Annotated in this window: 56 protein-coding genes and 1 other RNA gene (2 of these 57 cut by a window edge); 23 read left to right on the top strand and 34 right to left on the bottom strand. The window is 34.0% G+C overall.

Annotation, left to right across the window (positions count from 1 at the left end):
* The 3 genes in view from IEV69_RS11410 to IEV69_RS11400 are tightly spaced (at most 32 nt apart) and all read right to left on the bottom strand, a layout consistent with a single transcriptional unit that may run on beyond the window.
* Window positions 1-240: the 5' end (the start) of a sugar transferase gene (locus IEV69_RS11410; protein ID WP_188442569.1), read on the bottom strand. Its footprint begins 1,146 nt before the window's first position; only the first 240 of its 1,386 coding nucleotides appear in the window; it begins with the start codon at window positions 238-240; the stop codon falls past the left edge of the window.
* A 32-nt stretch (window positions 241-272) separates the two neighbouring features.
* Complete coding sequence (locus IEV69_RS11405; protein ID WP_188442568.1) at window positions 273-1,280, bottom strand: glycosyltransferase family 4 protein; 1,008 nt, start codon at window positions 1,278-1,280, stop codon at window positions 273-275.
* Window positions 1,216-2,607: an O-antigen ligase family protein gene (locus IEV69_RS11400; RefSeq protein ID WP_188442566.1), complete on the bottom strand. Its 1,392-nt coding sequence runs from the start codon at window positions 2,605-2,607 to the stop codon at window positions 1,216-1,218. The genes IEV69_RS11405 and IEV69_RS11400 overlap by 65 nt, the downstream gene beginning before the upstream one ends.
* 54 nt (window positions 2,608-2,661) lie before the next feature.
* On the opposite strand from IEV69_RS11400, the gene IEV69_RS11395 reads away from it, so the two are divergent.
* From IEV69_RS11395 to IEV69_RS11385, 3 genes are all read left to right on the top strand, one after another.
* Window positions 2,662-3,111 carry a methyltransferase family protein gene (locus IEV69_RS11395; RefSeq protein ID WP_188442563.1) on the top strand — a complete coding sequence of 150 codons (450 nt, stop codon included), beginning with the start codon at window positions 2,662-2,664 and terminating at the stop codon, window positions 3,109-3,111.
* Window positions 3,112-3,177: 66 nt separating this feature from the next.
* Window positions 3,178-4,119 carry a M28 family peptidase gene (locus tag IEV69_RS11390; protein ID WP_188442561.1) on the top strand — a complete coding sequence of 314 codons (942 nt, stop codon included), beginning with the start codon at window positions 3,178-3,180 and terminating at the stop codon, window positions 4,117-4,119.
* A gap of 67 nt (window positions 4,120-4,186) precedes the next feature.
* The gene (locus IEV69_RS11385) at window positions 4,187-5,071 is read left to right on the top strand and encodes a sterol desaturase family protein (protein ID WP_188442560.1); all 885 of its coding nucleotides are present in this window, start codon (window positions 4,187-4,189) and stop codon (window positions 5,069-5,071) included.
* A 51-nt stretch (window positions 5,072-5,122) separates the two neighbouring features.
* Here IEV69_RS11385 and IEV69_RS11380 read toward each other — a convergent pair whose 3' ends face one another.
* From IEV69_RS11380 to IEV69_RS11345, 8 genes are all read right to left on the bottom strand, one after another.
* On the bottom strand, window positions 5,123-6,526 hold the full coding sequence (locus IEV69_RS11380; RefSeq protein WP_188442558.1) for a M20/M25/M40 family metallo-hydrolase: 1,404 nt from the start codon (window positions 6,524-6,526) through the stop codon (window positions 5,123-5,125).
* A gap of 10 nt (window positions 6,527-6,536) precedes the next feature.
* Window positions 6,537-7,415, bottom strand: coding sequence for a PPK2 family polyphosphate kinase (locus IEV69_RS11375; protein ID WP_188442556.1), 879 nt, complete (start codon window positions 7,413-7,415; stop codon window positions 6,537-6,539).
* 50 nt (window positions 7,416-7,465) lie between these two features.
* Window positions 7,466-8,629, bottom strand: coding sequence for a sigma-54-dependent transcriptional regulator (locus IEV69_RS11370; protein WP_188442554.1), 1,164 nt, complete (start codon window positions 8,627-8,629; stop codon window positions 7,466-7,468).
* Window positions 8,630-8,646: 17 nt separating this feature from the next.
* Window positions 8,647-9,543, bottom strand: a complete 897-nt coding sequence (locus IEV69_RS11365) for a mechanosensitive ion channel family protein (RefSeq protein ID WP_188442552.1) — start codon at window positions 9,541-9,543, stop codon at window positions 8,647-8,649.
* A 1-nt stretch (window position 9,544) separates the two neighbouring features.
* Window positions 9,545-10,843, bottom strand: a complete 1,299-nt coding sequence (locus IEV69_RS11360; protein WP_188442550.1) for an ABC transporter permease — start codon at window positions 10,841-10,843, stop codon at window positions 9,545-9,547.
* 4 nt (window positions 10,844-10,847) lie between these two features.
* Window positions 10,848-11,774 (bottom strand): ABC transporter ATP-binding protein, encoded by a 927-nt coding sequence (locus tag IEV69_RS11355; protein WP_188442549.1) that lies wholly within the window; start codon window positions 11,772-11,774, stop codon window positions 10,848-10,850.
* Between the two features lie 209 nt (window positions 11,775-11,983).
* Window positions 11,984-13,111: a molecular chaperone DnaJ gene (gene dnaJ, locus IEV69_RS11350; protein WP_188442547.1), complete on the bottom strand. Its 1,128-nt coding sequence runs from the start codon at window positions 13,109-13,111 to the stop codon at window positions 11,984-11,986.
* Window positions 13,112-13,130: 19 nt separating this feature from the next.
* Entirely contained in the window at window positions 13,131-13,673 is a 543-nt protein-coding gene (locus tag IEV69_RS11345; RefSeq protein ID WP_188442545.1) for a nucleotide exchange factor GrpE, read from the bottom strand.
* Window positions 13,674-13,830: 157 nt separating this feature from the next.
* On the opposite strand from IEV69_RS11345, the gene IEV69_RS11340 reads away from it, so the two are divergent.
* Entirely contained in the window at window positions 13,831-14,508 is a 678-nt protein-coding gene (locus IEV69_RS11340) for a YceI family protein (protein ID WP_188442543.1), read from the top strand.
* Between the two features lie 47 nt (window positions 14,509-14,555).
* Here IEV69_RS11340 and IEV69_RS11335 read toward each other — a convergent pair whose 3' ends face one another.
* The 8 genes from IEV69_RS11335 to IEV69_RS11300 form a co-directional block, all read right to left on the bottom strand.
* Entirely contained in the window at window positions 14,556-15,458 is a 903-nt protein-coding gene (locus tag IEV69_RS11335) for a TIGR01777 family oxidoreductase (RefSeq protein WP_188442542.1), read from the bottom strand.
* Between the two features lie 97 nt (window positions 15,459-15,555).
* Window positions 15,556-16,194: an outer membrane beta-barrel protein gene (locus IEV69_RS11330; RefSeq protein WP_188442540.1), complete on the bottom strand. Its 639-nt coding sequence runs from the start codon at window positions 16,192-16,194 to the stop codon at window positions 15,556-15,558.
* Window positions 16,195-16,254: 60 nt separating this feature from the next.
* Entirely contained in the window at window positions 16,255-17,127 is an 873-nt protein-coding gene (rfbA, locus tag IEV69_RS11325) for a glucose-1-phosphate thymidylyltransferase RfbA (RefSeq protein WP_188442538.1), read from the bottom strand.
* A complete protein-coding gene (gene rfbB / locus IEV69_RS11320) occupies window positions 17,127-18,182 on the bottom strand; it encodes a dTDP-glucose 4,6-dehydratase (protein ID WP_188442536.1) in 1,056 nt (351 codons plus the stop codon). The genes rfbA and rfbB overlap by 1 nt, the downstream gene beginning before the upstream one ends.
* Before the next feature lie 21 nt (window positions 18,183-18,203).
* Window positions 18,204-19,187: an SDR family oxidoreductase gene (locus IEV69_RS11315; RefSeq protein ID WP_188442534.1), complete on the bottom strand. Its 984-nt coding sequence runs from the start codon at window positions 19,185-19,187 to the stop codon at window positions 18,204-18,206.
* A gap of 30 nt (window positions 19,188-19,217) precedes the next feature.
* Window positions 19,218-19,805, bottom strand: a complete 588-nt coding sequence (locus IEV69_RS11310; RefSeq protein ID WP_188442532.1) for a sugar transferase — start codon at window positions 19,803-19,805, stop codon at window positions 19,218-19,220.
* Window positions 19,806-19,841: 36 nt separating this feature from the next.
* Window positions 19,842-22,280, bottom strand: coding sequence for a polysaccharide biosynthesis tyrosine autokinase (locus IEV69_RS11305; RefSeq protein WP_188442530.1), 2,439 nt, complete (start codon window positions 22,278-22,280; stop codon window positions 19,842-19,844).
* Window positions 22,281-22,284: 4 nt separating this feature from the next.
* Window positions 22,285-23,079 carry a polysaccharide biosynthesis/export family protein gene (locus tag IEV69_RS11300; RefSeq protein ID WP_188442528.1) on the bottom strand — a complete coding sequence of 265 codons (795 nt, stop codon included), beginning with the start codon at window positions 23,077-23,079 and terminating at the stop codon, window positions 22,285-22,287.
* A 177-nt stretch (window positions 23,080-23,256) separates the two neighbouring features.
* On the opposite strand from IEV69_RS11300, the gene IEV69_RS11295 reads away from it, so the two are divergent.
* Together IEV69_RS11295 and nhaA are read left to right on the top strand one after the other, a co-directional pair.
* Window positions 23,257-25,125 carry an ABC-F family ATP-binding cassette domain-containing protein gene (locus tag IEV69_RS11295; RefSeq protein ID WP_188442526.1) on the top strand — a complete coding sequence of 623 codons (1,869 nt, stop codon included), beginning with the start codon at window positions 23,257-23,259 and terminating at the stop codon, window positions 25,123-25,125.
* A gap of 109 nt (window positions 25,126-25,234) precedes the next feature.
* On the top strand, window positions 25,235-26,605 hold the full coding sequence (gene nhaA, locus IEV69_RS11290) for a Na+/H+ antiporter NhaA (protein WP_188442523.1): 1,371 nt from the start codon (window positions 25,235-25,237) through the stop codon (window positions 26,603-26,605).
* Window position 26,606: 1 nt separating this feature from the next.
* Here nhaA and IEV69_RS11285 read toward each other — a convergent pair whose 3' ends face one another.
* On the bottom strand, window positions 26,607-28,028 hold the full coding sequence (locus IEV69_RS11285) for an ATP-dependent DNA helicase (protein ID WP_188442521.1): 1,422 nt from the start codon (window positions 28,026-28,028) through the stop codon (window positions 26,607-26,609).
* 153 nt (window positions 28,029-28,181) lie between these two features.
* Here IEV69_RS11285 and IEV69_RS11280 point away from each other — a divergent pair, with 153 nt between their 5' ends.
* From IEV69_RS11280 to IEV69_RS11255, 6 genes are all read left to right on the top strand, one after another.
* Window positions 28,182-28,853, top strand: coding sequence for a hypothetical protein (locus tag IEV69_RS11280; RefSeq protein ID WP_188442519.1), 672 nt, complete (start codon window positions 28,182-28,184; stop codon window positions 28,851-28,853).
* Entirely contained in the window at window positions 28,831-29,613 is a 783-nt protein-coding gene (locus tag IEV69_RS11275) for a DUF3822 family protein (RefSeq protein WP_188442517.1), read from the top strand. The genes IEV69_RS11280 and IEV69_RS11275 overlap by 23 nt, the downstream gene beginning before the upstream one ends.
* On the top strand, window positions 29,613-30,149 hold the full coding sequence (gene rsmD / locus IEV69_RS11270; RefSeq protein ID WP_188442515.1) for a 16S rRNA (guanine(966)-N(2))-methyltransferase RsmD: 537 nt from the start codon (window positions 29,613-29,615) through the stop codon (window positions 30,147-30,149). The genes IEV69_RS11275 and rsmD overlap by 1 nt, the downstream gene beginning before the upstream one ends.
* A 106-nt stretch (window positions 30,150-30,255) precedes the next feature.
* On the top strand, window positions 30,256-30,537 hold the full coding sequence (locus IEV69_RS11265; protein ID WP_188442513.1) for a rhodanese-like domain-containing protein: 282 nt from the start codon (window positions 30,256-30,258) through the stop codon (window positions 30,535-30,537).
* A gap of 3 nt (window positions 30,538-30,540) precedes the next feature.
* Window positions 30,541-30,858, top strand: a complete 318-nt coding sequence (locus tag IEV69_RS11260) for a rhodanese-like domain-containing protein (RefSeq protein ID WP_188442511.1) — start codon at window positions 30,541-30,543, stop codon at window positions 30,856-30,858.
* Window positions 30,855-31,043, top strand: coding sequence for a hypothetical protein (locus IEV69_RS11255; RefSeq protein WP_188442509.1), 189 nt, complete (start codon window positions 30,855-30,857; stop codon window positions 31,041-31,043). The genes IEV69_RS11260 and IEV69_RS11255 overlap by 4 nt, the downstream gene beginning before the upstream one ends.
* Before the next feature lie 60 nt (window positions 31,044-31,103).
* Here IEV69_RS11255 and rnpB read toward each other — a convergent pair.
* Window positions 31,104-31,422: RNase P RNA component class A (rnpB, locus tag IEV69_RS11250), an RNA gene on the bottom strand.
* A gap of 103 nt (window positions 31,423-31,525) precedes the next feature.
* Here rnpB and IEV69_RS11245 point away from each other — a divergent pair.
* From IEV69_RS11245 to IEV69_RS11235, 3 genes are read left to right on the top strand one after another with little or no spacing between them, the layout of a single operon-like run.
* Window positions 31,526-33,265 carry a DNA polymerase III subunit gamma/tau gene (locus IEV69_RS11245; RefSeq protein WP_188442508.1) on the top strand — a complete coding sequence of 580 codons (1,740 nt, stop codon included), beginning with the start codon at window positions 31,526-31,528 and terminating at the stop codon, window positions 33,263-33,265.
* 28 nt (window positions 33,266-33,293) lie between these two features.
* The gene (locus tag IEV69_RS11240; protein ID WP_188442623.1) at window positions 33,294-33,875 is read left to right on the top strand and encodes a MiaE family protein; all 582 of its coding nucleotides are present in this window, start codon (window positions 33,294-33,296) and stop codon (window positions 33,873-33,875) included.
* Window positions 33,876-33,882: 7 nt separating this feature from the next.
* Window positions 33,883-34,020, top strand: a complete 138-nt coding sequence (locus tag IEV69_RS11235; protein WP_188442507.1) for a hypothetical protein — start codon at window positions 33,883-33,885, stop codon at window positions 34,018-34,020.
* A 1-nt stretch (window position 34,021) separates the two neighbouring features.
* On the opposite strand, the gene IEV69_RS11230 is transcribed toward IEV69_RS11235, so the two are convergent.
* The 9 genes from IEV69_RS11230 to rpsA all read right to left on the bottom strand — a co-directional run bounded on the left by IEV69_RS11230 (window position 34,022) and on the right by rpsA (window position 43,063).
* On the bottom strand, window positions 34,022-34,933 hold the full coding sequence (locus IEV69_RS11230) for a Ppx/GppA phosphatase family protein (RefSeq protein WP_188442506.1): 912 nt from the start codon (window positions 34,931-34,933) through the stop codon (window positions 34,022-34,024).
* 13 nt (window positions 34,934-34,946) lie between these two features.
* The gene (ppk1, locus tag IEV69_RS11225; RefSeq protein WP_188442505.1) at window positions 34,947-37,025 is read right to left on the bottom strand and encodes a polyphosphate kinase 1; all 2,079 of its coding nucleotides are present in this window, start codon (window positions 37,023-37,025) and stop codon (window positions 34,947-34,949) included.
* Window positions 37,025-37,510, bottom strand: a complete 486-nt coding sequence (locus IEV69_RS11220) for a SixA phosphatase family protein (RefSeq protein ID WP_188442504.1) — start codon at window positions 37,508-37,510, stop codon at window positions 37,025-37,027. The genes ppk1 and IEV69_RS11220 overlap by 1 nt, the downstream gene beginning before the upstream one ends.
* Window positions 37,511-37,555: 45 nt before the next feature.
* Entirely contained in the window at window positions 37,556-38,203 is a 648-nt protein-coding gene (pdxH, locus tag IEV69_RS11215; protein ID WP_188442502.1) for a pyridoxamine 5'-phosphate oxidase, read from the bottom strand.
* Between the two features lie 68 nt (window positions 38,204-38,271).
* A complete protein-coding gene (locus IEV69_RS11210; protein ID WP_188442500.1) occupies window positions 38,272-39,177 on the bottom strand; it encodes a ribonuclease Z in 906 nt (301 codons plus the stop codon).
* Window positions 39,178-39,239: 62 nt separating this feature from the next.
* Entirely contained in the window at window positions 39,240-39,575 is a 336-nt protein-coding gene (locus IEV69_RS11205; RefSeq protein ID WP_188442498.1) for a ribonuclease Z, read from the bottom strand.
* Window positions 39,565-40,503, bottom strand: a complete 939-nt coding sequence (locus IEV69_RS11200; protein WP_188442496.1) for an aspartate carbamoyltransferase catalytic subunit — start codon at window positions 40,501-40,503, stop codon at window positions 39,565-39,567. The genes IEV69_RS11205 and IEV69_RS11200 overlap by 11 nt, the downstream gene beginning before the upstream one ends.
* A gap of 53 nt (window positions 40,504-40,556) precedes the next feature.
* Window positions 40,557-41,093 (bottom strand): bifunctional pyr operon transcriptional regulator/uracil phosphoribosyltransferase PyrR, encoded by a 537-nt coding sequence (gene pyrR, locus IEV69_RS11195; protein WP_188442494.1) that lies wholly within the window; start codon window positions 41,091-41,093, stop codon window positions 40,557-40,559.
* A gap of 131 nt (window positions 41,094-41,224) precedes the next feature.
* Complete coding sequence (rpsA, locus tag IEV69_RS11190; protein WP_188442492.1) at window positions 41,225-43,063, bottom strand: 30S ribosomal protein S1; 1,839 nt, start codon at window positions 43,061-43,063, stop codon at window positions 41,225-41,227.
* Window positions 43,064-43,320: 257 nt separating this feature from the next.
* Here rpsA and IEV69_RS11185 point away from each other — a divergent pair, with 257 nt between their 5' ends.
* The 4 genes from IEV69_RS11185 to IEV69_RS11170 all read left to right on the top strand — a co-directional run bounded on the left by IEV69_RS11185 (window position 43,321) and on the right by IEV69_RS11170 (window position 51,211).
* Window positions 43,321-45,687, top strand: a complete 2,367-nt coding sequence (locus tag IEV69_RS11185; RefSeq protein ID WP_188442490.1) for a S9 family peptidase — start codon at window positions 43,321-43,323, stop codon at window positions 45,685-45,687.
* A gap of 108 nt (window positions 45,688-45,795) precedes the next feature.
* On the top strand, window positions 45,796-48,210 hold the full coding sequence (locus IEV69_RS11180) for an alpha-ketoacid dehydrogenase subunit alpha/beta (protein WP_188442487.1): 2,415 nt from the start codon (window positions 45,796-45,798) through the stop codon (window positions 48,208-48,210).
* A 196-nt stretch (window positions 48,211-48,406) separates the two neighbouring features.
* The gene (asnB, locus tag IEV69_RS11175) at window positions 48,407-50,077 is read left to right on the top strand and encodes an asparagine synthase B (protein ID WP_188442485.1); all 1,671 of its coding nucleotides are present in this window, start codon (window positions 48,407-48,409) and stop codon (window positions 50,075-50,077) included.
* A 138-nt stretch (window positions 50,078-50,215) separates the two neighbouring features.
* Window positions 50,216-51,211 (top strand): sterol desaturase family protein, encoded by a 996-nt coding sequence (locus tag IEV69_RS11170; protein WP_188442483.1) that lies wholly within the window; start codon window positions 50,216-50,218, stop codon window positions 51,209-51,211.
* Window positions 51,212-51,219: 8 nt separating this feature from the next.
* Here the strand turns inward: IEV69_RS11170 and IEV69_RS11165 are convergent, their stop codons facing one another.
* Entirely contained in the window at window positions 51,220-52,059 is an 840-nt protein-coding gene (locus IEV69_RS11165; RefSeq protein WP_188442481.1) for a 1,4-dihydroxy-2-naphthoyl-CoA synthase, read from the bottom strand.
* A 109-nt stretch (window positions 52,060-52,168) separates the two neighbouring features.
* A complete protein-coding gene (locus tag IEV69_RS11160; RefSeq protein ID WP_188442478.1) occupies window positions 52,169-52,870 on the bottom strand; it encodes a peptidoglycan DD-metalloendopeptidase family protein in 702 nt (233 codons plus the stop codon).
* Window positions 52,871-52,991: 121 nt separating this feature from the next.
* Here IEV69_RS11160 and IEV69_RS11155 point away from each other — a divergent pair, with 121 nt between their 5' ends.
* A complete protein-coding gene (locus IEV69_RS11155) occupies window positions 52,992-53,522 on the top strand; it encodes an RNA polymerase sigma factor (RefSeq protein WP_188442476.1) in 531 nt (176 codons plus the stop codon).
* A gap of 3 nt (window positions 53,523-53,525) precedes the next feature.
* Window positions 53,526-54,314, top strand: a complete 789-nt coding sequence (locus IEV69_RS11150; protein ID WP_188442474.1) for an anti-sigma factor — start codon at window positions 53,526-53,528, stop codon at window positions 54,312-54,314.
* Between the two features lie 266 nt (window positions 54,315-54,580).
* On the opposite strand, the gene IEV69_RS11145 is transcribed toward IEV69_RS11150, so the two are convergent.
* Window positions 54,581-55,249 carry a DUF4331 family protein gene (locus IEV69_RS11145; protein WP_188442472.1) on the bottom strand — a complete coding sequence of 223 codons (669 nt, stop codon included), beginning with the start codon at window positions 55,247-55,249 and terminating at the stop codon, window positions 54,581-54,583.
* Window positions 55,250-55,262: 13 nt separating this feature from the next.
* On the bottom strand, window positions 55,263-55,961 hold the full coding sequence (locus IEV69_RS11140) for a DUF4331 family protein (RefSeq protein WP_188442470.1): 699 nt from the start codon (window positions 55,959-55,961) through the stop codon (window positions 55,263-55,265).
* Between the two features lie 144 nt (window positions 55,962-56,105).
* On the opposite strand from IEV69_RS11140, the gene IEV69_RS11135 reads away from it, so the two are divergent.
* A complete protein-coding gene (locus tag IEV69_RS11135; protein ID WP_188442468.1) occupies window positions 56,106-57,311 on the top strand; it encodes an LETM1-related biofilm-associated protein in 1,206 nt (401 codons plus the stop codon).
* An 82-nt stretch (window positions 57,312-57,393) separates the two neighbouring features.
* A protein-coding gene (locus IEV69_RS11130) for a BatA domain-containing protein (RefSeq protein ID WP_188442466.1) crosses the window boundary here: on the top strand, window positions 57,394-57,671 show its 5' end (the start). It continues 1,645 nt past the right edge of the window; only the first 278 of its 1,923 coding nucleotides appear in the window; it begins with the start codon at window positions 57,394-57,396; its stop codon lies off the right edge, out of view.

The following is a 57,671-nucleotide window of genomic DNA, read 5'->3' as shown; positions in this document are numbered from 1 at the left end:
AACAACATCTATTTTACCAGCCTTTTGAAGGTCATACATTTCAAATACTGTTGCGAAAATTGAAATATAGATAGCTAATACAAATGGCCATTCCCAAGTATCTGCTGATATAATAAAATAATCAAAATTAAAAATTTTTCCCAGTCCATATAAAAGAAGCAAGACACAAGCTATATCAAATACACGCAGCAAGATCTTTCGCTCAGAAACCTCGAAATGTATATGTTTAGATTTGGCCATTATTTAGATTTGGATTTTAAAAATACAACAACTTAGTTTAAAATTTCAAACCATTTCTGTTTAACTATTTCCCAATCAAATTTTTCGGCTTTTATGCGGGCGTTTTCTGAAAGTTTTTTTGGTAAATCTGAATCTGAAAATAATTCTTCTAGCGCTTCAATAAAAGCACTGTCAGAATTAGGTGGAACAAGTAAGGCATCTTTTCTATGTTCTAATAAATAGGGTATTCCTCCTACTGAGGTAGACACAATTGAGAAACCCAAAGCCATTGCTTCTATTATGCTTACGGGTGTATTATCAAAATTGGTTGTATTGAGAAAAATTGAAAAATTTTCTGAAATTTTTATCCATTCTTCTTTGGATAATTTTCCTGTAAAAGTAACCGGGAGACTTTTCCGTTCTGCATAATTTTTACATTCTTTTAATGAGCCATCTTTTTCCGGGCCAACCATGCACAATTTAATATCAGGATGTTTTGGAAGCATTTGTTCTACAACTTTTATGGCAAGCATCGGATTATATATTTTGGAAAATGACCTAACCCAAAGAATAGTTTTTGAAGGAACTTTTGGTTTGTATGGATAATGTTTAAGTACAATTGTATTAGGAATTGTGATAATATTAAAATATCCAAATTCTTCAAATTTTTCTTTTAAATAAAAAGATGGAGAAACATTGCACATTGCTCTATTAAATAAAAATTTACTTTTTTTGTAATCATTTCTTAACCTAAGTTGCAGACCTCCTCCATGAAGTATTGGTATATAAGGTAATCTGACAATTTGAGCACAGATCGAAACTCCAAGAGCATAATAGAAATTCAACGTGCTGTATGTGTCAATAAGTATGACATCTGTTTGTTTTTGATACTTAAAAACAGAAAAACACATATCAATAAACCGAAGCGCTTTATTTTTTTTATCAGATACAGTTATTACTTGATAACCTTCTTTTTTTAATAAATTTCCTAAAGTTTCAATTGATGTGACTGTGCTGTTTTGATTGTTTAGTTTGTTTCCTATGTATAGTACTCTTTTCATTTAAAATATATAAAAGGCAAAGTCCGTATATAAAACCAGGCGCTGCCAAACGCATTGATGAATGACTTATAGTTATCAACCAAAAAAAATAAAAAGCAAAAAAATAGATATTTGGTTTATAAAACAACCAATAAAGTAAAGGACTTAAAGCTATAATAAATAGAGCTATCAATCCTGGCACACCGTGTTCAGAAAGCAAACGACTTATTTCGTTGTGAGTAGCTACGGTTTTACCAAGTTTTTCTTCTCTGAATTCTTTAATTTTTCCAATTCCAATTCCTGTCAAGGGTGCACTGAAAAAAGCATCTAGTTCAGTTTCCATAAGTTCAGCTCTACCGGTGGTAATATCTTGTTTAACTCTTCCCGCAGCATCTTGATTGCTATACCTTTTGTCAATGAGGCCAAAAGTTATTACCGAAGTAAACACCCATGTTGTGATAAGCACTCCTGAAATTAAGATAATTCTAGGTAGAAGTTTAGCTTTTGTTATACCGTCTGCATAATACAGATAAATTAATAAAAAAGCAACGCTACATATTAATGCGCCTAACATTCCACCTCTTGAAAAAGTAACTAAACCCCGATAACAAACTAACATTAATAAAATTAGATCAATAATATTTAAGAGCCTACTTTTTATTGTAAACAAGCGTATAAATAAAATAATTGCTCCTAAACCTAAAATTGTGGAAACCTGATTAGGCCCGAATCCACCGGAAGCAGCAAAATTTGATGCGGTTCCACTCAAAGAATCACGAATGCTTGGTGTATATAAAAATAAATATATTGTTAATGTTATTATAGGTAACATAACCGCAAGAAAAATGTGATGAATTCTGTTTAATGATATTTTCCTAAAAAAACAATAAATGCCTACAATTCCAACAGTTATAGGTCCACTAAGATTAAAGGCAATTGCATTTCTTATATTGGTGTCAAAGTTTAAATTCATTGCTGAAAAGAAAATTCCAGGAATCAATAAAAAAATATACAACCAATAAGGTAGTGTCCGTTTTGATGGTCCCTTATAAAAAAGACCAATTACTAAAAATAAAATCACTAAATATTTTCCGGATTCGTAAAAAAAAACACCTCCTGTCATTCTAAAAAACAACTCTGCACCTGTTATATAAGCTGCTGCCAGTAATGCTTCATCATTTTTATTAGCTTTGTTTACAATCAAGAAAAAGAAAAAGAAAACTACGCTCAAGAAAATAACTTTTGAAGCAAATGGAATTAAATAAACTAAAAAACCCATTGCACCGTGAAGTAACAGCAATTGCAAATAAGTTACTTTTCTTATGGGTTTTATTCTTAATGTCTTCATTTATAACTTTGAGTCAACAAATTATTGTAATTAATAATTAACTATCTTAAAAAAATGAATCATAAAGACTCAACTTTTGTAATAATTCAGCTAATTTTGTTTGCTTCTTACCTCATAGAAATTGAATCTCTAAGGTTTACATCACCCAAATATATACAAAGCATTAGCATTTTGTTTATATTATTTGCTTCAATAATTTTATTCATTGCGTTAATTCAATTAAATATAAATATATCTATTTTCCCGTCTCCAAAAAAAAATGCAAAACTTATTACAAACGGAGTTTTTAAATATAGCAGACACCCTATATATTTAGCATTGTTTTTACTGACTTTTTTTGGTGGAATTTATTTTCAGTCCGGATTTAAGATTGGGGTATCTGTACTCTTGTTTTTACTTTTTTACTTTAAGACAAAATATGAAGAAGCAAAATTAACTATTGTTTTTCCTGAATATAAAGATTATAGTCTTAAAACAAAACGATTTTTTCCATTCTTAAAATAATACACTAAACATAGCTTTTATGTACCTTTAACAACAATATTTTTTAAATAAAATTTATATTCAATTATGAAAACTCATTTAATCAGCACAATTGTTCTTATATTGGTTAGTACTAATCTCATTAGTCAAGAGAACAATTTACAGCTAAACAATCAATTTCAAACAGTTGATTACTCCCTGCAAACAATTTCAAAAACTGAGTTACTTAAAAAAATAGAATATTTATCATCAGATATTTTTAAAGGTAGGAAAACGGGAACACCTGAAAATAAAAAAGCTAGAAATTATATAATTGATTTTTTTATTGAAAAGGATTTGGATGTTATACTTCAACCCTTTCGGTTTGAAAGAGGCAATCAGACTCACCAGGCAGTCAATGTTATTACCATTATTGAAGGTACAGAAAACCCTAAAAACTATATTGCAGTAACAGCACACTTTGATCATGTGGGTATTGATAAATCAGTAGATAATGACTCAATCTATAACGGAGCAGATGATAATGCTTCCGGTACGGTAGCTTTAATGTTAATGGCAGAATATTTTAAATCCAACCCACCAAAAAATTCATTTATTTTTCTTGCACTTGACGCGGAAGAAATGGGTCTTCAGGGAGCACACTACTTTGTTAACTCCACTAATAAGAAAATTATTTTGAACCTAAACATGGATATGATAAGCCGTAATGAAAATAACGAAATTTACATTTGTGGTACTCGCTTCACGCCTTCATTAAAATCATATTTTGAATCGGTACCCGATGAATCACTTCCCATTAAAATAAGCATGGGTCATGACGGGCTTGATGGTAAAGATAGTTGGGTAAGTTCTTCAGACCATGCACCATTTCACAAAGCGGGAATTCCCTTCTTGTATTTTGGTGTAGAAGATCATCCTGATTATCATAAACCGGCAGATGAATTTAAAAATATTCAACCGGAATTTTATTACAATGTGGTAAATTTTATAACCAATACGCTCACCCATTTAGATGCTAAAATTGAGTGATTAAAATTGTAACATTGGTTACTTTCTCAAAACTCTGATTCAATTATTTTTGTAAAAAATTGTACTATTGGAAAAGTATATCACCATTGCTAAAGAATCATTTACCGGTTATTTTCATTATCTGATCAATGAAATTTCAAACCCATCATGGACCAATTATTTTTATTGGTTAATTGCACTATCATTACTGGTATGGACTATTGAAATCATAATTCCCTGGAGGAAAAGTCAAAAAATATTTAGAAAAGGGTTTTGGTTAGATAGTTTTTATATTCTTTTTAATTTTTTCCTTTTTTCACTAGTTGGCTACAATGCTATTTCCAATATAGGTGTTGAATTATTCAATGATTTTTTGGGCCTTTTTGGAATATCAAATCTTGTTGCCATCAATATTCAAAACCTTCCCGCCTGGTCTCAACTGTTAATAATGTTTGTTATTGCAGATTTTATTCAATGGAATGTTCATCGTCAATTGCACAAAAGACCCTGGTTGTGGGAATTTCATAAAGTACATCATAGTGTAAAGGAAATGGGATTTGCTGCTCAGTTCCGGTTTCATTTTATGGAAACTATTATTTATAAAACTGTACAGTATCTCCCGCTTGCAATGATTGGTTTTGGGATACAGGAGTTTTTTATAGTACATATGTTTGCCGTTTTTGTGGGACATTTAAATCATGCCAATGTTGGCTGGAATTATGGATTTTTAGGTTTTATTTTTAACAACCCCAAAATGCATATTTGGCATCACAGCAAAGCTTTGCCAGAAAAACACCCATACGGAATGAATTTCGGATTAACTTTAAGCATTTGGGATTACATATTTAAGACCGCATACATCCCAAAAGATGGAAAAGACATTGAACTGGGCTTTCACGATGACGATGATTTTCCGGAAGATTTTGGAAAGCAAATGATGTATCCTTTTAAAAATAGAAAAACACATTCATAAAATTTATTTTTATAAATGCGTTTTTGTATTTAGTTTTGAGTAAAATATTACTTATTCCACAGGATCATTCACCGTTCCATACTTGTCATACAAATAAATCAATGATGTCATTGCAGCGCCTCCCAGTTCAAGTTCACGCTTGTTAACTTTATCAAATGTATCAGTATGGGCGTGATGATAATCAAAATATCGTTGAGAGTCGGGTCTTAAACCGGCCATTACGTTATAATCCTTCTTTAATGGTGCTACATCAGCACCACTACCCCCTTGAACAAAATAGTGCACTAAATAAGGCTCAAATAAAGGTTTCCAGTTTTCAATTTGTTTGAAATCTTCATCAGAACTTTGAAATGAAAAACCTCTTGGTGTAAAACCACCCGCATCACTTTCAAGGGCAAAAATGTGTTTTTCATTATTATTTTCTGCAACCTCTGCATATTTTCTGGCTCCTCTTAATCCATTTTCTTCATTCATAAACAGAACTACCCTAATGGTGTGTTTTGGTTTATAATCTAATCGTTTAAACAGTCTTAACACTTCCATTGATTGAACACACCCGGCGCCATCGTCATGGGCTCCGTCTCCCATATCCCATGAGTCCAGGTGTCCGCCAACTACTATCACCTTTTCAGGATACATTGAACCTGTAATTTCTCCAATCACATTAAACGATTCTACATCTGGAAATGCTCTACAAGTTTGATTGAAATAAAAAGTGGTTTTGGGGTTTAGTTTTAAAGCACCACTTAACAGATTGGCGTCTTTTGTACTTATTGCCGCTGCCGGTATTCTGTCTTCCAGTGGCAAGTCGCCATAAGTCATTGTTCCTGTGTGTGGGTGCTCATCAATTTTTAAACTCATCGACCTTACAATTACTCCTGTTGCACCAAATTTTGAAGCCTCCATTGCACCCGCATAACGCTGATCTACACAACCACCGTAGGCCTCAAATGTTTGTATCAATTTAGGATTCATAGGCCGGTTGTAAAAAACAATTTTACCTTCAATTTTTTCTTTTCCTAAAGCAGCCAGTTCTTCTAGACCTTTTACTTCAACAATATTGGCTTTTAAACCGCCTTCTGGAGTGGGTGCAGAGCCTCCCAAGGCACAAATATTGACCACTGTTGAATTTCCTGTTGTTGATTCAAAATAAGCATACTCATTTACTCCCCTCACCCATTTTGGAACCATCACAGGTTGAAGCCAAACTTTATCTAAGCCTAACTCTTCTAATTCTTCTTTGGTATAAGAAACCGCCCTTTCGGCTTCTAGAGAGCCCGATAGTCGTCCACCGATTGAATTTGAAAGATGTTCAAGCCAATCATAACTTTTACCATTTACAAGTGCCTCGTCAAATATTTTCCTCAGCATGATGGAATCTTGCTGATTAACTTTTTGAGCAAATGTGGTTAAAGAAATAGATAAAATAATTAGGAGAAAAATAAACTGTTTCATTGATTAAGTATTAATCGTTATTTAATTGTTCAATATATTGAGGGATTTGAGCTTTTAATTCTTCTGGTAATTCAGGTTCTTTAATATCTGTATAGGAATCCATGATTTCCAATAAAATTTTTGCCACTAGCATTCGTGCGGTAGGCTTATCATCTGCAGGAATGCTAAACCAAGGTGCATAGTTTGTGGATGTTCTATTAAATACATCTTCATAATACCCCATATAAGTATCCCACAGCTTTCGTTCTTTCAAATCTCCTGGAGAAAATTTCCAGTTTTTATTTGGTTTGTCCAGTCGCCTTAACAGTCTGTTTTTTTGCTCTTCTTTTGAAATATTTAAAAAGAACTTTACGATGATGGTTCCATTATCTGTAATTGTTTTTTCAAAGTTGTTGATTTGTTCAAATCGTTTATCCCAAAATTTTTCAGTTATATCTTCAATTTTATCAATGCCTGGAATATTTTCATTTAAAACATATTGTGGATGAACGCGGGTTACAAGTAAATTTTCATAGTGGGTTCTGTTAAAAACAGCAAATTTTCCTCGTTCGGGAAGAGCCACATAGTGTCTCCATAGATATCCGTGCCTTAATTCTCTATCAGACGGTGTCTTAAAGCTATAGTTGACTACACCTCTTACATTAAAATCTTTGAAAACTTCTCTAATCAAACTGTCTTTTCCACCTGTATCCATCGCTTGAAAACACACCAAAACCCCATATTTGCCATGTGCATATTGGGTGTTTTGAATATCTCCAAGTTTCTTTCTTGCCTTTTTTAGTTCTTTCTTGATCTCCTTTTCTGATGCTTCAAGAGTGAGTTTTGTTGGCAAGTTATCAACAGAAATTGTTTTAGTGATTTTAAAATCGTTTAACTGAATGTTATCCATATCAAGATCAAGTGTTTCAATTTTGCTGAAATATAAAGAATTTAAAAGAACTATTTAGTAGCAAACATTTTTACATCTCCTTCTGTTATTTCTTTTCCCCCTAAAATGATGAGTCTTTCAACTACATTACGCAGCTCTCTAATATTTCCTGACCAATCATACTCTTGAAGAAGCTGAATGGCTTTCTTGTCAAAACTCTTTTTTAATATTCCTTGCTCGTTGGCAATTTTTTCAGTAAAAAACTCAATTAACAAAGGAATATCTTCTCGTCGGTCTTCCAGTGCCGGTACTTCAATTAAAATTACGGCAAGCCTGTGATATAAATCCTCTCTAAAACGGTTTTCTTTAATTTCTTCTTTAAGGTTTTTATTGGTGGCAGCTACAACTCTTACATCAACCTTAATGTCTTTATCGTTTCCTACACGTTGCACCTTGCCTTCTTGCAATGCTCTAAGTACTTTTGCTTGTACTGCGAGACTCATATCACCAATTTCGTCGAGAAAAAGTGTACCTCCATTGGCTGCTTCAAATTTACCTGCTCGATCTTTTATTGCTGAAGTAAAAGCTCCTTTTACGTGTCCAAAAAGTTCACTTTCTATTAATTCTGGTGGGATTGCTGCACAGTTAACTTCAATCATAGGTCCTTTTGAACGCTCACTTTTTTCGTGTATCCAATGTGCTACCAGTTCTTTTCCGGTACCATTTGCTCCAGTTATTAGTACACGTGCTTCAGTAGGCGCCACTTTTTCAATCATATCTTTGATATGTTGAATTGCTTTGGACTCCCCCACCATTTCGTAGTTTTTACTTACTTTTTTCTTGAGCTTTTTGTTTTCAACAACTAGTTCTTTTCTGTCAAGTGCGATTCTAACGGTATTGAGTAACCTGTTTAAATCAGGTGGTTTTGAGATATAATCAAACGCTCCCAATCTCATTGTATTTACTGCAACATCCAAATCTCCGTGTCCGGAAATCATAACCATTGGAATTTCGGGTTTTATTTTTTTTGTAGCTTCAAGAACTTCAACTCCATCCATTTTTGGCATTTTGATATCGCATAAAACGAGATCAAAGTCTTCGTTTTTGATGAGTTCCATTCCGGCCAGACCATCTGAGGCTTCAGAAACCTGGTAAGAATTGTTTTCTTCAGATAGAATTTTAACTAGCACACGTCTTATGGACTCTTCATCTTCAATAATTAATATTTTGGGCATGCTTTCTTAATTTGAAATTATTCGGGCTTTTCTGTTTTATACAGGTGAATGTCTCTTTGTGGGTATGGAAATTTAATAGCGTGTTTTCTAAATTCTTTTTCGATGACAAATCGCAAATCACTTTTTATTTTTGGCTCCAAAAAGCTTTCAGAAATGAAAAAGTAAATTCCAAAATGAAGCGCATCCTCTCCAAAATCTTCAAAAAACACAAAAGGTTCCGGCTTTTTCAAAATTTTAGGATGTGACTTTGCTGATTCAATCAATATATTCTTTATTTGATCTACATCTGCATTTAGAGCTGCTCTTACCTTAACAAATTGACGGGTATTTTTATAATTCTGGGTATAGTTAATTACAGGGTCTGTAACAAATTTATGGTTAGGAATCACAATTACTTTTTCATCGCGTGTTACAGCTCTAGTAGTTCGCAGCTTGGTGTCAAAAACTTTACAAACTTTTTCGTTTACCTCAATGATATCACCAGCTTGAACCGATTTATCAAGAATAATATAAATACCACCAATGATGTCTTGAAAAATTTCTCGCATTGCGAGCCCAAGACCTATAAATATTACTGCAGTGGCCGTTAAAAGTAGTGTAATATCAATTCCGGCAGAACTTAAAACAGAAACAAAAACAAGAATATAAACCAAATAACCTATAAAATTATATGCACCTAAAAACCGGAGCTTCTCGTCTGGCTCTAGTTTTCTTGTATAAATTTTACGAATTAAGCGAAGAACCAACTTAACAACAAAAAGCGAAACAAGAAGTAGAATGATTAGCCCAGCTGTAATAACAATCCTATTTTGATCGTTGCCAAAACTTATCAATTCAAAATTCATAAAACTGTTGAAAGTTTCCCAAAATCCATTGGGAATCACAGTTTTTACATTTTCAAATTTTTCTTGCATTCTAATATTTAAGCCATTTATAAAGTTCTTTGTAGGTTGGCTTTTTACCATACATTAAAATTCCAACCCTGTAAATTTTCGCAGCAAACCAAACCACAAAAGCAAATGTAGCAAATAAGAGTAACATAGAAATCAAAATTTCCCACCAAGGTACTCCAAAAGGTATGCGCATTAACATAACAATGGGTGAAGTGAGGGGTATATGTGAAAAGATAACAGCAATAGTTCCATGGGGGTTTTCAATAACTGCAAAAAAACCAACATACATCGCCAACATTAGTGGGATGATGATTGGCAGCATAAACTGTTGTGTGTCAGTTTCGTTATCTACTGCAGCTCCAATTGCTGCATAAATTGAACTATATAAAAAGTATCCACCGATAAAGTAAATCAAAAAAGAAAAAATGAGTGTTGCTATAGGAAGTCGAGCAATGTCATAAATAATGGCTTGCATTGCAGAGTTGTTGGCTGTGTCCATCATCTCCTGATTGGGCATTGAAGAGGGTTCTATATTGACGCCAAAAACAGTTGTTGCAACCAACATCAAAATGCTTCCAAGAACTACCCAAATTAAAAATTGAGTTATTCCGGCCAAAGAGGTTCCCATAATTTTCCCCATCATCAAATGGTATGGCTTTACAGATGAAATGATTATTTCAATAATTCGGTTAGTTTTTTCTTCTATCACACTTCTCATCACCATATTGCCATAAATAATGATAAACATCATAAGTAAATAACCGGCGATTCCTCCAAAAATAGCTTTAATCCAACTGGACATTTTAGAAGTTTGTTCTCCTTTGTAGTTTTCAATTTTTAAATCAACATATGATTTTGATGCTTCAATTTTTAATAAATCTACGCCATCTCGCTCCAGCTTAAGGTTGGTGATAGTGGCATTTAAGCTTTTTTCAATGTACTGAACTACAGAAACGCTCGGTGAACCTTTTACATAAAACTCAACATTTTGATCTAAAGTTGATATGTCATTAGATTCAGGAATAAAAAGTAAACCGTGATAGTCGCCCTCTTCACTAATAATCTTAGCAGAATCTAAGTCAATGTCTTCTAACTTTTTAAATATTATATTATCTGAATCTTCTAGAGTATTTTCAAAGAAACCACTATTGTCAAGAACCGCTACAGATCTGATTTCTTCATTGTTTAAACTACTTAAATAAGCCACTAAAAATATCATCCCAACAAATATCAACGGGCTCAAAATTGTCATTACAACAAATGATTTATTACGAACTCTTGAGTTGAATTCTCTTTTTATGATTAAACTTAAATTTCTCATTAAATTATTTTTTTGATACCGTTTGGATAAAAATATCATTTACACTAGGAATTACTTCCACAAAATGATTTATTTCTGCTTTAGAAGTCAAAAAGTTTAAAAGTTCATTTGGAGAAGATTTTTGATCTATCTTGATATTTATTTTTAGTTCGTCTTCAAGTGTTTTAAAATTGGCCGTGCTTATTTCAAACTTATCACTAAGTTCAGTTTTAAGTGTTTCTTTATCATTGCAAATCAAACCAACCTCATAGGTATTTGATTTGTATGTGCGTTTAATGTCTGAAACTTTTCCGTCAAGGACTTTATTAGAATTATGAATCAAAGCGATGTGATCACAAAGTTCCTCAACAGATTCCATTCTATGAGTTGAAAAAATGATGGTAGCGCCTTGTTTTCTAAGTTCCAGGATTTCATCTTTAATTAAGTTTGCATTAACAGGATCAAACCCACTGAAAGGTTCATCAAAAATCAATAGTTTTGGTTGATGAAGCACTGTTACTATAAACTGAACTTTTTGAGCCATCCCTTTGGAAAGTTCCTCAATTTTTTTATCCCACCAATCTCCAATATTCAATCTATCAAACCAATACTTGAGTCTTTCCTTAGCTTGTGCTTTCGAAAGCCCTTTGAGTTGTGCCAGATATAAGGTCTGCTCTCCCACTTTCATTGATTTATAAAGTCCTCTTTCTTCAGGGAGGTACCCAATTTGCTGAATGTGGTGTGGTTGTAGTGCTTCACCATCAAGAAAAACTTTGCCTGAATCGGGCATTGTTATCTGATTGATAATACGAATAAAGGTAGTTTTTCCTGCACCATTGGGTCCTAAAAGCCCAAATATACTTCCAGCCGGAACTTCAATTGAAATTGCATTTAAAGCAGTAAACTTTCCGTAATTTTTAGTGACTTGGTCAGCAACTAATATATTACTCATGAAAAATGAATTAAATTATTAAGAAATTAGTCTCAACGTTTATTTCAACGTTACAAAAATTGGAAGTTATTTTAATAACAAAACCCACCCTAGGATCTTTTAAAAAAACGAACATAGGATGGGAAAAAAAATTGCTATGAAAAAGAAATATGGTTAATTTGATTAATAACCATTAACAAATATAACAAATTTAATTAAATACAAACTTGTTAAGAAAACATATCTTTTACTTTTTCAAAGAATGATTTGTCGTCAGATTCGGGCATTGGTTTAAAATTTGGGTCACTGGCCATCTTCTCAAAAAACTCTCTTTGTTCTTTTGTTAAAGTTTTTGGTGTCCAAACATTTACGTGCACCAATAGGTCACCCGCTCCATAACCATTTATGCTTGGGATTCCTTTACTTCTTAGTCTTAGGATTTTGCCGCTTTGTACACCTTCATCAATTTTGATTCTCACTTTTCCGGTTACTGTTTCTATTTCTTTAGAAGTTCCTAAAGCTGCTTCAGAAAAACTAATGTAAAGGTCATAATGTAAATTATCACCCTCTCGTTGGAGTGTTGGATGTGGTTTTTCCTCGATTGCAACAAGTAAGTCACCTGCAATACCATTACCGGGAGCTTCATTTCCTTTTCCTGAAACTTTCAGCTGCATTCCATCTACCACTCCTGGTGGGATTTTAATTGACACTGTCTCTTCTGTGAGTAACATTCCATCTTTATCTGCATTGGGTGGTTTTGAATCGATTGTTTTACCAGACCCTCCGCAAACATTACATGGTGAAGATGTCTGCATTCTACCCAAAATAGTATTTGTAATCCGGGTTACTTGTCCGCTTCCCTGGCAGGTTGAACAGGTTTTATAAGTTGTTCCCTGAGCTTGTTTTTTTCTCTTTACTTTTATTTTCTTTTCAACTCCGTTGGCTATTTCTTCTAAGGTTAAAGCAACCCTGATTCTTAAATTACTTCCTTTCATTCGGCGCTGACCTCCGCCACCAAAACCGCTAAATCCAGAAAATCCACCTCCCGATCCTCCAAAAGCACCACCAAAAATATCTCCAAACTGGCTAAATATATCATCCATATTCATACCACCACCACCAAAACCTCCTGAGCCATCAAATGCTTGATGGCCATATTGATCATAACGGGCTTTCTTGTTAGGGTCGCTTAAAACTTCATAGGCTTCAGCTGCTTTTTTGAACATTTCTTCAGCTTTGGCATCACCCGGATTTTTGTCAGGATGAAACTCAATAGCTTTTTTTCGGTATGCCTTTTTAATTTCGGCTGCAGCAGCATTTTTACTAATGCCTAATATGTCATAATAATCGTCTTTCATAATCTAGTTTAATGCTTTTTTACTGTCCTATCACAACTTTTGGATAGCGAATAATTTTATCTCCCAATTGATAACCTTTTTCAATAACATCAATAATTTTCCCTTTTAAATCCTCTGAGGGAGCAGGAATTTGGGTGATAGCTTCATGAGTTTCTGGATCAAAAGCATCGCCTTGCTTTACGTTAAACTGTTGTAAGCCTTTTGACTTTAATGTCTCTTTTAGTTTATTGTGAATTAATGTCACCCCTTGAAACAAAGTGTCATCTTCAGCTTTTTTAAGTTCAAGCAATGCCCTGTCAAAATCATCCATAACAGGCAGCATTGAGAGTAAAACCTCTTGGCCTGCCGTTTTAAATAGTTCAACACGCTCTTTTGATGTACGTCTTTTATAATTTTCAAATTCTGCAAAGAGTCTTAGAAATTTTTCTTTTTCAAGATTTAATTCCACCTCTAATTTGTTGATTTTGTTTTCTAACCCATCAATTTTATCTTCAAATTCATTTAATTTTTTGTCTTTTGGCCTTGACTTTGTTGCATTTTTGGAAGTATCTTTTTTGCTCATTTTTTTAAGTTTCGAAATTTTGTCGTCAATCTAATAACAAAAGTACTGCCATAAGTAGTTTTGTGTCAAAATGTCATTGAAAAATTAGTAGGATTTTAAGATAAGTTTAGAGCTATACTTGTACTTTTGTGTTGAATCAAAATAATTAACATAAACCATGAAAAACAACATTTTAAAACTATCAGTCCTTTCGTTATTTGCAATTTTTGCATTTTCTTGTAAAGGTGAAAAAGAAAACAAAGTTGAAACAAGTGAGGCTCAAGAAAAAATGGAATCTGAAGCAGCTGTTACAACTTACAATGCAGACGCTGATGCTACCAAAATTGATTGGGAAGCAAGCAAATTAACCGGAAACCACACCGGATATCTTCACATTTCAAAAGGATATATCAATCTAAACAACTCAAACGAAATTGAAGGTGGTGAATTTGCGCTTGACATGAGCACCATTACAGTTACAGACCTTGAAGAAGGAGATGGAAAAGAAAATCTTGAAGCTCATCTAAAAGGTACAGTTGAAGATAAAAAAGGAGATTTTTTTAACATCACTGAATATCCTACGGGAAATTTTGTTGTAACTGGAATGAATGAAACAGATGGAAAAACCTGGTTAGAAGGCAATTTAACTCTGCTTGAAACTACTAAAAATATAAAATTCCCTGTAAATATTTCGTTGGAGGGTGACAAAATGGTTTTACAAAGTGAAACTTTTACAATTGACCGAACCGAATGGGGTATTAATTTTAGATCAAAGTCAATGTTTCCAAATATTGGTGACAAAGTAATTTATGATGACATTAGCCTTACTGTTTATTTAGAAGCAACAAAGAGCTAATCTGAATTAAAATTAAAATAAAAAATCCCGCATTTTGTGGGATTTTTTTATAGTAAATCATTTAAAGCACTTTCCAAATCTGGAAACTTAAATTGATAACCCTTATCTTCTATTTTTTGCGAACTTACTTTTTGACTCGATGTCACTAAAGTTGCCATTTCTCCTAAAATTAATTTCAAAGCAAAAGCTGGTACATTTGGTAACCAGATAGTTTTATCTAACTTCTTTGCAACAAGATGTGTGAGTTCTTTATTAGTTACAGGATTTGGAGCAACAGCGTTGAAAACCCCTTCTAATTGATTTTCCAATACATATACATACAGTCTGGCAATATCTTCAATATGAATCCAGGATTGCCATTGTTTACCAGATGCCAGGGATGCCCCTGCCCCAAGTTTGATGGGTTTTAAAATTTCAGGTAAAGCACCTTCCTCTTGATTGAGCACCATTCCAGTTCTAATTTTTGAAACTTTGATATCCAGTACAGAAAATTTATCAGCTATTTCTTCCCAACTGGTTACAACATTACCTAGAAATGTTTCGTCAATTTTGTTTGCTTCTTCTGTGTAATTTTTATTAAAATCACTTGGGTAAATATTTACACCGCTGGCAGATATGAAATGTTTTATTTGTTGCTTATTTTTTTGAATCGCATTAAAAAGAATGTTTCCTGAAAGTATTCTGCTTTCAAGGATTTCGGTTTTATATTGTGGAGTCCAGCGTTTTGAAATTGTTGCTCCGGCCAAATGAATTATAGTATCAACATCTTGTAAACAACTGCTATCAATTTCTCCTTTTTTGGGGTCCCAAAAAAATCCTTTGTAGTTTTCCTTTTCTTCAATTTTTGAATGTGAAGTTGTCAAGTAATGAACACTGATATTTTTTTCCAAACACTTTTTTACAATTTCACTCCCAATGAGTCCTGTAGCTCCTGTAATTAAAACTCTCATGCTATTTTTTCCTCTAAAATAACATATATAAGGAGTTTAAACTAATATTTAAAAAAGGTTTAACAGGGCCATTGATCTAGAAAAAAGGTTTTGAAATTTAGTGCCAATCAGCATGGTTATTATTTTTTCCTAAACTAATAATTACTCCAAAATTTAAAGTTGCAAAACTTCCGTTGTGATCTTCATAGTCTTGTGATAAAAGCTCGCCAGAGTAGCTGTAATGTTGTTTAAAAACAATATTGTAATTCCCGTCAGCAAAAACAGAAAACCATTCATTTATTTTAACTTGTGGTCTAAAGCCAAAGTTAAAGTTTCCGGTTTGTTCAGTTACGTTTTTTCCAAGTGGAGAAGAGCGAGTATACCCAACTCCTGTGTGAAAAAATAATGTAGCTTTATTATAGATATAATAGGGCAAAAACAATCTTCCTGCGTTATAATAACCTTCAACGGCTATTGTGTTGTTGTTAATTCCGGTATTTTTGTCATTTTTATCCCTAAATCCATTATAAGTGAAGTTCAGTTTTGCACCAAAATTTTGATTAAACATATACCTTAAACCAATTTCAAAGCTTCCAAAATTTACATAATTACTCCTACTAATTTTGTCATTGGGAGCAAAAGGAACATGAAGACCGGCACCTATTTCAATTGAAGCTTTATTAATTTTTTTTTCTTGAGCTAAAATTGAAAATGAAGATATAAGAAAAAGTATAAGTATGCTATTCTTTTTGAACATAAGTAGTTTTTTAGTTTTGGGGTAAACTTTTAGATTAACGGAATTTAAAATGTCTTATTATTATTTTATAAGATTTTTTAAATATTGTCCATAACCACTTTTTATGAGCGGATTGGCCAAATGAAGTAATTCTTGATTATTAATCAATCCTTTTCGATAAGCTATTTCCTCAATACAGCCTATTTTTAATCCTGTGCGTTTTTCTATGGTTTTTACGAATTCAGTTGCTTCGGTTAAAGCTTCGTGGGTTCCTGTATCTAGCCAGGCATATCCCCTACTCATAATTTGCAGTTTTAATTTATTTTCATTTAAATAATGTGCATTCACAGAAGTAATTTCAAGCTCGCCACGGTCTGATGGCTTAACTAATTTGGCAACATTTATTACAGAATTTGGGTAAAAATATAATCCTACTACAGCATAATTACTTTTAGGATTTTTTGGTTTTTCTTCTATACTTAAAACCTGTCCATTACTATCAAAAGATGCAACTCCATAGCGCTCTGGATCTTCTACATAATATCCAAATACCGAAGCAAATTGCTCGTTCATTGCCTGATTTTTAGCATCGGATAATAACTTTTGAAAACCTGCACCATAAAATATATTGTCTCCTAGGATTAAACAAACATCGTCATTTCCAATAAACTCTTCTCCAATGATAAATGCCTGAGCCAAACCGTCTGGGGAAGGTTGTTCTGCATAGGAAATTGATATACCAAGCTGGCTACCATCTCCAAAAAGTTTCTGAAAATTTGGTAAATCTAAAGGGGTTGAAATAATTAAAATTTCTTTAATATCAGCCAATAATAATACCGAAAGAGGATAGTATATCATTGGTTTATCATAAACCGGTAATAATTGTTTTGATACAACCTGTGTAAGTGGGTGTAAACGGGTGCCTGCCCCACCTGCTAAAATTATTCCTTTCATTAGTTGGTTATTTTGTATTGTTTATTATAATAATCCTGATAGGCACCTGTTGTAACATTTTTAAGCCAGTTTTTATTCTCAAGGTACCAGTCGATTGTTTTGGATAGGCCCTCTTCAAACGTGACAGAGGGTTTCCACCCTAATTCTGAATTGATCTTTGATGCATCAATGGCATACCGCAAATCATGTCCCGGCCGGTTTTTAACAAAGCGAATTAATTTTTGAGAATTACCGGGCTTTTTATTCAATTTCTCATCCATCAAATCACATAGTAATTTTACCAGATCAATGTTTTTCCATTCATTAAAGCCCCCAACATTATAAGTTTCTCCTCTTTTTCCCTTTTGAAAAGTCAAATCAATTGCATTTGCATGATCAATTACATACAGCCAATCGCGTGTGTAGTTTCCATCACCATACACAGGTAATGGTTTACTTTCAATGATATTATTGATGAACAGTGGTATCAATTTCTCGGGAAATTGATTGGGTCCATAATTATTGGAGCAGTTTGAAATCACATAAGGTAAACCATACGTCTCACCATATGCTCTTACAAAGTGATCTGAGCTGGCCTTTGATGCAGAATAAGGTGAGTTAGGATCATAAGCTGTAGATTCAGTAAATAACCCTGAAGTGCCCAAAGTGCCATAGACTTCATCTGTGCTTATATGATAAAACAAATGATCTTCATAATTTGATTTCCAGCATTCTTTGGAAGCATTCAATAAGTTTACAGTTCCAAAAATATTGGTTTTTAAAAAAGACAAAGGGTCTGTAATCGAGCGATCTACATGTGATTCTGCTGCCAAATGAATAACATTTTGAAATTGATGGGTATCGAAAAGATTTTGAATAACATCAGGATCGTTGATATCTGCTTTAATAAATGTATAATTTGGTGCTTGCTCAACATCTTTGAGGTTTTCTAAATTACCGGCATAAGTGAGAGCATCTAAATTAAAAATATGAGAGTCTGGATATTTATTCACAAAGAGCCTAACAACATGTGAACCTATAAACCCTGCACCTCCTGTTATTAATATATTTTTCATCTCAGTATTTTTAAAGTTTGTTTACTTTTTCAAAAAATAATCCCAGGTATTTTGCAAACCTTGATGAACACTAAATTTTGGATCATACCCCAATAGCTTTCTAGCCTTTGAAATATCTGCAAGTGAATCTCTCACATCGCCAATTCTTGGTGGGCCATATATTGCTTCAACATTTGAATTTGAAATTTCGTTTAAATCACTCCAAAGAGTATTTAAACTTATACGATCACCAAAAGCTACATTATATACTTCATTAACTGCTTCTTTGCCTGCAAATAGAGCTTTAATATTTGCTTGCACTGCGTTGTCAACGAAGGTAAAGTCGCGGGTTTGCTCTCCGTCACCGTTTATTGTTGGAGATTTTTTATCTTTCAATGCCTGCATAAATAAAGGAATTACTGCAGCATAAGCTCCTGTTGGGCTTTGTTTTGGACCAAAAACATTGAAGTAACGCAAACCAATTAATTCTATTCCATATGTTTTATGAAACACACTGGCATAAAGTTCATTAACATATTTTGTAACTGCATAAGGTGAAAGTGGTTTTCCAATATTATCTTCTACTTTAGGAAGCATTTTGCTGTCTCCATAAGTAGAGCTTGAGGCTGCATAGACCATACGTTTAACAGAATTGGATTCTTTTTGAGCCACCAGCATATTTAAAAACCCTGAAATATTCACTTCATTTGAAGTAATTGGATCATTTATAGAGCGAGGAACAGAGCCTAAAGCTGCTTGATGAGATACAAAATCAATCCCATTCATTGCTTTTTTACAGGTTTCCAAATCTCTTATATCTCCTTCAATTATTTCAAAGTTTGGTAAACTATCAAATTCCTTCAAATTATTTATAAAACCTGTCGCATAATTGTCTAAAACTCTTACTTTTTTAGAACCGTGTTTAAGTAAATAAGCTACCAAATTTGAACCGATAAAACCTGCACCGCCAGTGATTAAAAAAGAATAATTTGACAAGTTTTGATCGTGATATATGTTAGATTCCATTCTGTAAATTCTTCTTAATTATGGTTTAGATTAAACTATTGATTTGAATATATATTTTAAATCGTTAAAAAAAGTCCAGTTCTTCACATAAGCTTTATTTATTTTTACTTTGTCTGGCCAAATTATTTCATCATTATAAGCTTGAGGATTTTCCTTTGTCAACAACAATTTTGTTTCCTCTTTGTACTTAATCGTTGCGGGACCTGTTATCCCGGGTTTTACTTTCAAAACAATTCGGCCCTCTCCTTCTAGAGTGTCAGCATATCCGGGTATGTCTGGTCTTGGTCCTACCAAACTCATATCACCTTTTAATACATTGAAGAGTTGTGGGAGTTCATCTAATTTTGTTTTTCGCAACCAACCTCCATACTTTGTTTGGTCTAAAACTAACTCTTCAATAGTATGGTTTTTAGTTCCTTTTAAGGTTCTGATTTTATACATTTTAAAAATTTGACCTTCCTTTCCTACACGCTCTTGTGAAAAAACTCCTGAAAAACCGGTATCAATTCTAGCAATTAGAATTAAGAAAAATAAAGGAATTAATAAAACTAATAACCCTACAAGAGCAATTGATAAATCAAAAGTTCTTTTAATTAATTGTTGCCTTTTGGAGAGCATTAGGTAATAAAATAGGTGATAATAAATTTAAAAAGCTTATTTACGTCTCAAGATTTTATTCAAGAGTCCGGTTTTGGATTTATTTTCATAATAGCCGTGATTATAATTTCCATAGCCATATCCGTAGCCGTAACCGTAACCGTAACCGTATTTTGCTTTATGTTGAAAGTAATTTAAAACAATACTCACATGTTTAATTTCACCGTTTTTATATTTATCATTAATGATAGATAACATTCCCTTTTTAGAGTAATTTTGACGTACTACATACATCGTTGCATCAGCAAATTTCACAAGTTCCATGGCATCAGATACCAATGCCAATGGAGGTGAGTCAATAACAATATAATCATATTGAGTTGACAATTCTTCCATAAGTTCACTCATTCGGTCACTTAGAATTAACTCTGAAGGATTTGGAGGAATTGGCCCTGAAGTAATTATATCTAAATGCCCGATTTTAGTTTTTTGAACAATACTTTCCAAACTGGCATCATTAATCAAGTAATTAACTACTCCTGATTTGTTTTTTATATTAAAGTCATCAAAAATCTTTGGTTTACGTAAGTCTAATCCCAAAAGAACAGTCTTTTTTTCGCTTAAAGCGAAAACTGAAGCAATATTGATAGAACAAAATGTTTTTCCTTCTCCACTCACTGAAGAGGTTACCAAAACAGTTTTAGTTCCTTCAATACCTCGTTTCTTATACATAAACTGAAGACTGGAACGTATAGATCTAAACGATTCTGCAACGGCAGACTTAGGATTATGTAGTACAATCAGGTTATCATTTTTTCGGCTTTTACCAATAACTCCTAAAATTGGGATTGGTGATAACCTTGCAATTTCTTGAGTAGTGTTTATCTTATTGTCAAAAAAGACAATAAGAAACACAAAAACAAATGGAATGAACGTTCCAAAAACAGCCGCCATAATATAATTCAATTGGTTGTTTGGTCCAACCTGACCTCCACCAATATCTTTTGCAGGGTCTATTACCATGACATCACTAACATTGGCCGCTTTCACTAGACCGGCTTCACTTCTTTTTGCTAAAAACAAATTATAAGCCTGATTACTCAAATCATACCTTCTTTGAATGCTCAACAATTGTTGTTGCTCTTTAGGCAATCTTCTAATTTCACTTTCAGCTTTTGAAATATCGGAGTTTATTTCTCTGATTTCACGATTTTTTAATGCCATTGAAGAAGTTATGTTTTCAAGTAAAACTGCCTTAACTGCATTAATTTGTCTATCAATATCTGCAAAAACAGGAGCTCCTTCCCTAAATGAATATTGTAATTTATTACGTTCTTCAGCTAATGTTACTATTCTACTTACACCACTTACAATACTAGCTTCCGTTATACCTGCAACTGAGGGTGCAGGAACATTACTATAGTCTGTTCTGCTAATTAAATATTCCTCAAGTGTATTGTAATAATCAATTTGCTGTTCTATTTCTGCTTTTCTTGAATCTAATAATGTTAATTTACTACTTATTTCCTGTCCTTCTGAACTTAAATCATAAACAGAAGAAGCATTTCTAAATGCTTCCAGCTCATTCTGAACTTCAGAAAGCTCACCTGATTTTATGGCTAATGTACTGTCTATAAACTGGATCGTTCTTGTGGCAAAAAGGTTTTTACGCTCCAATACATCTTCTCCTAAAATTTGAACTGTAGCATTTAAATAATCTACTAGCTCTGCTTTATTATTTCCGGTTAATCTTAAATTCAACACAGAAGCACCCTGAGACTCTGGCTGTATGTTGATATTACGAAATCGCGCAACAACTCCGTCAAAATTTTGAAATTTAATAAAATAGGGTTTTTCAACCTGAAGTTTTTTTTCAGATCTGACTATTGTTCCGCTAAAAAAAGGCAAAACTAATTTTTGTCCAAACTGAAAAGTTCTTTCAAATTCTTCAGCTGGCATTGCAATTGTTCCTTTCTCTTTTGTACTATAGTTTTGTGTGGGATAATTTCTCTCTTCAAAAGTTGCAGAAAGTAAATAGCTATCTTCATCAACAACCTTTATTTTGATCAAGTTATTTAATATTTGAAATTTAGATGTATCAACTTCAACCTTAAAAGGGGTTTGACCATATGCGTTTTCAAACTGGTACTCTCCTTCTATTAAATAACTTAAGTAATATTGAAGATGTTCTACCACCTTTTCATTATGAGACCTTGTTTTTAAAGTCACCATAGCTGTATTTACCTTATCGGTGGTACCTCCCCAATTAAATGTCAAACTTGTGTTGGTTGTAAAAAATGGGTTTTGATCGTCTTTGATAGAAATCATATTACTCATTTGATAAACAGGTAGTTTTCTCACATTGATGTAATATGCAATACTAAAACCAATAACAAGTGAAATTAAAAACAAGGGCCAATAGGACAATAGCTTCATTAAAAAGCCTTTAAAATCAAAATTGGTTTGAAGTTGGTCTATTTCAAATTCTTCATTCATTAATTTACAGTCTGCTAAATAAGATTATGGTAGTAGTAACTAAACTCAAGATAGAAGCAATTGTTGTGATGGATTGAATTGCTGTTGTTCCTGTTCCAAATGATTTTTGTGGTAAAGGATTGACTAATATCAAATCATTAGGTTTTACATGATAATAGGGTGAATTAACAGCCTCAATGCTTGTTAAATCAATATGATGCACTCGTTGACCATAGGGATATTGCCTCACTATAACAACATCTTTTCTGTCGCCGGTGAGTGTTATATCACCGGAATTAGCAATAGCTTCCATGATGGTTAATTGATCTCTATATATGATTTTAGAACCGGGACTTCCAATTTCTCCGGCAATGGTATATCTAATGCCTGCAAGTTTAACTGTAACAAAAATATTTGCTTCTTCCCTAAAATAACTTTCAAGTAATTCTTTTTCGAGCTTTTCCCTTACTTCATCAACTGTAAAGCCTAAAACGTTTACTTCTCCCAATGTGGGCATTCTGATTTTACCATGTGGGTCAACCAAAAAACCATCATAATACAGTCTTTCTTCTCCGGTTGCATTGGGGTTTTCATCTCCCACCGGGTTAAACATTCCCACCTCACTTTGGTCAAGTGATTTAATCCTGATACTCAATAAATCGTTTACTTGTATACGATATGGATCTTGCTTTTTTGAAAGTGTAATAAGCGAATCGTTTTTTTTGTCATTTTCCTGAAGATATTTTAACTGTTTGGAAGAAATACAGGAAGAACAACATATCAAAATTGCCAGGCAAGTATACAATAAAGATTTATTCATTTTCAGTGCGTCAAGTTCAAAACAAATATAGGTGAACAAGTTTAAATATGAAATTTTTCGACTTATATTTAATTTAATGACATGAATCACAAACTACCTTGAAATAATAAAAATACATTATATTTTTGTTGACTGAAAATCATTAAATTTTACTTTCTTTTGTATAAAAATTAAAAAGTGAACTACTTATCAGTTGAAAATATTTCGAAATCTTTTGGTGAACTGGTTTTATTTGAAAACCTTTCATTTGGAATTAATGAGGGCCAAAAAATTGGTTTTGTTGCCAAAAACGGTACAGGCAAAACGTCAATTTTAAAAATCCTTGCCGGTGAGGACGCCCCTGATACCGGTAATGTTATTTATCGTAAAAATATTGTAGTAACCTATCTAGCCCAGGAACCAAACCTAAACAAAAACCTAACAGTTGAAGAAACAATTTTTGATTCGGAAAATGAAATACTAAAAGTTATTGAACGCTATGAAAGTGCGCTCAAAAACCCGATGGACACAGAGAGTTACCAAACTGCATTTGATGCAATGGAAGCACATCAGGCATGGGATTTTGAAACACTTTACAAACAAATTCTTTCAAAATTAAAACTTGAGGATCTCAACCAAAAAGTAAGTACCCTTAGTGGAGGTCAAAAAAAACGTCTTGCACTCACTAATGCACTATTAAGTAAACCAGATTTATTGATTTTGGATGAACCCACAAACCATCTTGACCTTGAGATGATTGAGTGGCTTGAAGAGTTTTTTGCCAAAGAAAACATCACGCTTTTTATGGTGACACACGACCGCTATTTTTTAGAGCGTGTTTGTAATGAAATTGTTGAACTTGAAGATGGTAAACTATACAGCTATAAAGGAAATTACTCATACTACCTTGAAAAAAAAGAGGCCCGTATTGAATCTGAAATGGCTGAAACAGGAAAAGCCAAACAATTATTTAAAAAAGAACTTGATTGGATGCGACGTCAACCAAAAGCAAGGACTACTAAAAGCAAATCCCGCATTCAGGATTTTCAAGAAATAAAAGAAAAAGCCGGTAAACGCAGATCAAATCACCAGATAGAACTCGAGATTAACATGGAACGGCTTGGAAGTAAAATAGTTGAATTCCACAATGTTTCAAAGTCTTTTGATAACTTTCAAATTCTTAACAAGTTTAATTATAATTTTTTAAAAGGTGAACGAATTGGTGTTATAGGAAAAAATGGCACGGGAAAATCTACCTTTTTAAATTTATTGACCGGCAACCTTCAACCTGACAGCGGTAAAATCATTACCGGTGAAACCATTCAGTTTGGTTATTACACCCAAGCAGGAATCAAAATAAAACAAGGCCAAAAAGTCATAGATGTTATTAGAGAGTTTGGTGATTATATTCCCTTAAAAAAGGGTCGACAAATTTCTGCACAACAACTTCTTGAGCGATTTTTGTTTGATCGAAAAAAACAATATGATTATGTTGAAAAATTGAGTGGTGGTGAGCGAAAAAGACTTTATTTGTGTACCGTTTTAATTCAAAATCCAAACTTTTTAATTCTTGATGAACCTACAAACGATTTAGATATAGTAACATTAAATGTTTTAGAGTCATTTTTATTGGATTTTCCGGGATGTTTGCTGGTTGTTTCTCACGATCGTTACTTTATGGATAAGATTGTAGATCATCTTTTTATTTTCAGAGGTAACGCAGTCATTGATGATTTTCCGGGTAATTACAGTGATTTCAGAACGTATGAATCTAGTATAGAAACTGAAAAAAGAGAACAAAAATCAGAACCTACAGAAAAAAAATCATGGAAAAAAGATAGCAACTCTAAAAAGCTTTCTTTCAATGAACAAAAAGAATTTAATAACTTAGACCAGCAAATTAAAAAACTTGAAGTGCAACGCGATGAGTTGCAAAAAAAGTTTGCAGAAGCTGATTGGTCTGTTGATGAAATCAATCAAAAATCTGAAGAACTTCAGGAAATTATCAATAAAATTGAAGTGAAAACTGAACGATGGTTTGAGTTGTCACTCAAATCAGAGGAATAAACTTTTTGTTTTACCTGATTTTTATCATACTCTAAATGAGATAGTGATAGTACTTTTACACTGTTAAAAGAGTATCTCATTCACTTTGTGTAATAGAAATTAGATTCAAATGAAAAAGTCCACCCTAGACCTCTATATCCTACTTCCCGTCAAAAATTTTATAGAAAAGAAAACATCTGTTGGCATACTGCTAGTTTTTTCTGCGGTTTTGGCAATGATTGTTGCAAACTCCCCTTTAGCTGAAGGATATCATAATTTTTGGAAACAATATATTTACATTGGCTTTGAAGATTTTCAAATTAAGAAAAATCTTCTGCATTGGATTAATGACGGACTAATGTCTATGTTTTTCTTTCTTGTAGGGTTAGAACTAAAGCGAGAGTTGATGCATGGTGAACTTGCAAGCTTTAAAAAAGCGATGCTTCCAGTAGCTGCTGCAATTGGAGGCATGGTATTTCCGGCTTTAATCTTTTTTTATCTTAATCAAGGAACAGAAGCCGTTTCTGGTTGGGGTATCCCAATGGCAACTGACATTGCCTTTGCATTAGGAATTCTCTACTTATTAGGAGATAAAGTACCTCTTTCACTGAAAGTTTTTTTAACTGCAATAGCCATTGTAGATGATTTAGGAGCTGTAATGGTGATCGCCTTTTTTTATACTTCAGATATTTCAGTAAATAGCCTTGCTTTGGGTGCCTTTTTCTTATTGATTCTTTTAACTGCAAATTATATGGGCATAAGAAATACCTTGTTTTATGCCATTATGGGAATTGGCGGTTTATGGCTTGCAATATTGCTTTCAGGGGTTCACGCTACCATTGCCGCAGTATTGGCGGCATTTACAATTCCTACTTTGAAAAAGATCAATACTCCATTATTTTTACGAAAAGTGCGATTGCTCTCTCTAAAAATTAAGCGACAGAGAATGCAACTAAAGGGAAGAAAAGATGCCGATGAAAGAATGGCTTCTACCATGGAAAAATTTTCAATGCTAGCAGAAGATGCTACTCCTCCATTACAAAGACTTGAACATGCACTCCATCCGTTTGTAAGTTTTATTATATTGCCAATTTTCGCCTTTGCAAACGCTGGAGTGACTTTAGATGCTGAATCTTTTCAATTTTTCACCAGTCCGGTAACACTTGGAGTTATCTTTGGCTTACTCTTTGGCAAAATAATTGGCGTATTGTTATTTACAAAATTGATGGTAGTCTTAAAAATTTGTAAACTTCCTGAGGGAATAGAATTTAAACACGTATTTGGCGTTGGTTTTTTAGCAGCAATCGGGTTTACCATGTCGCTATTCATAACAGATTTAGCTTTCACAGATGAAACCTATGATGTACAATCAAAAATGGGAATATTAACAGCTTCATTAATCGCCGGACTACTGGGGTATTTTTATCTCAAGTTAATTGGAAAGCCAAACCCTGAAAACCATAAAGAAACTGTAAACGAAGTTGAAGAGATTGAAGACTGAATTATTCGAAAAACTCATCTTTAAAACCTATTAAATAAAGCTTCTCTTTTGCGCGTGTGACTGCAGTATAAAGCCATCTAAGGTATTCTTTGTCAATACCTTCAGGCAAATAAGGTTGTTCTATAAAAACGGTGTTCCACTGCCCGCCTTGTGATTTATGACAAGTGATGGCGTAAGAGAATTTTACTTGTAACGCATTGAAATATTTATTGCCTTTTACGCTTAAAAACTTTTTATATTTTGATTTGATGTCAGAATAATCTTTAATAACCTCTTGATAAAGCTTGTTTGATTCCTCATAAGAAAGTGAAGGTGATTCAGACTTTATGGTATCAAGAAGTAATACAGTTTCAAACGGTTTCATTTTTGGATAATCTACCATTCTCACTAAAACTTCAGCAAACTTAAAACCATACAAATCTTTAAACCCAAAAATTTCCAGTATTTCAATAATATCACCATTTGCTATAAAACCGGCTTCACTGGTTGGTTTTAACCAAAAATAATTGTTTTTTACTACCATAAGATAATCTCCGGTAGCCAATTCATTTTCCTGAAACAAAATACGGGATCGAATATTTTCATTGAATAAATTTGCACGCTTATTTGAACGTAATATAATGACAGTTTCTTCCTTTCCCAGGTTTGAATAGGAGTCATTTATTGCATCCATCAACTCATATCCGTCTGCGGGTTTTATGATGTCCTTAAAGTCTTGTAAATCAAATTTAAAATCGTTGTAAAACCCAGATTCTAAAGCTTCTCTCAAAAGAGTTGCATTGTAAAGAATGCCACTTTCTATTTTTTGTCTTACAACTTCGTCCAGTTCAAATACCATCACATCTTTGTGATAATAATTTGTGAGGTTTTTTTCATCCAGTGCAGGGCTCAACTCCATTTTTACCGGTGGAAGTTGTGCTGTATCACCTATCAATATCAATTTGCATTGAAAACCACTGTACACATATTGCATCAAATCGTCAAGCAAAGAGCCGTTTTCAAATAATTTTGAATCTGAAGGTGAGTCTGAGATCATTGAAGCTTCATCAACTATAAAAATCGTGTTACGATGTTTGTTTTGTTGTAATGTAAAGCTCACACTTCCTCCCTTACCTGCCTTTGGATAATATATTTTTTTATGAATTGTGAAAGCTTCTTTGTTTGCATAATTGCTAATCACTTTGGCTGCACGCCCGGTGGGGGCCATCAAAACTGCTTTCTTCTTTAATTCCCAAAGTGATTGAACCAGTGTACTGATGATGGTGGTTTTTCCGGTTCCGGCATAGCCTTTCAACAGAAATAGACTGTCAGTATCTTGTGAATGAACAAACTGTGCCAGGTTTTGTAAAACAACATCTTGAATGTTTGTAGGTTGATGTGGAAATTTTTCCTTTATTCTTTTATAAAACTCTGCAGCGTTCATTATTAACTTTTATTGAAGAAATCACGGCTAAGTTAATGTATGATTATGAAATATTACAATTAAAACGATTTTTAAAGATTATACTTTTGTGATTGAAAAAAAATTGTAGATTTGCGATATACCTTTTACGTTAAACGAAAATCGATTTCAATAATGAAACTTTTAATTCAACTTGTTCTCTGGATAATTATTATCTTTCTTGGATATAAGCTTTTTAATTCTGTTTATGAACCCACAAAATTCAACGAAGAAAAGCAAAAACGCTATGCTAAAGTAATTGATGTTTTAAAAGATATCAGAACAGCAGAACTCGCTTACCTTGAAATTGAAGGAAAATTTACCGGAAACTTTGATTCTCTTGTTCAGTTTATTGATACCGCACAGTTTGCAATTACGCAAAGAAGAGATACCAGTTATGCTGATGTAGAACGTAACAGAGCTTTTGGCCTTGACCCTCAGGAAGGCGGATATTATATTGAAGATATAATTATTGATACCTTATCTTTTGTTCCTGTTAAAGATTCCCTCTTTAAAAATTCAGAAAGTTACAAAAGCATGGATAAAGTAACCGTAAGAGATAATGAAGTAAACATTTCACTTGATGCAGGTTTCATTTTAAGAAATGAGAAAAAAATTGCAGTATTTGAAGCGAAGGCAAGCAAAGACGAAATCTTAAACGGACTTAACAGGGATTTAATAATTCAAGAAAAACAAACGGTTTCTGTTGACGGTGTTAACGGTTCTCACATTATTGTTGGCTCAATGGAAGACGTAAATACCAATGGAAACTGGCCAAAACAATATGATAAAGCCGGAGAACAATAAATTTTTAAATACTAATTCAAACTTAAGAATGTCCGTTCAGGTAAGCCTGAATGGACTTTCTTTTTTATTGCAAAATGACGAAGATAAATCTGTAGAATTTGAAAAAAACATAATATTTGAATCTCCACTATCACCTGAAGAAGTTTTAGGCGAGATACAAACAATTTTTAGTTCTAACACTGAGCTTAATATAGAGATCAATGAATTGACAATAATTCATCAAAACAACCTATCAACACTGGTTCCAAAACCATTATTTGATAAAACACAACCCGAAGTTTTCTTAAAATTCAATTCAAAAATATTTCCATCAGATTATGTTGACTTTGATGAAATAGATAATTATGATATAATAAATGTGTATGTCCCTTTTGCTAACATAAACAACTACTTTTTTGACCGTTATGGCACCTTTACTTTTTTTCATTTCTCTACCAAGTTTATAGAAAAAAGACTCAATGAAGAACGATTTGGTAATTCAAAAAAAATGTTTGTTCACCTTTATAATAAAGAGATGAACCTTTTGGTAACCCAAGGCAAAAACATCCTTCTTTTCAATACATTTTTGTACAATGCGCCTGAAGACTTTCTATACTACACCCTTTTTGTAGCTGAACAACTAGAGTTAAATCCGGAAGAGTTTATTCTTTCCCTCAGTGGTCAAGTCACTGAGGAAGATGACTTTTTCAAATTAGCCTATAAATACATTAGAAATGTTTCAATAGAAAATGAAACAAATACAAAATTAACCCGTGTATAATGAGAATTATTTCAGGAAAATTCAAAGGCAAGCGGCTCATTGCTCCAAAAAAACTACCGGTAAGACCTACAACAGATTTTGCAAAAGAAGCGTTGTTTAATATTCTAAACAATCGAATTTCATTTAGTGAAATTACATTTTTAGATCTTTTTGCCGGAACAGGAAATATCAGTTTTGAATTTGCATCACGAGGAAACAAGCATATTACTGCCATAGACGCTGATTATGGATGTGTACAGTTTATTAAAAAAATTAGTGACGAACTTGATTTTGAAATTACAGCTATAAAAGCAGATGTCTTTTCCTTTTTAGAAAAATCAAATCAGACTTTTGATGTGATTTTTGCAGACCCTCCTTATAGCTTTGAAGTTGAACATTTTGAACAAATTCCACAATTGATTTTTAAAAACAATCTTTTAAATGAAGAAGGTTTTATAATAATAGAACATTCCAAACATACTGATTTGAGTAAGCTGTCTAATTTTATTGAATCAAGAAGGTATGGAGGATCTGTATTTAGTTTCTTTCAATCTTAATTCAAATATCATTCAATATTAAAAACCTTGATTTTTTTTTGTAACAAAAGTAACTGTGGAAAGTTAACAGCGGTTCTATTTTTGTTCCAAATTAATTACAAATACAATGACAATAGAAACCTTTATAAACAACAATGCTAAAATCATTGATGTTAGAACGTTTGAGGAATTTAGAGGCGGCCACGTTGCCGGATCAATAAATATTCCTTTACAAGAAATTCAATCCAGAATTGAAGAAATCAAATCTATGAACAAACCTTTGGTTTTATGTTGTGCATCAGGTAACAGAAGCGGTGTTGCATCACAATACCTTAAAACCCAAGGTTTGGAATGCATTAATGGCGGTTCCTGGTTAGACATAAATTATTACCAATCTCAAATAGACTAATTTATGATTCAATTATTCAAATCACTTTTTGGAATTGGTCCCAAAATCGACTATAAGGGCATGGTACAACAAGGAGCCGTTATTATTGATGTGAGAACAAAAGAAGAGTTTACGTCTGGGCACATCAAAGGCTCTAAAAACATTCCTTTAAACAACATTAACAATAATAAAAACATTTTAAGCGACAAGCAAAAAACTTATATTCTTTGTTGTGCATCGGGTATGCGAAGCGGTAACGCTAAAAACATTCTAAAATCAAAAGGCTATGCCAGTGTTCACAATGCAGGATCCTGGAGGTCTTTAAACAATAAACTACAATGATTGAAAATCTTACTAAAAACTGGAATATAACACGGTTAATTTACCTAGCAATTGGTGTGGTCTTATTAATTCACACAATCATGGACAATCAATTTTTTGGAATCCTACTGGGGAGTTATATTACTCTTATGGGGCTGTTTGGATTTGGATGTGCTGCCGGCAGCTGCTCAATTGATGAGAAATAAAATAACTATTTTATCTAAAAAAATCCCGTAAAGAGCACTGTGTGTCTAACGGGACTTTTTTTATGATACAAGCCTGTAAGCCGGGTTCTGTATTAAGCTAAACTTAACTCTTATCATTTATCTAGATTAAACATTGCTGTTTAATTCAATCTGCCTACCCTCCGGTATCGGGCGAGCAACCCTCAAGCACCGGTTTACATGGCATTTCACCGCATAGAGTTTACCTGATTTCACTACAGCATTACCTGTACATTCTTTCTGTTGCACTTGTCCTTTTCCCGCCTAAGGCGAGAACGACGGGAGTTACCCGCTATGCTACTCTGTGGTGCCCGGACTTTCCTCCCCGAATTTGATCCGGAGCGATAAGACGGCTTGTATCTTGCAAATTTACAACATAGTTGTTAATATCTATTCAGAAAAAGTGAAAGATAGATTCCAAGGAAATTAGAACAATCTGTATATTTGCTTTACGTACAATTCCTATGGAACATTTTATAGTATCTGCCCGAAAATATCGCCCCACCACTTTTAAAAGTGTAGTGGGTCAACAAGCTATTACAAATACGCTTGAAAATGCCATAGCAAACAACCACCTTGCCCAGGCATTGTTATTCACAGGACCCAGAGGTGTTGGGAAAACTACTTGTGCACGTATCCTGGCAAAAAGAATCAATCAAGAGAGTACCGAAAATTTAAACGAAGATTTTGCATTCAATATTTTTGAATTGGATGCCGCATCAAACAATTCTGTTGATGATATCCGGAATTTGACAGATCAGGTGCGCATTCCCCCACAAACAGGAAAATATAAAGTCTATATCATTGATGAGGTGCATATGCTGTCTCAGGCTGCCTTTAATGCTTTTTTGAAAACGCTTGAAGAACCACCAAATCACGCAATATTTATTTTGGCTACTACTGAAAAACACAAAATAATTCCCACCATTTTATCGCGTTGCCAAATTTTTGATTTCAAACGAATCACTGTTACTGATATTAAAAATCATTTAGCAGAAATTGCACAAGTCGAAAACATTGATGCAGAGGACGATGCTTTACATATAATCGCTCAAAAAGCTGATGGCGCTCTAAGAGATGCTCTTTCAATTTTTGATCGTGTTGTAAGCTTTTCCGGAAAAAATCTTACAAGGCAAGCTGTTACCGAAAATTTAAATGTCCTTGATTACACAACCTATTTTGAAACAACAGACTTTCTGCTAAATAATGACATTCCGGGTTCTTTGGTTTTGTTTGATGCAATTCTTGCAAAGGGTTTTGATGGGCATCATTTTATCTCAGGACTAGCCTCTCACTTCAGAGATTTACTGGTTTGCAAACATCAATCTACAATTACACTATTAGAAGTTGGTGAACAAATAAAAACCAGCTATTTTGAACAATCACAAAAGGCTAGCAGTGAGTTTTTACAGAAAGCACTTGAAATTGCTAACGATTGTGATTTAAAATATAAAACAAGTAAGAATCAGCGACTTCTTGTAGAATTATGCCTAATGCAACTGGCTTCCATCACATATACTGATGAAAAAAAAAAGCTAAAACGCTACATTCAGCCACCTCAAACTAGAGTAACTCCATCAAAACCAGTTAAATCTCAAGAAAATAAAACTGAACCCAAACAGTATTCAGTTGATGATGAAAAAACACAACAAAGTAAAAATATAGCTGTTGCTGAATCAGAAAACATATCTGAAGAATCATCTACACCCGAAACGCCTAAAAACTCCATTCCAGAGCGGAATGCACAACGTATTTCTGCACTTTCGCTAAAAAGCATTCAGCAAAAAAAACATTTACAGGAACAATTAAAAGGAAAAAAAGTCGTCCAGGAACAACTTCCCGAAGATCAATTTTCTGAAACCGATTTACAAATTGCCTGGAAAGAATACGCACGAATACTGGAAAAAAAGGGAGAGCATATCGTTGCTTCACACCTTGATATGGTGCTTCCCACAGTAGAAGAAAACAATATTCACGTTTCATACCCAAACGAAACCATCAAAGTGGAATTGGAGCGCTCACAACAATATCTTCTCAATTTTCTTTCAAAAAAGCTCAATAACCATAATCTTCAGTTAATTATTGAAGTGAATGAAAATCATCAAAAAAATTATGTTTATACAGCACGGGAGAAGTATGAAAAATTAAAAGAAAAATATCCTGTAATAGAAACCCTCAAAAAAACGTTCGATTTGGATGTGTAACATTGGTTTTATCTAAATACAATAAATGATGCTTGGATTAAAATTACCTACTGACCCTCGCTGGATCAAAATAGTTGAAAAAAATATTGAAGAAATATTAACAGATCACGCATATTGTGAACAAAAAGCAGCTTCTACCGCTATTTCTCTCATTGTATCATTTCCTGAATATTCTGGGCTAGTAGACGAAATGGTAGCTTTGGTAAAAGAAGAAATCAGTCACTTTAAAATGGTCCACGACAGAATTAAAGCGAGGGGCTGGACGCTGGGCCGCGACCGAAAGGATGAATATGTCATTAAACTTCATCAATTTTTCCCGAAAGGAGGTAGCAGGACAACGCAGTTAGTGCATCGACTGCTATATGCAGCTTTAATTGAAGCTAGAAGCTGTGAACGGTTCAGATTGCTTTCTGAACAAATAAACGATGAAGAGTTAAAAGAATTTTACCGAAAATTAATGGTTTCTGAAGCCAATCACTATACAATGTTTTTAGGTTTTGCAAGAAAATATGGTAATTTGGAAGAAGTCAATCAAAAATGGCAGGATTTACTCGTTTATGAAGCTGAAATTATGAGCAATCTGGGGAAAAAAGAACACATTCACGGTTAAACAAAAAATGTCAAAAACAGTATTAATCTATATATTAATGGTAATCGCTGCTTTGATTACCATTTATGGCCTGGTCACCGGTAAGTTTTTATTTTTATTGGTGCTGATTCCTTTGGGACTATTGTTTTCAAAAAAGGATTCCTAAATCACACTTCCACTTCAAAATTTTTAGCAACTTCTTCTTTATAGAGACTTTTTATAATTCCGTCAGATAGTCCTATTTTAGGCACATAAATTTTTCGGGCTTTGCTCCATTTCATTGCTGAAAGATATATTCTAGTGGCATGAATGATGACATCGGCTCGATCAGGATTCATATCCATTTCAACCACACGTTCTTCATATGAATAATTTTGAATCAGTTCAAAATAATTAGCTAAATAAATATAAGATAGTGATTTACCTGAAGCTTTTCCACTTTGCTTAAATATGCTGTTAATATTTCCTCCCGAACCAATTACAGAAACTTTTGAATAGTTTTTTGTTTCTTGCTTAATCCACTCCTCTACTTCATTCCATATAGTATCTGATACCATATTATTGAGTAACCTGACAGTACCAAGTTTAAAAGACTTTGATGTGATGGTATTACCGTTTGAAAAAATTGTAAACTCGGTACTCCCACCTCCCACATCGACATATAAAAATGTTTTATCAACCATAATTAAATCTTTGATATCAGTAGAAGCTATAATTGCGGCTTCATCATTTCCATCAATAATTTGGATTGAAACACCTGTTTTTTTTCGAATGGTTTCAGCAATAGGTTTTCCATTTTCTGCCTCTCGCATAGCTGATGTAGCGCAGGCACGGTATTTAACAACTTTGTGGGAGTTCATTAACAGCTTGAATGCATTGATTGTGTCTATCAGTCGCTGTGTATTAACTTCAGTAATATTTTTGTGCTGAAAAACATCCTCTCCCAGACGAATTGGAACTCTCACCAATGAAGTTTTCTTAAATATGGTTTGTTGATTTTCGCGTTCAATGATGGTTGCTATGAGTAGCCTCACAGCATTTGAACCAATATCGATTGCCCCATATTTTTGAATTTTCATATCTGAATATGCTTTAAAGGTTTATATCAAGTTTTTTTAAATAATAATCATAAGTTTCGACTTGAGAACGCACTTTAGGTAGGTTGTTTTTTTTGTATGCATTGTCTTGTTTTTTGGAAATAACCCGAGCTTTTACATTATCTTTCCAGCATATATCAAATGTATCCTGAAGTTCTTGCTGTATATCTTTATCATAAATTGGACACGCTATTTCAACACGTGTATCAAGGTTTCTGGACATAAAATCTGCAGATGAAATATAGTATTTTGGCATGCCTCCATTTTCAAAAATATATAATCTGGGGTGTTCTAAAAATTTATCTACGATGCTGATTACTTCAATATTTTCACTCATCCCTTCAATTCCCGGAATTAAACAACAAATTCCTCTTATTATCATTTTTATTTTTACACCAGCTTTACTAGCCTCATATAACTTATCAATCATTGCATAGTCAGAAAGACTATTTAATTTGAGTTGAATCCCGTTTGGGTTTCCTTTTTTAGCATTTTCAATTTCTGTTTGAATCAGTGCGTATATAGCATTACGAGTATAATGAGGAGAAACTATCAAGTGTCTGTATTTTTTTACTTTATAATTAACCTGAAAAAAATCAAAAACTTTATTTACCTCTTTTAATATTTTTTGATTGGATGTGAAAAGAGTGTAGTCTGTATACACCTTAGCAGTGGACTCGTTGAAATTTCCTGTACTTACAAAACCATACCTAACTACTTTTCCTTTTTCAATTCGGTCAATTACACATGCTTTACAGTGCACTTTTAAACCTGGCACTCCAAAAATAACTTTCACCCCTTCATACTGCATCTGTTCAGCATAACTAATATTAGCTTCTTCATCAAAACGTGCCTGAAGCTCTATTTGAACAGTAACGTCTTTTCCGTTTTTCTTTGCGTTAATAATTGAACTGGCTATGTTTGATATTTCAGCAAGCCTGTAAATTGTTATTTTTATACTTTTTACTTTTGGATCAAGTGCAGCTTCACGTAAAAACTTGATAAGGTATGCAAACGATTGATATGGAGCATAAAGTAAATAATCCTTTTTTGCTATTTTTTCAAGCACACTCCCTTGCAAAACTAAACCTGGAACCGGCAGCGGTTGATGTTTTTCATAAAACAAATGCTTAATTCCCACATCAGGAAAGTTCATATAATCTCTTCTGTTGTGATATCTTCCTCCTGGAATAATACTGTCTGTGTCCTCAATCCCCATTTTTTTTAATAAAAAATCCAAAGTTTCTTCATCGATTTGCTTATCGTAAACAAAGCGGACAGGATCACCTATTCTCCGGTCTTTTACACTTTCAGACAATTTTTCAAGAAAACTTTTACTTAAATCACTGTCAATATCCAACTCTGCATCTCGGGTGATTTTTATCATATGAGCTTGCAAACTTTCATAATTGAAAATATTGAAAATATAATGCAAACAATGTCTTATCAAATCATCAAGCAAAATTATGAAGTGTTTATTTCCTTCCTGAGGTAACACTACAAATCGTTCTATAGACTTAGGAATTTCAATGAGTGAATATACTTCCTTGGAGCTAAAAACAGTATCTTCTTTTTTCATAATCATTTTGACTACTAAATAAGCAGCACTATCCTTAAGCACCGGAAACTCGTGTACTTCATTGAGTATGATAGTCATCAAAGCAGGTCTCACCTTTTGAATAAAAAAATCTTTTATATATTCACTTTGGGTTTCTGTAATTTCACTTTCATTTATAACATAAACCCCGTGAGCCCTTAATTCATTTTGAATTGTACTTATAATCTCAAGACTTTCAGCTTGCTGAGCGATCACAATTTGTGTTATCTGATCAAGCAAATCCTTGGCTCTTGTTCCTCCCAATTCACTTTTTCCTGTTTTACCAGCAAGGTCAATGCGTTTGATTGTAGCGTAACGCACTTTGAAAAACTCGTCCAAATTGTTTGAAAATATTCCTAAGAAGCGTAAACGCTCAGCCAGAGGAACGCTTTCATCTTCAGCCTCTTGAAGTACCCTTGCATTAAATTGTAACCAGCTTAATTCTCTGTTTATATAGTGATCGTAGTTTTTTGTCATTATTTTAAGTGTTTTGGAAATACCATAGACTTGGTTCTTCCTTGAGATAAGTTTTTCCAACTATCTGTATCAAAATCAATTTGTACAAAACCACAGGTTGGTAAATTATCAATAAATTCATTTCCTAACTTGTTGACCAAATGAGTCAATCCATAATTATGACCAAACACCATTAATATATTAACATCATTTGGTGTGTTTTCAATGGCTCTGACTACCCGCTCACCCGTAAAATCATACATTGAAGGGTCAATTTCAAACTTAGAGTCGGGAAGGTTAAAATTCTTTTTGAACTGTTGAGCAGTTGTAAGCGCCCTATTGGCATCACTGGTTTTTATAATGTCTGGTTTTTTATAATTGGACGTTATAAAATTTGACATGGTTATAATGTCAAGTTTACCTCTTGAATTGAGCGGTCGTTTGTGGTCATCTACATTTTCTGCCCAAGATGACTTTGCATGCCTTGTAATATACAGTGTTTTCATCCTTCTTATTTCCGCGAAAGCGGAAACCAATTAGTTAGTAAAATTTTAAGGTGCTAATCGTTCAATTTTCCAATCCAGATCATCAGTAAGTGTATATCTGATTCGGTCATGAAGCCTGTTGGGTCTTCCTTGCCAAAACTCAATAGATTGGGGTCTAACTAAAAATCCACCCCAATTTTTTGGTTTTGGAATTTCTGAGGACTTGAATTTTATTTCAAGCTCTATAAGCTGTTTTTCCAATTCATCACGTGAGTTGATCACGTTGCTTTGATTTGAAACTAAGGCTCCCAACTGGCTTCCACGTGGACGTGAATGAAAATAATTTTCAGAATCAATTTCTGAAACTTTTTCGGCTATTCCTTTTATTATGACTTGTCGTTCCAGACTTGGCCAAAAAAAAGAAAGACATACTTTTGGATAGGCCAAAATGGCTTTCCCTTTTTCGCTCACATAATTTGTATAAAAAATAAATCCTTCTTCGTTGTATTTTTTTAGCAAAACCAGTCTGCTTTTTGGAAAACCATCAAGTCCCAAAGTGGAAATAGTCATAGCATTGGGCTCATCTGCACCTCCATAATGCTCAGCCTCATAAAACCAGGTCCTAAATTGTTGTAACGGATTTGTATCTACTGTAGACTCCAGTAGTGCCTTCTTCTCATAAATTTTGCGGTAATGGCTTAAATCGTTTTGCATACTATTGAAATGAAATGCAATTTACGTGAAATTGAAGGAAATTAAAACAAGTGAATGTAAAGATTCACTTAAATTTCAAACACTTTGTAGTCTGCTGCCAACGAAGTTTCTTCAAAAACTTCTTTTGCTTCTTCAAGAAAAAGGTTGAGGTCGTCATATCTTGTTGAAAAATGACCTAAAATTAATTGTTCCACACCGGCATCACGGGCTATGGTTGCCGCTTGTTTTGCTGTGCTGTGCTTCGTTTTTTCACACAAATGAAGGTGTTCTTCCAGAAATGTAGCTTCGTGATACAGTGCCGTGACACCCTCAATTTGAGGGGATATTTCAGGTTTAAATGCTGTATCACTACAAAATGCATAACTTTTTGGAGGCTCAGGGGGGAAAGTTACTTGTTGATTTGGTATTAATTGTCCCTTTTCATTGACTACATCCTCACCCATTTTTAATTTTCTGAAATAGCTTTTGTCAATGTTTGCTTCAATAGCTGCTTTAGGGTTAAGTTTTCGCTCACCCGTTTTTTCCTTAAACAAGTATCCATTGGTATAAACCCTGTGATCTAAGGGTATTGTGAAAACTTCAACTTTTTCATCTTCAAATAACTTTTCAGAAATTTTACTGTCTAATTCGTGAAATAAGAGGCTGTAGTTTGTCCACGATTTGCTCAATTTGAGTTGCAAAGTGATAATTTCTTTAATGCCTTTGGGTCCGTAAATATTTAAATCGGCTTCGCGGCCTAAAAGTGTAAAGGTGGAAATCAACCCAATCAAGCCATAAAAATGATCGCCGTGCAGGTGGGAAATAAAAATGTGTTTGATTCGGGCAAACTTTACTTTGGATTTTCTCAAGGCCACTTGAGTGCCTTCACCACAGTCAATCAAAAACAGATGGCCTTTCACTTCAAGCAACTGTGAAGTGGGATTGTGAAAGGTCTTTGGCGTAGCGGAATGGCAGCCGAGGATGGTGAGTATCATAAATATTTTGTCAAGCGAGTAGAAAAAAAGTTTTTTCCATAGAAAATTTAATAGTTTAAATGTTAAAACCCCAAATCCCGTTCAATTTCTTCCAAATCAATAACATCTTTAGCTTCTTGAAGTGTCGGAACAACAATAAGTTCTTCAGGAATAACATCAGGATCGATGGCATCATTGATAATCACAAATGACTTTTTGGTAGCGCGGTGTTTATTTGAAACTATCAAAAAGTTAAGCAACTCGGGTAAAGTCATTTGATTGTATTTCAACAGGTCTATCACTACATTTTCACTTGAAAATTCTTTGGGAATGATATATTCTAGAAATGCACCAAATTCGGCTACATTATCTTTTTCGTCTTCAATCAGTTGAAAATTTTTATGTTTGTTAACTTTCATGGTGTTTTATTTTTGAAGCCAATAAATAAATGACAGCCATTCTAATAGCTACTCCATTCTCTACTTGATGTAGGATGATGGATTGCTTTGAATCAGCTACATCACTGGTAATTTCAACTCCTCGGTTTATGGGTCCTGGATGCATAATTACAATCTCATTTTTAAGAGAATCAAGCAGGGTTTTGTTTACACCATATTGTTGAGAATATTCTCTTATAGATGGAAAATAACTGATATCCATACGTTCGTTTTGTACACGTAACATATTGGCCACATCACACCACTCAAGGGCTTCCTGTAGATTGCCTTCCACTTCTACACCTAATTTTTCTATATATTTAGGAATAAGAGTTTTAGGCCCGCATACCTTCACTTTAGCTCCAAGTAATTGTAGGGCAAAAATATTGGATAATGCTACACGTGAATGCAGGATATCACCTACGATGACCACTTTTTTTCCGGCTACATCGCCTAACTTTTCTCTTATTGAGTAACAATCTAATAATGCTTGGGTTGGATGCTCGTGAGCACCATCGCCGGCATTGATGATGCTGGCGTTAATGTGTTGTGATAAAAACACTCCTGCTCCCGGATTAGGATGACGCATCACCACCATATCAACTTTCATCGAAAGGATATTATTTACCGTGTCGATAAGGGTCTCTCCTTTTTTAACAGATGATGATGATGCAGAAAAGTTAACCACGTCAGCAGAAAGGCGCTTTTCAGCAAGTTCAAAAGAAAGTCGAGTTCGGGTGCTGTTTTCAAAAAATAAATTGGCAATGGTGATATCTCTTAAGGAAGGAACCTTTTTAATCGATCGGTTGATGACTTCTTTAAAATGATCTGCCGTTTCAAATATAAGGTGTATATCTGCCTGTGTGAGATATTTGATTCCTAATAAGTGTTTGACACTTAACTCACTCATTTTTTTAATGTTTATAGTTTCGGGTTTTGAGTTGTGCTTTTAACTTCTAATTTCTAACTTACCAAATAAACAGCATCCTCCCCTTCATTTTCTTTCCAGCACACTTTCACTTTCTCTTCATTAATTGCGTCAACCTGTCTTCCTCTGTAATCGGGTTGAATGGGTAAATGACGGCTGAACCTTCTGTCAATCAATGTGAGCAATTCAATACCTGAAGGCCTTCCAAACGATTGTATGGCAGTCAATGCAGCGCGTATACTTCTTCCTGTGTACAAAACATCATCTATTAAAATAACTTTTTTATCTTCTACTAGAAAATCTATTTGAGTTTTATTGGCCTCAAGTGGCTTTCCTCCTCTTCTGAAATCATCTCTAAAAAACGTTATATCCAAATACCCCAAATCTATATTTTTAATTTTATAATCGTTTACAAGAATTGACTTTAAACGGTTGGCCAAATAAGCCCCCCTGGGTTGCAAACCTATTAAAACTGTGTTGTGAAAGGTGTCATGATTTTCAATAAGGTGGCAAGCTAAGCGATGAAGAGCAATATGAACTTCAGTTTCGTTAAGCAACACTTTTTGACTCATGAAGGTAGTGGATTTGTCTTAAGCAAAAGTACACAAAAAAAATCAACCGATATTTTCAAATCTTATATTATTGAAATAAAAAAAGACTGCCTTACAGACAGTCTTTTTTATAATTATATCTAGTTCAGTAATTATTTTTTACTGTCCATTTGATCTTTCAATGCTTGTAATTTTTCATTAGCGTCACCTAAAGTCGGCTTAGATTCAGCAGCAGTATCTGCTTGCTTTTTCACAGCTTCTTTTAAGATTTTTGCTTCTTCTTCTCTGAAAATTACAGTGTGAGAAGCCACAACTCTCTTGAATTCTTTGTTGAACTCAATAATCTGGAATTCTGCTTCTTCACCTTTTCCTAATTTGCTTCCGTCTTCTTTTTCTAGGTGACGTGCCGGAACAAAAGCTACTACATCTTCATTAAACTCAACTGTTGCACCTTTGTCAACTAGTTCAGTAACTTTAGCAGTATGTTTAGTTCCTAATGCAAATTCGGCTTCATATTTATCCCAAGGGTTTTCCTCAGTTTGTTTGTGACCTAAGCTCAACTTACGTCCTTCAACGTCCAGTTCAAGTACAACCACCTCAAGCGTATCACCCACATTGGTAAACTCACTTGGATGCTTGATTTTCTTGGTCCAGGAAAGGTCAGAGATATAAATTAATCCATCAATTCCTTCTTCAAGTTCAACAAAAACTCCAAAGTTTGTGAAGTTTTTCACAACACCTTTGTGTCTTGAACCTACAGGGAATTTACTGGTAATATCTGTCCATGGGTCTGGAGTTAATTGCTTAATTCCAAGTGACATTTTGCGTTCTTCTCTATCTAAAGTAAGAATCACTGCTTCAACTTCATCTCCAACATTCACAAAATCCTGAGCACTTCTTAAGTGAGTTGACCAAGACATTTCACTTACGTGAATTAATCCTTCCACACCATCAGCAACTTCAATAAAAGCACCATAGTCTGCAATAACAACTACTTTTCCTTTTACTTTATCACCAATTTTAAGATCAGAACTCAACGCTTCCCACGGATGTGGGTTTAATTGTTTAAGACCTAATTGGATTCTTGTTTTATCTTCATCAAAATCAAGAATTACAACATTCAATGTTTGATCTAATTCTACGATTTCATTTGGATGATTGATTCTGCTCCAAGAAAGATCTGTGATGTGAACTAATCCGTCAACACCTCCAAGGTCAACAAAAACACCATATGAAGTAATGTTTTTCACAACACCTTCAAGTACTTGTCCCTTTTCTAATTGACCAATAATCTCTTTCTTCTGTTCTTCAATATCTGCTTCAATAAGCGCTTTATGAGAAACAACAACGTTTTTAAATTCGTGGTTGATTTTTACAACTTTAAATTCCATTGTTTTACCTACATAGGCATCATAATCACGGATAGGCTTAACATCAATTTGTGAGCCCGGCAAGAAAGCTTCAATGCCAAACACGTCAACGATCATACCCCCCTTGGTTCTGCATTTTACATAACCGTTTACGATGGTACCTTTATCGTGAGCTTCGTTTACACGATCCCAGGCTTTGATAGTTCTCGCTTTTCTATGAGATAAAACAAGTTGACCTGTACTGTCTTCACGAACATCGATTAAAACTTCAACTTTGTCACCAACTTTTAAGTCAGGGTTGTAACGAAACTCGTTTAAAGAGATTACACCTTCACTTTTTGCATTGATGTCAATAATTGCATCGCGGTCTGTCATATGCACAACAACACCTTCTACAACTTCGTCATCTAGCGTGTCAACAAAATTTTCGGCAACTAATTTTTCAAATTCTTCCAGCTTCTTGTCATCAATTACTTCGATTCCCTCTTCATAATTGTGCCAGTTGAAGTCTTCTAAAAATTTCTCAGGATTTGCTTCTTTAACAGAAACCTCCTTTTTGGTTTCTTGAGTAGCAGTAGTTTCTTCTACGTTTACTTCTTCTTTTTTTGTTTCTTCAGCCATTGCTGATTAATTAATTTGTATTCTATACTTCTTTGAAAATTTTAAGCAACTAAAATATAGAAGTGTTACTATTTGGTTTAATAAAAATCCCTTTCCATTTTCATCCGTTGCAAAAAGGAGTGCAAAATTAGTATTAAATTTTTAATTTTCAAACATTTATTCAGCTTTAAATCGGTTCATTAGATTCGAAATGCTACAGTTCTATTTATTTAAAAAAGTGTAGTTTCGTAAAATCATTAAACTAACACCATTCAAATATGACAAAAAGATTGCTTTTCAATGTCTTTTTCCTCTTGGCAGGAATTCTGGCAACCGCACAAACTTCAACGCTTTCCGTAGAAAAAATAATGCAAGACCCTAAGTGGATGGGTACATTTCCAACAGATATTAAATGGGATGATCAAAGTGCATTTATTTATTTTAATTATAATCTTGATAACGACCCTGATGATTCTCTTTATAGAGTTGCGATTAGCAATCCCAGTAAAATTGAAAAAGTAAACTGGAAAGATAAAAATAAATTAGTGCCTTTTGGCGGAAGCTACAACAGCAATAAATCACAAAAAGTGTATAGCAAAGATAATACGTTGAAACTGTATTCTATCAGCACTCAAAAAATCACAGACCTGATACAACTTCCGGGAAACATAAGCAATGCTGTTTTTCTTCAAAACGACAAGATTATTGCGTTTCAATACGAAAACAATGCCTTCACTTATAATCTTGAAAACGGAACTGTAAAAAAACTAACCAATATTAAATCAGGCGAAGCACCAAAGGAACAAAACAAAGAATTTTCTGATAAAAACAAATGGCTGAAAGATGACAATCTTTCATTACTTGAGGTGATAAATCAACGCGAAGAAAAAAAGGAAAACTCAGAAAACTACCGAAATATGACTAGTGAAAAATCATCTTTTGAATTTTTCCTTGACAAAAAAAGGTTGATAAATATGGTTGTTTCTCCCAATCAAAAATATATCACATTCAACCTTTACGTTTCAAATAATTCAGACCCTACTATAGTTCCAGATTTTATAGATGCTTCTGGTTATACAAAAGATTTAAATACAAGGTCAAAAGTTGGAGACAACAACGCTCAAATTGAATTAGCAATCTATAGTGTTGAAAAAGATACGGTGTATTTTGTAAGTCAAGACGATTTACCGGGTATAAAAGACTTACCCGATTATGTAAAAGACTATCCTGAAAAGGAATGGGAAGAAAAAATTCGGGAAGTCAATTTTTCAAGAGCCTATTTTTCTGACAATGGTTCCCACGCTATTGTAAACGTGCGTTCAAAAGACAACAAAGATCGTTGGATTACAAAACTTGATTTAGAATCAGGTTATCTTGAAACATTGGATCGTCAGAGAGATGAAGCCTGGATTGCCGGCCCGGGAATTGGTTGGTCCATGGGCGGCGGAACTTTAGGTTGGCTTCCAGACAATAAACACATTTATTATCAATCTGAAGCAACAGGCTATTCTCATTTATATATTCAGGATGTCACAAATGGCAGAAAAAAAGCTTTAACTTCAGGTAAATTTGAAGTATTTGACCCTTTTATTTCTAATGACAAAAAGCATTGGTATCTCACCACTTCTGAAGTGCATCCAGGTGAACGTCACTTTTATAAAATGCCTTTGATGGGTGGTAAAATGGAAAAATTAACCACACTCATAGGAAATAATGAAGTGAGTTTATCTCCCGATGAAAAATTTTTGGCAATCAGACATTCCTATAGTAACCGGCCCTGGGAATTATATTATAAACCCAACATCGCCAATGTTAAAGAAACTCCTATAACTTCCGGGCAATCTGATGAGTTTAAAGAGTATAATTGGAGGAAGCCTAAATTAATTAATTTTTCAGCATCTGATGACGTGCAAGTACCTGCTAGATTGTATACCCCCGCTCCTGAAGTAAAAAATGGAGCTGCAGTAATTTTTGTACATGGAGCAGGTTATCTCCAAAATGTCCATAAATGGTGGTCTTCATATTTTAGAGAGTATATGTTCCACAACCTATTGACAGATTTAGGCTATACTGTTTTAGATATTGATTATCGTGGAAGTGCAGGGTATGGAAGAGACTGGCGAACTGCCATTTATAGACATATGGGCGGCAAAGACCTTTCTGACCAGGTAGATGGAGCCGGCTATTTGGTTGAAGAATTTAATATAGATCCTGATAGAATTGGTATTTACGGAGGTAGTTATGGTGGATTCATAACACTAATGGGCTTGTTTAATGAAAGTGAAACTTTTAAAAGTGGCGCTGCTCTTCGATCAGTCACAGACTGGGCACACTACAATCACGGATACACTTCAAATATTCTTAACGAACCTTACAATGACCCAATCGCTTACCGTCGTTCCTCTCCTATTTATTTTATAGAAGGATTAAAAGGACACTTATTGATTGCACACGGAATGGTAGATGTCAATGTTCATTTTCAGGATGTTGTTAGATTGGTTCAAAGACTTATTGAACTTGAAAAAGACAATTGGGAAATGGCAGTCTATCCAGCAGAAGATCATGGTTTTGTAGAGCCAAGCAGTTGGACAGATGAATATAAACGCATTTTGAAATTGTTCAACAATACCTTGATTAAAAAATAATTTAAACACCCTAAATGTTATTGTTCAGTTAATTAGATTTCATTCACATCCTATCAATTGCAAAACCCCTTCGTTTTCGTTACTTTTGCAAAACATAAAAAGATTACTATGCAGAGCAAGCCACAAACCAAAGAGGATATCTCTTTTGAAGAATTTAAAGCCGAAGTGCTTAATGATTATAAAATTGCAGTTACCAGTAGAGAATGCAGTCTCTTAGGAAGACGTGAAGTGCTTACTGGAAAAGCAAAATTTGGAATTTTTGGTGACGGAAAAGAAGTTCCACAGCTTGCATGGGCCAAGGCATTTAAAAATGGTGATTGGCGTTCAGGTTACTACCGTGATCAAACCTTTATGATGGCAATAAACGAAATGACCATCCAACAGTTTTTTGCAGGTTTATATGGTCATACCGAATTAGAACAAGAACCAATGGCCGCAGGAAGACAAATGGGAGGTCACTTTTCCACTCATAGTCTAAACGAAGATGGAAGTTGGAAAAATTTAACTGAACAAAAAAACTCCAGCCCTGACATTTCACCTACAGCGGGGCAAATGCCCAGACTTTTAGGGCTTGCACAAGCATCTAAAATCTTCAGAAATGTGTCTGAAACACAGCAATTAACAAACTTTTCTGACAAGGGTAATGAAATCGCATGGGGCACCATTGGAAATGCAAGTACCAGTGAAGGATTGTTTTGGGAAACAATAAACGCTGCCGGTGTTTTGCAGGTGCCAATGGTCATGAGTATTTGGGATGATGAATATGGTATTTCCGTACACGCAAAATATCAGACTACAAAAGAAAACATATCTGAAATTCTAAAGGGTTTTCAAAGAGATGAAAATGATAATGGTTATGAGATTATTAAAGTGCTTGGTTGGGACTACCCTGCTTTGATTGAAGCCTACCAAAAAGCTGCACACATTGCTCGAGAAGAACATGTTCCTGTACTTATCCATGTTGTTGAATTAACACAACCCCAAGGACACTCAACTTCAGGATCACATGAGCGTTACAAAAATGCTGACAGACTCCAGTGGGAAGCAGAACACGACTGCAACCTAAAAATGAGAGAATGGATGATCTCAAATAACATTTCAACAGAAGAGGAACTTTCTGATCTTGAAAAAGCTATCAAAAAAGAAGTGAGAGAAGGAAAAGCTGCAGCCTGGAAGGCATTTGTTGCACCACAAAAAGAAGAACAAGGTGAGCTGATTGCTATTTTGAATAAGCTAAGTGCTGAAAGTAGTAACAAGAACTTCCTGAATAAACTTAAAGAAGAGTTAGAAGCCCTAAAAGAGCCTATCAGAAAAGAAATCCTTTCAACTGCTCGAAAGGCGTTGAAATATGTTGTTTCCGAAAACTCAAAAGCCAAAGTTGGATTGGTTAACTGGATACAAACATATTACGAAAAAATCCAACCTAAATACAGCAAACACCTTTACAGTGAATCTGCAGAAAATGCAATTGCGGTTTCTGAAGTAAAGGCAACATATGATCTAGATGCTAAAGAAGTGGATGCCCGTATCATTATCAGGGATAATTTTGACAAAATTTTTGAAAAATACCCTCAATCACTCATATTTGGTGAAGATAGTGGAAACATTGGTGACGTAAACCAGGGACTTGAAGGAATGCAAGAAAAATATGGCAAACTAAGAGTTGCTGATGCAGGAATCAGAGAAGCTACAATTTTAGGACAAGGAATTGGAATGGCTCTGAGAGGTTTAAGACCCATTGCGGAAATTCAATATCTAGATTACCTTTTATATGCTTTACAAATTATCAGTGATGATTTGGCAACCATACAATACAGAACATTTGGAAAACAAAAAGCGCCCTTAATCATTAGAACTCGTGGTCACCGACTCGAAGGAATTTGGCATAGTGGCTCACCAATGGGAGGAATTATTCACCTTGTGAGAGGAATTCACGTGCTCGTTCCAAGAAATATGACCAAAGCCGCCGGTTTCTACAACACTTTACTTGCTTCAGATGAACCCGGTTTAATTGTAGAGTGCCTGAATGGATACCGTCTCAAAGAAAAAATGCCCAATAACCTTGGCGAATTAAAAACTCCACTTGGGGTGGTTGAAACAATCAAAGAAGGGGAAGACATTACATTAGTTTCATACGGATCAACTCTTAGGTTGATAGAAGAAGCTGCTAACGACCTAATGGAAGTTGGAATTTCTGTTGAAATTATAGATGTACAATCATTGTTACCGTTTGATTTAAATCACGATATCGTAAAAAGCATTGCTAAAACCAACCGCCTCTTAGTGATCGATGAAGATGTACCGGGAGGAGCTTCTGCTTTTATATTACAGCATATCATTGATGAACAAAATGCATATGTGCACCTAGACAGTAAACCTCAAACACTTACTGCAAAAGCTCACAGGCCGGCATATGGGACTGATGGTGATTATTTCTCAAAACCTTCAGTTGAAGACATTTTTGAAAAAGTCTATGCTATAATGAGTGAAGTGAATCCTGCTAAATATCCTTCATTGGTTTAAATCTGCTTTTAAATGAAACATTCACTTTTAAGTAAAATAATTCAATAATTTATCAGTTTTTGCAATAAATATCCCCAAAAAATGATAGTTATCAAAGTAAATAATAATTTCAAAACTTAACAATAAAACTTGTCAAGAAGCTATTAGCCTGTCAAGTTCATTGACGGGCTTTTTTTTTAACCTAAAGAACAAAATTATGTGTGGAATTGTTTGTGCTTTTGAACTGAAAGAATCGGCGGAATCATTAAGGCCACAATTGCTGGAAATGTCTAAAAGTATTCGCCACCGTGGACCTGATTGGAGTGGGATATTTAATAATAAAAATACAATAATGGCTCATGAGCGGCTTGCGATAGTTGATCCAACTTCCGGGAAACAACCCCTTTTCAGTGAAAATAAAAGATTTGTACTGGCTGCAAACGGAGAAATTTATAATCATAAAAACTTGCGAAAGCAATTTCAAGATAAATATAATTTTCAAACACACTCTGATTGTGAAGTTATCATAGCACTTTATCAAGAAAAAGGAGTATCGTTTCTCGATGAGTTAAATGGTATCTTTGGTTTTGCTCTCTATGACACTGTAAAAGACGAGTATTTTATAGCCCGTGACCATATGGGCATCATTCCTTTATACATTGGTTGGGATAAAAATGGAACATTCTATGTCGCTTCCGAACTAAAAGCGCTTGAGGGAATTTGTTCAAAAATTGAACTTTTCCCGCCCGGTCATTATTTACACAGCAAAAATGGAGAATTAATTAAATGGTATGAACGTGATTGGGTGGAGTATGAAAATGTAAAAGATAATAAAACTGATATAGATGCACTAAGAAAGGCCTTAGAAGATGCTGTTCACCGACAATTGATGAGTGATGTTCCCTATGGTGTGTTATTATCGGGAGGGCTTGACTCATCTATCACATCAGCCATCGCAAAAAAGTTTTCTGATAAACGCATTGAAACCGAAGATAAAGAAAAAGCATGGTGGCCACAGTTACACTCATTTGCCGTAGGGCTTGAAGGGTCTCCAGACTTGGCTGCTGCTCAAAAAGTAGCTGAACATTTAGGAACTGTTCATCATGAGATTAAATTTACTATTCAGGAAGGTATTGATGCCTTAAAAGAGGTAATTTATCATCTTGAAACCTATGATGTTACAACTATAAGAGCCTCTACACCAATGTATCTTATGGCTAGAGCCATTAAGGCTATGGGAATTAAAATGGTGCTATCAGGTGAAGGAAGCGATGAAATTTTTGGTGGCTACCTCTATTTTCATAAAGCACCAAATGCAGAAGAATTTCACAAGGAAACTGTACGAAAACTTGACAAGTTGCATCAATACGATTGTTTGAGAGCTAATAAATCATTGGCTGCCTGGGGAATCGAAGGTCGTGTTCCTTTTTTGGATAAAGAGTTTGTGGATATTGCAATGCGGATAAATCCCAATGACAAAATGATAAATGGTGAGCGAATGGAAAAATGGATTCTAAGAAAAGCTTTTGAAGACTTGCTGCCTGAAAGTGTTACTTGGAGACAAAAAGAACAATTTAGCGATGGAGTTGGTTATAGCTGGATTGATACCTTAAAACAGCTTGTGAATGAATCTGTGACAGATGAACAATTGGCAAATGCTCATTTTAAATTTCCAATCCAAACCCCTGTATCCAAAGAAGAGTTTTTCTATCGAACACTATTTCAAGAACACTTTCCAAGTGATGCAGCTGCATTAAGTGTACCCTCTGTCCCTTCTGTTGCCTGTAGTAGTCCGGTAGCATTGGAATGGGATGCAAGTTTTAAAAATCTAAATGACCCTAGTGGAAGAGCCGTAACAACTGTTCATTCAGATGCTTACAAAAGTTAATTTTTTTATAAAAAAGTGAAATAAAAAAATTCTGAGTTTAAATTAATCTAAAAACTATTAAATTTATTGTTTTAGGTTTTTAATCTCTATATTAGAAACTTCAAATTTTAACAATACAAACCCTTTAATTATAATTTCATGGACTTTACAAATCCATTAGTCTATGGCGTGCCGGTCTTTTTGGCACTCATTTTATTGGAACTTTCTTACAGTAAAAATTTTGGTGACAAAAATCTATACAAATGGAAAGATTTGGTTTCAAGTCTTTCTATTGGTACTGGTTCAGCTGTCATCGCAGCACTTACTAAAACCGTTGCCGCAATATTAATTTTCACTGTAGCCTATGAGCTTTTTAATCCTGTGGTTGATGGTGTAAGAACTAATATTTTTGGTTGGCAATCATTTGGCTATGTTTGGTATGTATGGATTGCGTGTATGCTCTTAGATGATTTTGCATATTATTGGTTTCACAGGCAAAATCATATGGTTAGATTTTTCTGGGCGGCACATATCGTTCATCATTCATCTGATAACTTCAATTTAGGGACCGCCGTCAGGAATGGTTGGTTTACCATAATCTACAAACCGTTCTTTTATGTGTGGATTGTAATGTTAGGGTTTCCACCCGAAATGCTTTTGGTATGCATTGGAATTGAATCACTTTGGCAGTTTCAATTACATACCAAATACGTTCCTAAACTGGGTTTTTTAGAAAAGTTTATCAATACTCACACAATGCACCAGGTACATCACGCAAAAAATATTGAATACATGGATAAAAACCACGGTGGGATCTTAAATATATTTGACAGAATGTTTGGTACGTGGAAAGAATTAGATGAAACTATTGACATAGAATATGGAGTTACAAGTCCACCAAATTCCTTTAATATTTGGACGATTTTATCACATGAATACAAAAACATATGGGCAGATATGAAAAAGTCCAAAAATTGGCGCCATAAATTCATGTATTGCTTTGGACCTCCGGGATGGAGTCACGATGGCAGGACCAAAACAATAAAACAAATCAGGGAGTCTCTAGAAAAAGAAAAACAACTCAAAAAAACAAAAGCTGTTCAAACAAAACAAAATCCGGTTATAAAAACTAAGGTACTTTCAGAGTCAGCTTAATTTTAAGATTAAGGCAACCATTTTTTATCAAAATTGGGCTTTCTTTTTTCTAAGAAGGCATCTCTCCCCTCCTTAGCTTCATCGGTCATATAGGCCAAACGTGTTGCCTCACCTGCAAAAACCTGTTGTCCCACCATACCATCATCAGTTAAGTTCATGGCAAATTTTAGCATCTTTATTGAAATGGGAGATTTTGCTAAAATTTCCTGAGCCCATTGATAGGCAGTATCTTCTAAATCATTGTGAGGAATAACAGCGTTAACCATTCCCATTTCAAAAGCCTCTTGTGCAGAATAGTTTCTTCCTAAAAAGAAAATTTCACGTGCTTTCTTTTGACCCACCATTTTGGCAAGATAAGCAGACCCATACCCACCATCAAAACTTGTTACATCGGCATCGGTTTGTTTAAAAATTGCATGTTCTTTACTTGCCAAAGTCATATCACATACTACATGTAAACTGTGTCCGCCTCCAACGGCCCATCCTGGAACTACAGCAATAACAGCTTTTGGCATAAACCGTATCAATCGTTGAACCTCCAAAATATTTAACCGGTGGTAACCATCTTCCCCCACATATCCCTGTTGGCCTCTTGCACTCTGATCACCCCCACTGCAAAAACTATAGACACCGTCTTTAGGTGAAGGGCCTTCTGCTGATAACAACACAACTCCAATACTGGTATCTTCCTGTGCATCCTGAAAAGCATCTAATAATTCTGAAGTTGTCTTTGGCCTAAAGGCGTTGCGCACCTCAGGTCGGTTGAATGCTATACGAGCAACACCGTTAGATTTTTTATAAGTAATATCTGAGTACTCTTTAACAGTTTTCCAGTTTGCCTTTTCCATTTTTTATGATTTTTTTATTACAAATTTACTATTATTTTAATGGAATGAGTTAAACTAATACATACTTAAATTTAATAGAAATATTAAAAATTTTGAAATTTAAAAAACCCTAGAGCTTTAAATAAATCTTCAAAAGCAAATTTGGATCAGGGCAATTTTCTGAAAAATATTGTAGATCAGTCTTGGAGCAAACTCCCGGATAATCTCCCTTTTTTCCTTGTAAATCCTTGATAATCTGAAAATGTAAATGAGGTGCATAATCACCATTCAGCAATGCTGACCCTAATCGAGCAATCGCCTGACCTTTTTTAACAGATTCACCAACTTTTAAACTGGCAAGAGATTCTCTGCTTAGATGTCCGTACAGAGTATAAAAAGTGTGGTTTTCTAAAAGATGTTTAAGAATTATTGTGGGTCCATAATCCCCAAAATTAGTGTTATCCTGAAAACTGTGGATTGTTCCATCTAAAACCGCCAAAACATCTGTGCCAGAACCTATCCATAAATCAACCCCCAGATGAATGTTTCTTGCCGTATTCGGGTCTTGTCTATTGAAGTGCAAACTACGTTCATAAATCGCTCTTTTTTCAAGATAGCCTCCATAAGCAACTTGAGCCTTACTCTCATCAAGTAACTCATTTATATACTGCTCCATTGCTTTTGAAGATGAGATGTCAACATCCTTTAATGTGTTGTTTTCAGAAGACAAATCCAATGGTATATAAGACTCTTGAAATATTCTAGGTGCAACCACTGGTGTGAAATCATCTGTTAATTGTTCCAGAAATGAAGAAAATAAGTTTTTTTGCATGGTGCAAAAATAGATAATTTGAATTTTTAACCCTATACAAGATTTAAAATGTTTTTATAAACTTATTTTTAAAATAAAAGTATTAATCTTTTTTGTAGTTTAGCAGAACCATAATCCAAGAATGCAACCAGATCAATTAATTCTTCAATTACAGCAAGGCGATCAAAAGGCGTTTGCACGCATTTATGAAATGTATTCTGAAAGTACCATGGGAGTTATCTATAATATAGTTCTTGACACCCACCTGGCAGAAGAAATTTTACAAGATGTATTTATTAAAATATGGGAAAAAGCAGACTCATACAATTCATCCAAGGGAAGATTTTTTACCTGGATTTTAAACATTGCCCGGAATGCTGCGATAGATAAATTAAGATCAAAAGCATACAAAAACTCAAAGAAAAACTTAGACGCCAACAATTTCGTACATATCCTTGAAGATAATAATAATTTGAGCTCCAAAACAGACACTATTGGGTTAAGGAAATTTGTAAAAGCACTTGAACCTTTATGTATAAAAGTAATTGATTTACTATATTTTAAAGGGTTTACACAAGCTGAAGCATCAAAAAAACTTGAAATTCCCTTAGGAACAATTAAAACGAGAAACAGAAACTGTTTAAAAGCGCTGCGAAATTCAATGGGTGATTAATATATGACTGCAAAAGAATACATAGAATCCGGTGATTTAGAACTTTTTGTTTATGGAGCTTTAACGCCCGAACAAAACAAAAGTATACATGCCGCTATGCGTAAATACCCTGAAGTTAAACAGGAAGTTGAAAAAATTGAAGCTACACTCAAAAAGTTAGCAGAAAACACCTCTCCTCCTGTTTCTGAACATACTTGGAAGAAGATTGAAAACAAACTCTTTAAAACCAAAATAAGAACGATTGGCTCAAAACATTCAACAAATTGGTCAGCTATCCTCGGTTGGGCTGCATCAATTGTTTTAATTGTTGGAATATTTTGGTTATTCAATCAAAACAATGCCATAAAAAATGAACTTGTAGAAGTTCAAAATGAAAATCAAAACCTCCTTGAAGAAATTGTATCTAAAGAGGAACGCCTGGCTGATACTGAATCATTGCTTAATATACTAAGAGATAGAGATATAAAAATTGTAAATCTGCCCGGGAACGCTCCTGTTGCACCAAATGCGTATGCAAAAGTGTTCTATAATGAAAACTCAAACACTGTTCATCTGGATGCCCGCGGTTTGCCTGAACCACCTGAAGGAATGGTTTATCAGGTTTGGTCATTGAAAATGGACCCGCTCACACCAACCAGTATTGGTTTATTGGATAATTTCACGAAAGATGAAAACAAAGTCTTTCTACTTGAAGACATACCTATAAGTGAAGGATTTGGCATTACTCTTGAGCCAACAGGTGGTAGCGAAACTCCAACCCTCGAACAACTATACACTATTGGTGTAATTTAAAATCTTAATTAACATTTTTTTTAGCATTTAAATTTATTTGCTGTAAAATAAAACGCCTGTAATTAAATTACAGGCGTTTCCACTAACAAAAAAACTCTGAAAAAACCAGCCTACAAAACCGGCTCTTACTTGGAATCAAGTAAGGCTTCATCACCTTACTATTAACTAACTATTTATACATACGGAAAAAGATGACCGTCGGTTTTATAAACAAAAAACTGCTTAAAATCAATCAAGCCGTTTAAATAAAATGATTGTTCTAAATGCTAAAATGGAGCTGCCAGATATGGAAAGCTTTGTAAAAATTCCTTATCATTTTGTGAAACCCCATCACTTATCAACAGAGGCTGTTCTCCACTTCCATCATTCAGGGGAGCTTCAATATTAGGCCCTCCAAAAATTAGCAACAAATGAAAATCCATCACATCATCTCCAAGCTTTCTACCTGTAAAGGTTGTAGTACCGTTAAAGAAAGTAGCTGTACCATTTTGGGCAACCCATAGTACATCTTTTGAAAGCATAGAAATAAAACCCGCTGCATCTTGTGCTAAAACATTTCCACCATTATCATCAAAATCCGGATTCAAGGATTCTAAATTCATTAACATATCATCAGTAAAAAGCGACGACATCTCTGAAGGTATAGTTGTATTAAAGTCATCTCGAAGCCCTTCTGTGACAAAAACTGTAGAAATCGCAGGTCTTCCCACTTGGTCTTCTTGAACAAATGTTCCTGAGAAATCAACTCCATCAGGGCCTTGCTCACAAGGCAAACAGTTTGACCCTCCACAGTCAATGCCTTCTTCATCTCCATTTTGAATGCCATCTTCACAAGTGGCTTCAGGGTCAATTATGTTATTATTGTCATCTTCACTACATTGAACAAAAACAATTGTAGCTAAAAATAGAAAGCTTATATATATTACTTTTTTCATTTTATAATTTCTTTTATTGTTTTCTTTTTGATTCAACCCAAATTGAATATACAGGCGTAGTTGGCTCAAATGGATTTGTTCCAACAGATGCTGCTCCTAACATTGATTTAGGTATTTCAATTGCAATGGAAAGCACATTTTTTTCAGCGTAAGCGTCTTCTCCCTCTTCATTGAAATCTGACACTTCACCATTGAGAATAGCAGTATACCTGTTTAAATCAAAAAAGAAAGGATCATCTCTGGGTCCGGCAAAAAATTTCATATTATTGTTTTCAGAAACTATCGCCTCAGCATCTGTTGTTCCTTCAGAAATGGCTACTTTGTTTATAGTTGCAAATGTTGCAATCTCACTTTCCAAACCAGTAGAAGAAGGAACTGTTGGTCCAAAAAAGTACATCGTGTCACCTCTTTTTATAGATTGAATTACTAGGTCTTCAACTAAGTCACCAGTGGTATCAATATTAAATTCTACCAAAACATCTTCATCAAATTCAGCATTCTGTGTTGGAACTCCAGAAGGTAAAAAGCCTTGTAAATTGGCAATTAAAACCAAATTATTGCTATTCTCCCCCTCAAATGCATAAAAGCTGCTGATATCTGAAGTGGTTCCGGTAACCGAAGGAGCATCAATATGATCACCTGAAATTAAAAAAGGGGTTCCTGCAATGAGCAAAACAATTGCCGCAATAGAAACCAAATATTTATTCTTCATAAAATTAATTTTTTGTGATTATCTGTGTCTGATTGTTTAATTTCAAACATTCTTAAATTAACAACGTCCAAAAATAGACAATATTTGGTGACTAATTCATAAACTTTAGCTGTAAATTTGCAAAACAATTTGATAAAATAGTTTATGAACCCCTCCGCTTCCGGTTGGATAGACAAATATATTTTTATTTTAGAAAAGGGTAAGGTTGCTTTTTCTTTTGAAAATGAAGAAGCTTTTTATAATAGCTTACGTAAAAACGGCTTTATATATGGCTTTTCTATTGAAACCCTCGTTGCGTTAGATAACTCTAATTTAAAATTAACCGAAGAAGAGGTTGCAAAAGTCAACACTCTGCAGTCATTGATGTACTTATATTTTTCACATCACAAAAATTCGAATTATCAAAGCTGCATCGCCCACCTCATTCTATTTTATGAAAAGTTAAGTGAAAAGAAAAGTAGTTTGATTCCTTCAATGAAATTTAAGTTAAGTGAATCAAAAAAACTTGAATTTGTTCTAAAAAAACGAATTGAGAAAACTAAAAGTGTCGACAAAGCTCCTTTTGAACAAATTGTAACAAACGCTCTGCTCTTTCTTGATATTCTCGCTTATAAAATTTTTTTATCAGATAGTAAATTTACTCCAAAATACTATGCTGAAAACCTGGAGGCAGTATTACTTCAAAGTTGTTTTTTGGCTTTACAAACAAAATCCCAAAAAACAAAATATGATCATCTTCTATTAGAAATGTTTGAAGCATCAACGCTGCATCAAACATATTTTTCAGGTTCAGATTTTTCAATTCAAAAAATTGATTTTAAATTATTGAAAGATCCTTTAGAGAAAATGTATCTTCTTGACCTCTGCACACTGGCAGTCTGGAATGATCAAAAAATGGAGCCAACTGAAATGGTATTTATGAAGCAGCTCTGTTTAAAACTAAAACTTCATCAAAACTATGCAATTTTAAGTTTTGAAATGCTCAAAACTTTTGTTATTAAACACACCGCTTCCATCAATTTATTTCAATACACACATCCTGCGAAACAATTTTATAACCAATCTTCAAAGTTGGTAAAACTATTGATTTTAAGAAATAAAAACAGGTTGATTAAAGAACTTTCACAAAGTAAAGAACTCATTAGGTTGCTTGGTAAGTCAACAGTAAAAGACCTTTCTCCTAAAGAAAAAACACTTATAAAAGAGCAACTTTTTGATATTTTTAAATCCATCCCTTCTTTAACTATATTTTTGTTGCCGGGAGGTTCTTTGCTGCTGCCTTTGTTAATTAAATTTATTCCTCAGCTATTGCCTAGTGCTTTTGATGACAATAAAATTCCAAGAAAATAAAATCAACTTTTAAAGCGAATAATTCAGCCTCAATTTTTATCTTTGAAAACGCTCAACGGCTCATAAAAATCTTTTGTCTGGAATGCAATTTAAAAATCCTGAATTACTTTATGCCCTCTTATTACTTGTAATTCCTATCATTGTTCATCTTTTCCAACTTAGAAAATTCAGAAAAACACCATTTACAAATCTGAAGTTTTTAAAAGCAGTATCTATTCAAACAAGAAAAAGTTCCAAAATCAAGAAATGGCTAGTTTTATTTTCACGGCTGTTAGCACTAGCCTGTATCATTTTAGCATTTGCACAACCTTATTTTACAACCAAAGAAAATTTCAAATCTGAAACCGAAACCGTTCTCTA

The organism is Planktosalinus lacus, from assembly GCF_014640155.1.
Classification (GTDB): Bacteria; Bacteroidota; Bacteroidia; order Flavobacteriales; family Flavobacteriaceae; genus Planktosalinus; species Planktosalinus lacus.
The sequence above is the reverse complement of the archived record's forward strand: the minus strand, read 5'-3'. Positions and strand labels throughout refer to the sequence as shown.

Excerpts from the sequence above, each read along its gene's own strand:
- IEV69_RS11405 (WP_188442568.1), bottom strand. The coding sequence starts at position 1,280 with ATGAAAAGAGTACTATACATAGGAAACAAACTAAACAATCAAAACAGC.
- IEV69_RS11400 (WP_188442566.1), bottom strand. The coding sequence starts at position 2,607 with ATGAAGACATTAAGAATAAAACCCATAAGAAAAGTAACTTATTTGCAA.
- IEV69_RS11395 (WP_188442563.1), top strand. The coding sequence starts at position 2,662 with ATGAATCATAAAGACTCAACTTTTGTAATAATTCAGCTAATTTTGTTT.
- IEV69_RS11390 (WP_188442561.1), top strand. The coding sequence starts at position 3,178 with ATGAAAACTCATTTAATCAGCACAATTGTTCTTATATTGGTTAGTACT.
- IEV69_RS11380 (WP_188442558.1), bottom strand. The coding sequence starts at position 6,526 with ATGAAACAGTTTATTTTTCTCCTAATTATTTTATCTATTTCTTTAACC.
- IEV69_RS11375 (WP_188442556.1), bottom strand. The coding sequence starts at position 7,415 with ATGGATAACATTCAGTTAAACGATTTTAAAATCACTAAAACAATTTCT.
- IEV69_RS11370 (WP_188442554.1), bottom strand. The coding sequence starts at position 8,629 with ATGCCCAAAATATTAATTATTGAAGATGAAGAGTCCATAAGACGTGTG.
- IEV69_RS11365 (WP_188442552.1), bottom strand. The coding sequence starts at position 9,543 with ATGCAAGAAAAATTTGAAAATGTAAAAACTGTGATTCCCAATGGATTT.
- IEV69_RS11360 (WP_188442550.1), bottom strand. The coding sequence starts at position 10,843 with ATGAGAAATTTAAGTTTAATCATAAAAAGAGAATTCAACTCAAGAGTT.
- IEV69_RS11355 (WP_188442549.1), bottom strand. The coding sequence starts at position 11,774 with ATGAGTAATATATTAGTTGCTGACCAAGTCACTAAAAATTACGGAAAG.
- dnaJ (WP_188442547.1), bottom strand. The coding sequence starts at position 13,111 with ATGAAAGACGATTATTATGACATATTAGGCATTAGTAAAAATGCTGCT.
- IEV69_RS11345 (WP_188442545.1), bottom strand. The coding sequence starts at position 13,673 with ATGAGCAAAAAAGATACTTCCAAAAATGCAACAAAGTCAAGGCCAAAA.
- IEV69_RS11340 (WP_188442543.1), top strand. The coding sequence starts at position 13,831 with ATGAAAAACAACATTTTAAAACTATCAGTCCTTTCGTTATTTGCAATT.
- IEV69_RS11335 (WP_188442542.1), bottom strand. The coding sequence starts at position 15,458 with ATGAGAGTTTTAATTACAGGAGCTACAGGACTCATTGGGAGTGAAATT.
- IEV69_RS11330 (WP_188442540.1), bottom strand. The coding sequence starts at position 16,194 with ATGTTCAAAAAGAATAGCATACTTATACTTTTTCTTATATCTTCATTT.
- rfbA (WP_188442538.1), bottom strand. The coding sequence starts at position 17,127 with ATGAAAGGAATAATTTTAGCAGGTGGGGCAGGCACCCGTTTACACCCA.
- rfbB (WP_188442536.1), bottom strand. The coding sequence starts at position 18,182 with ATGAAAAATATATTAATAACAGGAGGTGCAGGGTTTATAGGTTCACAT.
- IEV69_RS11315 (WP_188442534.1), bottom strand. The coding sequence starts at position 19,187 with ATGGAATCTAACATATATCACGATCAAAACTTGTCAAATTATTCTTTT.
- IEV69_RS11310 (WP_188442532.1), bottom strand. The coding sequence starts at position 19,805 with ATGCTCTCCAAAAGGCAACAATTAATTAAAAGAACTTTTGATTTATCA.
- IEV69_RS11305 (WP_188442530.1), bottom strand. The coding sequence starts at position 22,280 with ATGAATGAAGAATTTGAAATAGACCAACTTCAAACCAATTTTGATTTT.
- IEV69_RS11300 (WP_188442528.1), bottom strand. The coding sequence starts at position 23,079 with ATGAATAAATCTTTATTGTATACTTGCCTGGCAATTTTGATATGTTGT.
- nhaA (WP_188442523.1), top strand. The coding sequence starts at position 25,235 with ATGAAAAAGTCCACCCTAGACCTCTATATCCTACTTCCCGTCAAAAAT.
- IEV69_RS11285 (WP_188442521.1), bottom strand. The coding sequence starts at position 28,028 with ATGAACGCTGCAGAGTTTTATAAAAGAATAAAGGAAAAATTTCCACAT.
- IEV69_RS11280 (WP_188442519.1), top strand. The coding sequence starts at position 28,182 with ATGAAACTTTTAATTCAACTTGTTCTCTGGATAATTATTATCTTTCTT.
- IEV69_RS11275 (WP_188442517.1), top strand. The coding sequence starts at position 28,831 with ATGATAAAGCCGGAGAACAATAAATTTTTAAATACTAATTCAAACTTA.
- rsmD (WP_188442515.1), top strand. The coding sequence starts at position 29,613 with ATGAGAATTATTTCAGGAAAATTCAAAGGCAAGCGGCTCATTGCTCCA.
- IEV69_RS11265 (WP_188442513.1), top strand. The coding sequence starts at position 30,256 with ATGACAATAGAAACCTTTATAAACAACAATGCTAAAATCATTGATGTT.
- IEV69_RS11260 (WP_188442511.1), top strand. The coding sequence starts at position 30,541 with ATGATTCAATTATTCAAATCACTTTTTGGAATTGGTCCCAAAATCGAC.
- IEV69_RS11255 (WP_188442509.1), top strand. The coding sequence starts at position 30,855 with ATGATTGAAAATCTTACTAAAAACTGGAATATAACACGGTTAATTTAC.
- IEV69_RS11245 (WP_188442508.1), top strand. The coding sequence starts at position 31,526 with ATGGAACATTTTATAGTATCTGCCCGAAAATATCGCCCCACCACTTTT.
- IEV69_RS11240 (WP_188442623.1), top strand. The coding sequence starts at position 33,294 with ATGCTTGGATTAAAATTACCTACTGACCCTCGCTGGATCAAAATAGTT.
- IEV69_RS11235 (WP_188442507.1), top strand. The coding sequence starts at position 33,883 with ATGTCAAAAACAGTATTAATCTATATATTAATGGTAATCGCTGCTTTG.
- IEV69_RS11230 (WP_188442506.1), bottom strand. The coding sequence starts at position 34,933 with ATGAAAATTCAAAAATATGGGGCAATCGATATTGGTTCAAATGCTGTG.
- ppk1 (WP_188442505.1), bottom strand. The coding sequence starts at position 37,025 with ATGACAAAAAACTACGATCACTATATAAACAGAGAATTAAGCTGGTTA.
- IEV69_RS11220 (WP_188442504.1), bottom strand. The coding sequence starts at position 37,510 with ATGAAAACACTGTATATTACAAGGCATGCAAAGTCATCTTGGGCAGAA.
- pdxH (WP_188442502.1), bottom strand. The coding sequence starts at position 38,203 with ATGCAAAACGATTTAAGCCATTACCGCAAAATTTATGAGAAGAAGGCA.
- IEV69_RS11210 (WP_188442500.1), bottom strand. The coding sequence starts at position 39,177 with ATGATACTCACCATCCTCGGCTGCCATTCCGCTACGCCAAAGACCTTT.
- IEV69_RS11205 (WP_188442498.1), bottom strand. The coding sequence starts at position 39,575 with ATGAAAGTTAACAAACATAAAAATTTTCAACTGATTGAAGACGAAAAA.
- IEV69_RS11200 (WP_188442496.1), bottom strand. The coding sequence starts at position 40,503 with ATGAGTGAGTTAAGTGTCAAACACTTATTAGGAATCAAATATCTCACA.
- pyrR (WP_188442494.1), bottom strand. The coding sequence starts at position 41,093 with ATGAGTCAAAAAGTGTTGCTTAACGAAACTGAAGTTCATATTGCTCTT.
- rpsA (WP_188442492.1), bottom strand. The coding sequence starts at position 43,063 with ATGGCTGAAGAAACAAAAAAAGAAGAAGTAAACGTAGAAGAAACTACT.
- IEV69_RS11185 (WP_188442490.1), top strand. The coding sequence starts at position 43,321 with ATGACAAAAAGATTGCTTTTCAATGTCTTTTTCCTCTTGGCAGGAATT.
- IEV69_RS11180 (WP_188442487.1), top strand. The coding sequence starts at position 45,796 with ATGCAGAGCAAGCCACAAACCAAAGAGGATATCTCTTTTGAAGAATTT.
- asnB (WP_188442485.1), top strand. The coding sequence starts at position 48,407 with ATGTGTGGAATTGTTTGTGCTTTTGAACTGAAAGAATCGGCGGAATCA.
- IEV69_RS11170 (WP_188442483.1), top strand. The coding sequence starts at position 50,216 with ATGGACTTTACAAATCCATTAGTCTATGGCGTGCCGGTCTTTTTGGCA.
- IEV69_RS11165 (WP_188442481.1), bottom strand. The coding sequence starts at position 52,059 with ATGGAAAAGGCAAACTGGAAAACTGTTAAAGAGTACTCAGATATTACT.
- IEV69_RS11160 (WP_188442478.1), bottom strand. The coding sequence starts at position 52,870 with ATGCAAAAAAACTTATTTTCTTCATTTCTGGAACAATTAACAGATGAT.
- IEV69_RS11155 (WP_188442476.1), top strand. The coding sequence starts at position 52,992 with ATGCAACCAGATCAATTAATTCTTCAATTACAGCAAGGCGATCAAAAG.
- IEV69_RS11150 (WP_188442474.1), top strand. The coding sequence starts at position 53,526 with ATGACTGCAAAAGAATACATAGAATCCGGTGATTTAGAACTTTTTGTT.
- IEV69_RS11145 (WP_188442472.1), bottom strand. The coding sequence starts at position 55,249 with ATGAAAAAAGTAATATATATAAGCTTTCTATTTTTAGCTACAATTGTT.
- IEV69_RS11140 (WP_188442470.1), bottom strand. The coding sequence starts at position 55,961 with ATGAAGAATAAATATTTGGTTTCTATTGCGGCAATTGTTTTGCTCATT.
- IEV69_RS11135 (WP_188442468.1), top strand. The coding sequence starts at position 56,106 with ATGAACCCCTCCGCTTCCGGTTGGATAGACAAATATATTTTTATTTTA.